The organism is Allobosea sp. LjRoot9, from assembly GCF_964252745.1.
Taxonomy (GTDB): Bacteria; Pseudomonadota; Alphaproteobacteria; order Rhizobiales; family Beijerinckiaceae; genus Allobosea.
This window is the reverse complement of record NZ_CAXUPC020000001.1, coordinates 337611-391487: the sequence shown is the minus strand read 5'-3', so window position 1 is coordinate 391487 and position 53877 is coordinate 337611. Positions and strand designations below refer to the sequence as shown.

The 53877-nt window shown below is 66.2% G+C and carries 58 protein-coding genes, 3 tRNA genes and 1 riboswitch (2 of these 62 running past the window's edge); of the genes, 27 read left to right on the top strand and 34 right to left on the bottom strand.

Translation table 11 applies throughout. The annotated features are described in order from the left end of the window. From ACSQ3P_RS01905 to ACSQ3P_RS01885, 5 genes are all read right to left on the bottom strand, one after another. Positions 1–683 carry the 5' portion of a TRAP transporter substrate-binding protein gene (locus tag ACSQ3P_RS01905; protein ID WP_436164002.1) on the bottom strand. The gene continues 304 nt to the left of window position 1, outside the view, so only the first 683 of its 987 coding nucleotides appear in the window; it begins with the start codon at positions 681–683; the stop codon falls past the left edge of the window. Continuing rightward, entirely contained in the window at positions 683–2551 is a 1869-nt protein-coding gene (locus ACSQ3P_RS01900) for a TRAP transporter large permease (protein WP_436164001.1), read from the bottom strand. The genes ACSQ3P_RS01905 and ACSQ3P_RS01900 overlap by 1 nt, the downstream gene beginning before the upstream one ends. 412 nt (positions 2552–2963) lie before the next feature. Then, positions 2964–3037, bottom strand: a tRNA-Gly gene (locus tag ACSQ3P_RS01895). A gap of 133 nt (positions 3038–3170) precedes the next feature. Then, positions 3171–3255: transfer RNA gene (locus ACSQ3P_RS01890), tRNA-Tyr, on the bottom strand. A gap of 106 nt (positions 3256–3361) precedes the next feature. Beyond that, positions 3362–3949, bottom strand: a complete 588-nt coding sequence (locus tag ACSQ3P_RS01885) for an AAA family ATPase (RefSeq protein WP_436164000.1) — start codon at positions 3947–3949, stop codon at positions 3362–3364. A 115-nt stretch (positions 3950–4064) separates the two neighbouring features. Here ACSQ3P_RS01885 and rlmB point away from each other — a divergent pair, with 115 nt between their 5' ends. The 6 genes from rlmB (at position 4065) to ACSQ3P_RS01855 (ending at position 9680) form a co-directional block, all read left to right on the top strand. Beyond that, positions 4065–4877, top strand: coding sequence for a 23S rRNA (guanosine(2251)-2'-O)-methyltransferase RlmB (rlmB, locus tag ACSQ3P_RS01880; protein WP_436163999.1), 813 nt, complete (start codon positions 4065–4067; stop codon positions 4875–4877). Positions 4878–5184: 307 nt separating this feature from the next. Beyond that, on the top strand, positions 5185–6843 hold the full coding sequence (locus ACSQ3P_RS01875; RefSeq protein WP_436163998.1) for an MFS transporter: 1659 nt from the start codon (positions 5185–5187) through the stop codon (positions 6841–6843). 122 nt (positions 6844–6965) lie between these two features. Then, a tRNA-Thr gene (locus ACSQ3P_RS01870) sits at positions 6966–7040 on the top strand. A gap of 127 nt (positions 7041–7167) precedes the next feature. Then, positions 7168–7596, top strand: a complete 429-nt coding sequence (locus tag ACSQ3P_RS01865; protein WP_436163997.1) for a hypothetical protein — start codon at positions 7168–7170, stop codon at positions 7594–7596. 187 nt (positions 7597–7783) lie between these two features. Next, a complete protein-coding gene (locus ACSQ3P_RS01860; RefSeq protein ID WP_436163996.1) occupies positions 7784–8770 on the top strand; it encodes an MBL fold metallo-hydrolase in 987 nt (328 codons plus the stop codon). Between the two features lie 136 nt (positions 8771–8906). Beyond that, complete coding sequence (locus ACSQ3P_RS01855; RefSeq protein WP_436163995.1) at positions 8907–9680, top strand: NAD kinase; 774 nt, start codon at positions 8907–8909, stop codon at positions 9678–9680. Between the two features lie 93 nt (positions 9681–9773). On the opposite strand, the gene ACSQ3P_RS01850 is transcribed toward ACSQ3P_RS01855, so the two are convergent. Next, on the bottom strand, positions 9774–11324 hold the full coding sequence (locus ACSQ3P_RS01850; RefSeq protein ID WP_436163994.1) for an MFS transporter: 1551 nt from the start codon (positions 11322–11324) through the stop codon (positions 9774–9776). A gap of 171 nt (positions 11325–11495) precedes the next feature. Here ACSQ3P_RS01850 and ACSQ3P_RS01845 point away from each other — a divergent pair, with 171 nt between their 5' ends. Then, entirely contained in the window at positions 11496–12422 is a 927-nt protein-coding gene (locus ACSQ3P_RS01845) for a LysR family transcriptional regulator (RefSeq protein ID WP_436163993.1), read from the top strand. Positions 12423–12528: 106 nt separating this feature from the next. Here the strand turns inward: ACSQ3P_RS01845 and ACSQ3P_RS01840 are convergent, their stop codons facing one another. Next, positions 12529–13743, bottom strand: a complete 1215-nt coding sequence (locus ACSQ3P_RS01840) for a DUF2336 domain-containing protein (protein WP_436163992.1) — start codon at positions 13741–13743, stop codon at positions 12529–12531. Beyond that, the gene (locus tag ACSQ3P_RS01835) at positions 13740–14861 is read right to left on the bottom strand and encodes a transglycosylase SLT domain-containing protein (protein ID WP_436163991.1); all 1122 of its coding nucleotides are present in this window, start codon (positions 14859–14861) and stop codon (positions 13740–13742) included. The genes ACSQ3P_RS01840 and ACSQ3P_RS01835 overlap by 4 nt, the downstream gene beginning before the upstream one ends. A gap of 152 nt (positions 14862–15013) precedes the next feature. Here ACSQ3P_RS01835 and ACSQ3P_RS01830 point away from each other — a divergent pair, with 152 nt between their 5' ends. Both ACSQ3P_RS01830 and ACSQ3P_RS01825 read left to right on the top strand, forming a co-directional pair. Further along, on the top strand, positions 15014–15511 hold the full coding sequence (locus tag ACSQ3P_RS01830) for a MaoC family dehydratase (protein WP_069692196.1): 498 nt from the start codon (positions 15014–15016) through the stop codon (positions 15509–15511). 4 nt (positions 15512–15515) lie between these two features. Continuing rightward, complete coding sequence (locus ACSQ3P_RS01825) at positions 15516–16394, top strand: HpcH/HpaI aldolase/citrate lyase family protein (protein ID WP_436163990.1); 879 nt, start codon at positions 15516–15518, stop codon at positions 16392–16394. Between the two features lie 50 nt (positions 16395–16444). On the opposite strand, the gene ACSQ3P_RS01820 is transcribed toward ACSQ3P_RS01825, so the two are convergent. The 3 genes from ACSQ3P_RS01820 to ACSQ3P_RS01810 form a co-directional block, all read right to left on the bottom strand. After that, on the bottom strand, positions 16445–16627 hold the full coding sequence (locus ACSQ3P_RS01820; RefSeq protein ID WP_069692200.1) for a hypothetical protein: 183 nt from the start codon (positions 16625–16627) through the stop codon (positions 16445–16447). A gap of 120 nt (positions 16628–16747) precedes the next feature. Continuing rightward, positions 16748–17353 carry a flavin reductase family protein gene (locus tag ACSQ3P_RS01815; RefSeq protein WP_436163989.1) on the bottom strand — a complete coding sequence of 202 codons (606 nt, stop codon included), beginning with the start codon at positions 17351–17353 and terminating at the stop codon, positions 16748–16750. Between the two features lie 6 nt (positions 17354–17359). Then, entirely contained in the window at positions 17360–17929 is a 570-nt protein-coding gene (locus ACSQ3P_RS01810) for a nitroreductase family protein (RefSeq protein WP_436163988.1), read from the bottom strand. A gap of 129 nt (positions 17930–18058) precedes the next feature. On the opposite strand from ACSQ3P_RS01810, the gene ACSQ3P_RS01805 reads away from it, so the two are divergent. After that, entirely contained in the window at positions 18059–18967 is a 909-nt protein-coding gene (locus ACSQ3P_RS01805) for a hypothetical protein (RefSeq protein ID WP_436163987.1), read from the top strand. A gap of 227 nt (positions 18968–19194) precedes the next feature. On the opposite strand, the gene ACSQ3P_RS01800 is transcribed toward ACSQ3P_RS01805, so the two are convergent. From ACSQ3P_RS01800 to yidD, 6 genes are all read right to left on the bottom strand, one after another. Then, positions 19195–19956 (bottom strand): SGNH/GDSL hydrolase family protein, encoded by a 762-nt coding sequence (locus ACSQ3P_RS01800; protein WP_436163986.1) that lies wholly within the window; start codon positions 19954–19956, stop codon positions 19195–19197. A 5-nt stretch (positions 19957–19961) separates the two neighbouring features. After that, positions 19962–21170, bottom strand: a complete 1209-nt coding sequence (locus ACSQ3P_RS01795) for an OpgC family protein (protein WP_436163985.1) — start codon at positions 21168–21170, stop codon at positions 19962–19964. A gap of 227 nt (positions 21171–21397) precedes the next feature. Continuing rightward, positions 21398–22018, bottom strand: a complete 621-nt coding sequence (locus tag ACSQ3P_RS01790; protein WP_436163984.1) for a GDYXXLXY domain-containing protein — start codon at positions 22016–22018, stop codon at positions 21398–21400. Beyond that, complete coding sequence (locus tag ACSQ3P_RS01785; RefSeq protein ID WP_436163983.1) at positions 22018–23301, bottom strand: DUF2157 domain-containing protein; 1284 nt, start codon at positions 23299–23301, stop codon at positions 22018–22020. Before ACSQ3P_RS01785 ends, ACSQ3P_RS01790 begins: the two co-directional genes overlap by 1 nt. Positions 23302–23402: 101 nt before the next feature. Continuing rightward, entirely contained in the window at positions 23403–25403 is a 2001-nt protein-coding gene (gene thrS / locus ACSQ3P_RS01780; RefSeq protein ID WP_436163982.1) for a threonine--tRNA ligase, read from the bottom strand. Positions 25404–25454: 51 nt separating this feature from the next. Further along, positions 25455–25829: a membrane protein insertion efficiency factor YidD gene (yidD, locus tag ACSQ3P_RS01775; protein ID WP_436163981.1), complete on the bottom strand. Its 375-nt coding sequence runs from the start codon at positions 25827–25829 to the stop codon at positions 25455–25457. 119 nt (positions 25830–25948) lie between these two features. On the opposite strand from yidD, the gene ACSQ3P_RS01770 reads away from it, so the two are divergent. Continuing rightward, positions 25949–26680 carry a phosphatase PAP2 family protein gene (locus ACSQ3P_RS01770; RefSeq protein WP_436163980.1) on the top strand — a complete coding sequence of 244 codons (732 nt, stop codon included), beginning with the start codon at positions 25949–25951 and terminating at the stop codon, positions 26678–26680. Between the two features lie 60 nt (positions 26681–26740). Here the strand turns inward: ACSQ3P_RS01770 and ACSQ3P_RS01765 are convergent, their stop codons facing one another. Continuing rightward, the gene (locus tag ACSQ3P_RS01765; RefSeq protein ID WP_436163979.1) at positions 26741–27187 is read right to left on the bottom strand and encodes an iron-sulfur cluster assembly scaffold protein; all 447 of its coding nucleotides are present in this window, start codon (positions 27185–27187) and stop codon (positions 26741–26743) included. Between the two features lie 181 nt (positions 27188–27368). Between ACSQ3P_RS01765 and folE the strand changes: the two genes are divergently transcribed. The 3 genes from folE (at position 27369) to ACSQ3P_RS01750 (ending at position 29872) form a co-directional block, all read left to right on the top strand. Beyond that, positions 27369–28010, top strand: a complete 642-nt coding sequence (folE, locus tag ACSQ3P_RS01760; protein WP_436163978.1) for a GTP cyclohydrolase I FolE — start codon at positions 27369–27371, stop codon at positions 28008–28010. 88 nt (positions 28011–28098) lie between these two features. Beyond that, positions 28099–28557, top strand: a complete 459-nt coding sequence (gene hisI / locus ACSQ3P_RS01755) for a phosphoribosyl-AMP cyclohydrolase (RefSeq protein ID WP_436163977.1) — start codon at positions 28099–28101, stop codon at positions 28555–28557. Positions 28558–28846: 289 nt separating this feature from the next. Next, the gene (locus ACSQ3P_RS01750; protein ID WP_436163976.1) at positions 28847–29872 is read left to right on the top strand and encodes a patatin-like phospholipase family protein; all 1026 of its coding nucleotides are present in this window, start codon (positions 28847–28849) and stop codon (positions 29870–29872) included. Between the two features lie 144 nt (positions 29873–30016). On the opposite strand, the gene ACSQ3P_RS01745 is transcribed toward ACSQ3P_RS01750, so the two are convergent. Both ACSQ3P_RS01745 and ACSQ3P_RS01740 read right to left on the bottom strand, forming a co-directional pair. Further along, complete coding sequence (locus tag ACSQ3P_RS01745) at positions 30017–30448, bottom strand: CBS domain-containing protein (RefSeq protein WP_436163975.1); 432 nt, start codon at positions 30446–30448, stop codon at positions 30017–30019. A 231-nt stretch (positions 30449–30679) separates the two neighbouring features. Beyond that, complete coding sequence (locus ACSQ3P_RS01740; RefSeq protein WP_436163974.1) at positions 30680–31501, bottom strand: rhomboid family intramembrane serine protease; 822 nt, start codon at positions 31499–31501, stop codon at positions 30680–30682. Between the two features lie 396 nt (positions 31502–31897). Here ACSQ3P_RS01740 and ACSQ3P_RS01735 point away from each other — a divergent pair, with 396 nt between their 5' ends. The 4 genes from ACSQ3P_RS01735 to ACSQ3P_RS01720 all read left to right on the top strand — a co-directional run bounded on the left by ACSQ3P_RS01735 (position 31898) and on the right by ACSQ3P_RS01720 (position 34920). Then, positions 31898–32470, top strand: a complete 573-nt coding sequence (locus ACSQ3P_RS01735; protein ID WP_436163973.1) for a PAS domain-containing protein — start codon at positions 31898–31900, stop codon at positions 32468–32470. A gap of 61 nt (positions 32471–32531) precedes the next feature. Next, the gene (locus ACSQ3P_RS01730; RefSeq protein ID WP_436163972.1) at positions 32532–33146 is read left to right on the top strand and encodes a PilZ domain-containing protein; all 615 of its coding nucleotides are present in this window, start codon (positions 32532–32534) and stop codon (positions 33144–33146) included. Between the two features lie 199 nt (positions 33147–33345). Continuing rightward, on the top strand, positions 33346–34002 hold the full coding sequence (locus ACSQ3P_RS01725) for an HAD hydrolase-like protein (protein WP_436163971.1): 657 nt from the start codon (positions 33346–33348) through the stop codon (positions 34000–34002). Positions 34003–34287: 285 nt separating this feature from the next. Beyond that, positions 34288–34920: a transglutaminase-like cysteine peptidase gene (locus tag ACSQ3P_RS01720; protein ID WP_436163970.1), complete on the top strand. Its 633-nt coding sequence runs from the start codon at positions 34288–34290 to the stop codon at positions 34918–34920. Between the two features lie 272 nt (positions 34921–35192). On the opposite strand, the gene ACSQ3P_RS01715 is transcribed toward ACSQ3P_RS01720, so the two are convergent. Then, entirely contained in the window at positions 35193–35723 is a 531-nt protein-coding gene (locus tag ACSQ3P_RS01715) for a gamma carbonic anhydrase family protein (RefSeq protein WP_436163969.1), read from the bottom strand. 93 nt (positions 35724–35816) lie between these two features. Continuing rightward, a complete protein-coding gene (locus ACSQ3P_RS01710) occupies positions 35817–36146 on the bottom strand; it encodes a DUF6949 family protein (protein ID WP_069692219.1) in 330 nt (109 codons plus the stop codon). A gap of 267 nt (positions 36147–36413) precedes the next feature. On the opposite strand from ACSQ3P_RS01710, the gene ACSQ3P_RS01705 reads away from it, so the two are divergent. Further along, complete coding sequence (locus tag ACSQ3P_RS01705) at positions 36414–37130, top strand: hypothetical protein (RefSeq protein ID WP_436163968.1); 717 nt, start codon at positions 36414–36416, stop codon at positions 37128–37130. A gap of 162 nt (positions 37131–37292) precedes the next feature. On the opposite strand, the gene ACSQ3P_RS01700 is transcribed toward ACSQ3P_RS01705, so the two are convergent. Continuing rightward, the gene (locus tag ACSQ3P_RS01700; protein WP_069692221.1) at positions 37293–37505 is read right to left on the bottom strand and encodes a DUF3126 family protein; all 213 of its coding nucleotides are present in this window, start codon (positions 37503–37505) and stop codon (positions 37293–37295) included. 213 nt (positions 37506–37718) lie between these two features. Between ACSQ3P_RS01700 and ACSQ3P_RS01695 the strand changes: the two genes are divergently transcribed. Next, a complete protein-coding gene (locus ACSQ3P_RS01695; RefSeq protein WP_436163967.1) occupies positions 37719–39092 on the top strand; it encodes a serine hydrolase domain-containing protein in 1374 nt (457 codons plus the stop codon). 28 nt (positions 39093–39120) lie between these two features. On the opposite strand, the gene ACSQ3P_RS01690 is transcribed toward ACSQ3P_RS01695, so the two are convergent. From ACSQ3P_RS01690 to glyA, 4 genes are all read right to left on the bottom strand, one after another. Next, positions 39121–39897, bottom strand: coding sequence for a thiazole synthase (locus tag ACSQ3P_RS01690; protein WP_436163966.1), 777 nt, complete (start codon positions 39895–39897; stop codon positions 39121–39123). Position 39898: 1 nt separating this feature from the next. Further along, the gene (gene thiS, locus ACSQ3P_RS01685) at positions 39899–40111 is read right to left on the bottom strand and encodes a sulfur carrier protein ThiS (RefSeq protein WP_436163965.1); all 213 of its coding nucleotides are present in this window, start codon (positions 40109–40111) and stop codon (positions 39899–39901) included. Beyond that, positions 40108–41292, bottom strand: a complete 1185-nt coding sequence (gene thiO, locus ACSQ3P_RS01680; RefSeq protein ID WP_436163964.1) for a glycine oxidase ThiO — start codon at positions 41290–41292, stop codon at positions 40108–40110. Before thiO ends, thiS begins: the two co-directional genes overlap by 4 nt. A 60-nt stretch (positions 41293–41352) precedes the next feature. After that, positions 41353–41484: riboswitch (TPP riboswitch) on the bottom strand. Positions 41485–41545: 61 nt separating this feature from the next. After that, positions 41546–42868: a serine hydroxymethyltransferase gene (gene glyA, locus ACSQ3P_RS01675; RefSeq protein ID WP_436163963.1), complete on the bottom strand. Its 1323-nt coding sequence runs from the start codon at positions 42866–42868 to the stop codon at positions 41546–41548. Positions 42869–43118: 250 nt separating this feature from the next. On the opposite strand from glyA, the gene ACSQ3P_RS01670 reads away from it, so the two are divergent. Next, entirely contained in the window at positions 43119–44054 is a 936-nt protein-coding gene (locus ACSQ3P_RS01670; RefSeq protein WP_436163962.1) for a LysR family transcriptional regulator, read from the top strand. Here the strand turns inward: ACSQ3P_RS01670 and cysE are convergent. Together cysE and ACSQ3P_RS01660 are read right to left on the bottom strand one after the other, a co-directional pair. After that, complete coding sequence (cysE, locus tag ACSQ3P_RS01665) at positions 44018–44866, bottom strand: serine O-acetyltransferase (RefSeq protein WP_436163961.1); 849 nt, start codon at positions 44864–44866, stop codon at positions 44018–44020. The two genes, ACSQ3P_RS01670 and cysE, sit on opposite strands and share 37 nt — an antisense overlap. A 179-nt stretch (positions 44867–45045) precedes the next feature. Then, positions 45046–45813, bottom strand: coding sequence for an alpha/beta fold hydrolase (locus tag ACSQ3P_RS01660; protein WP_436163960.1), 768 nt, complete (start codon positions 45811–45813; stop codon positions 45046–45048). Between the two features lie 97 nt (positions 45814–45910). Here ACSQ3P_RS01660 and ACSQ3P_RS01655 point away from each other — a divergent pair, with 97 nt between their 5' ends. The 4 genes from ACSQ3P_RS01655 (at position 45911) to ACSQ3P_RS01640 (ending at position 48716) form a co-directional block, all read left to right on the top strand. Beyond that, complete coding sequence (locus ACSQ3P_RS01655) at positions 45911–46891, top strand: DUF1624 domain-containing protein (protein ID WP_436163959.1); 981 nt, start codon at positions 45911–45913, stop codon at positions 46889–46891. A 149-nt stretch (positions 46892–47040) separates the two neighbouring features. After that, positions 47041–47292 carry a zinc-finger domain-containing protein gene (locus ACSQ3P_RS01650; RefSeq protein WP_069692227.1) on the top strand — a complete coding sequence of 84 codons (252 nt, stop codon included), beginning with the start codon at positions 47041–47043 and terminating at the stop codon, positions 47290–47292. A 2-nt stretch (positions 47293–47294) separates the two neighbouring features. Beyond that, positions 47295–47489 carry a hypothetical protein gene (locus tag ACSQ3P_RS01645; RefSeq protein WP_436163958.1) on the top strand — a complete coding sequence of 65 codons (195 nt, stop codon included), beginning with the start codon at positions 47295–47297 and terminating at the stop codon, positions 47487–47489. 42 nt (positions 47490–47531) lie between these two features. Beyond that, positions 47532–48716, top strand: a complete 1185-nt coding sequence (locus tag ACSQ3P_RS01640; RefSeq protein WP_436163957.1) for an FAD-dependent monooxygenase — start codon at positions 47532–47534, stop codon at positions 48714–48716. Positions 48717–48759: 43 nt separating this feature from the next. Here the strand turns inward: ACSQ3P_RS01640 and ACSQ3P_RS01635 are convergent, their stop codons facing one another. Both ACSQ3P_RS01635 and ACSQ3P_RS01630 read right to left on the bottom strand, forming a co-directional pair. Continuing rightward, the gene (locus ACSQ3P_RS01635) at positions 48760–49056 is read right to left on the bottom strand and encodes a type II toxin-antitoxin system RelE/ParE family toxin (protein ID WP_436163956.1); all 297 of its coding nucleotides are present in this window, start codon (positions 49054–49056) and stop codon (positions 48760–48762) included. Further along, on the bottom strand, positions 49046–49324 hold the full coding sequence (locus tag ACSQ3P_RS01630) for a type II toxin-antitoxin system ParD family antitoxin (protein WP_069692230.1): 279 nt from the start codon (positions 49322–49324) through the stop codon (positions 49046–49048). Before ACSQ3P_RS01630 ends, ACSQ3P_RS01635 begins: the two co-directional genes overlap by 11 nt. 230 nt (positions 49325–49554) lie before the next feature. Here ACSQ3P_RS01630 and ACSQ3P_RS01625 point away from each other — a divergent pair, with 230 nt between their 5' ends. Next, positions 49555–49872 (top strand): hypothetical protein, encoded by a 318-nt coding sequence (locus ACSQ3P_RS01625; protein WP_436163955.1) that lies wholly within the window; start codon positions 49555–49557, stop codon positions 49870–49872. 15 nt (positions 49873–49887) lie between these two features. Here the strand turns inward: ACSQ3P_RS01625 and chrA are convergent, their stop codons facing one another. The 3 genes from chrA to ACSQ3P_RS01610 all read right to left on the bottom strand — a co-directional run bounded on the left by chrA (position 49888) and on the right by ACSQ3P_RS01610 (position 53494). Then, positions 49888–51282 (bottom strand): chromate efflux transporter, encoded by a 1395-nt coding sequence (gene chrA / locus ACSQ3P_RS01620; protein ID WP_436163954.1) that lies wholly within the window; start codon positions 51280–51282, stop codon positions 49888–49890. A gap of 9 nt (positions 51283–51291) precedes the next feature. Further along, positions 51292–52110, bottom strand: coding sequence for a chromate resistance protein ChrB domain-containing protein (locus ACSQ3P_RS01615; protein WP_436163953.1), 819 nt, complete (start codon positions 52108–52110; stop codon positions 51292–51294). A 121-nt stretch (positions 52111–52231) separates the two neighbouring features. Then, positions 52232–53494 carry a hemolysin family protein gene (locus ACSQ3P_RS01610; protein WP_436165138.1) on the bottom strand — a complete coding sequence of 421 codons (1263 nt, stop codon included), beginning with the start codon at positions 53492–53494 and terminating at the stop codon, positions 52232–52234. A 177-nt stretch (positions 53495–53671) separates the two neighbouring features. On the opposite strand from ACSQ3P_RS01610, the gene ACSQ3P_RS01605 reads away from it, so the two are divergent. Next, a protein-coding gene (locus tag ACSQ3P_RS01605) for a DUF938 domain-containing protein (protein ID WP_436163952.1) crosses the window boundary here: on the top strand, positions 53672–53877 show its start. 442 nt of this gene lie beyond the right edge of the window; 206 of the gene's 648 nt are visible here — the first part of the coding sequence; it begins with the start codon at positions 53672–53674; its stop codon lies off the right edge, out of view.

Here is a 53877-nt window from a genome sequence, read left to right as displayed (position 1 = left end):
AGATAGGGCACGACCTCGTGCAGCTTGAAGCCGACATAGGCCGACTTGGTCAGGTCCATCGCATCAACCACGCCGGTCTTCAGCGCGTTATAGGTCTCAGGGATCGGGATCGGCGTCGGATAGGCGCCGAGCCCTGACCAGAGTTCCGTGTGCAACGGACTCTGGATCACGCGGATGCGCTTGCCCTTGATGCCTGCGGGCGTGGTGATCGGCTCCTTGGCCAGGAGATGGCGCGCGCCGTAATTGATGAAGCCGAGCACGACGAAGCCTTGGCGCTCGAACTTGCCCTTGAGCTCGTCGCCAAGCGGTCCCGCCAGCACGCGTTTGAGATGGCCCCGGTCGCGGAACAGGAAGGGCAGATCGAGGATCTGGCTATCGGGAACCCAGCCCGACAAGGCCGAGATCGTCGAGAGCGAGGCTTGGACCGAACCCAGCCGGACACCCTCGGCGACCTCCTTCTCGCCGCCCAGCGCGGCATTGCCGACGATACGCAGATCGAAACGGCCGGGCGCGGTCCGGTTCAGAATCTCGGCGATCTTGCGCCAGACCCTGGTCTCGGGCTTGTCCTCGCCGAAGAGCGAGGCGACCGTCACGGGCCGGCCGGCGGCATGGGCCGTACGGCTGGAGAGCAGCGCGGGCACGGCCAACAGGCCGGCCGTGATCTCGCGGCGGGTCGGCGACATCAGAACAACTCCTTGAAGGATGGTGGAAGCGAGGGCCAGGCGGCCGCCCCCAGGCACAATACCGCAAGCGCGACCAGAAGCGTCGCCAGCAATGGCAGAACGGCCCGGAAGACGGCGCCTGCCGGAACCCGGGTGATGCCGCTGACGACATAGACCAGAATGCCCAATGGCGGGGTCAGGCCATGGATCATCAAGTTGACCACCAGGATGACGCCGAACTGGATCGGATCGAGCCCGGCCGAGATCGCAACGGGCAGGAGCAGCGGCGCCAGCAGCAGGATCGCCGCGCCGATATCGAGGAAGAGCCCGGCCACCAGCAGGACGAGATTGGCGAGCAGCATCACCGCATAGGGTCCACCGCCAAGTGCGGTCACCAGCCCCGCCATCTGGTCGGAGACCCGGTCGACCGCGAGCAGGAAGGCGAAGGGCGCCGACGCCCCGATCAGCATGCCCACGGCCGCCGCTTCCGTCGCCGATTTGCGCAAGGCGCCAAAGACCGTGCCGATGTTCAGGCTGCGTAGCGCCAGGCAGGCAACGAGCGCATAGGCCACCGCTAGCGCCGAAGCCTCGGTGACGGTGACGACGCCGAAGCGGATGCCGACCACGACGACGACACCGAGCCCGATCGCCGGCAGCGCGCCGATGAAGCTCTTCGCCCTCTCCTGCCCGCTGGCCTTGGGCGCAGCATCGACCACCTCGCGCACGCTGAGATGAATGCCGATGGCCAACGCCAGCGCCAGGACCCCGCCGGCAACGAAGCCGCCGACCAGCAGCGAGCCGACCGACAGATTGGTCGCGGTCGCCAGGATCAGGAAGGCGATCGAGGGCGGGATGATGTTGTCGAGCATCGAGACGCCGGCCACGATCGCCGCCGCATGGGCCGGCGGGTAACCGCGCGCGATCAGGGCCGGCGCCATCACCTTGGCGCCGAAGGCGGCGTTAGCCACCGAGGAGCCGGAAGCGCCCGAAAACAGCACGCTGGACATCAGCGTCGTCTGCGCCAGCCCCGCCCGCCAATGCCCGACCAGCGAGGCGGCGAAGCGCACCAGCCGCTCGGCCAATCCTCCCGCCGTCAGCAATTCGCCGGCGAGCAGGAAGAACGGGATCGCCAGCAGCAGGAATTTCGAGACGCCCGAGACCGTATTCTGGACGATGGCCGGCTCGGGCAAGAGCCCGCCGAAGGCGCCGCTGAGCGAAACGCCGGCAAGCAGCGCATAGGGCAGCGGCGCGCCCAGGATCAGCCCGAGCCCGGCCAGCGAGGCCGCGACCAGGCTCGGCGTTTCCACGAAAAATCCCGTGACGCTCTGCGCCGCCAGATAAAGGCCGATGCCGAGAAGCAGCGAAGCCAGGGCCGCCGGCCAGGAACTGTCCAGCGCGGCCCGCCACAGCACGACGATAACGGTCAGCCCGCCACCGAGTGCGAAGGCGGCGAAGCGCAGGCTTTCCGGCAGGCCGAGCACAGTTGAACTGCCGCCGACGAGCGCCACGACGCTGGCTCCGCCGAAGGCGAGCACGAGCGAGCCATGAACCGCGACCGCATCGGCAAAGACCGAAGCCAGGCGCTGCGCTCCGGCGGGCAGCAAGCGCACGATCACGTCGAGCCGCATCGCCAGCGCGCTCGTCGCGGCCAAAGGCGCGCCAACGGCGACCAGCGCCACGTTCAGCCAGATCGCCAATTCGTCGGACCAGACGAATCCACCGCCAAACACATAGCGGCGCAGGACCGCCGCCATCACCACGGCGAAGAGCACCGCAAGGATGATGGCTCCCAGCCATTCCAGCCCCGTGACGAGGCCGAACAGCCCACGCTCGGCCCGGCGACGCAGCGACGGCTTCGGTACCAACGATGATGTCGCAAGGCTCGTCATGGCGCTAACGCAGTGACGAGAATGCGCGCGAACGCAAGAGGCGGCTGCGCATTGCCCAGAAAACCACGTGGAACTGCGGCGCGAAATCCCGGCCCGCGCAGCTCCGCATCGAGCGGGTGGCAGAGATGTTCATCAGCATTGTCGCACCGCGCGCCTCCGAGATCTTGCGAAGGCCGCCCCATATCGAAAACTGGAGGCACATTAGGGCGAATGCCGGACGGGGCCAGAGGCGCGGTTCAAGAACGATAAATCTCTGAAAAATCGACGATTTCGAGAAAATCAATCCGGGAACCGAGCGGGAATGACGGCCTGATCTCCTCCCGCCCTCCCACGCCTCGGACACGCAAGGAATTGTCGCGCGAGCGAATCCTGGGCGCCGCTATCCAAGCCTGAAGCAATGTCTTGGGAGGATTGGAGCGGGTGGAGGGAATCGAACCCTCGTATTCAGCTTGGAAGGCTGCTGCTCTACCATTGAGCTACACCCGCATCGCCGGACCGGAATCGACGATGAATGAAGCGATGTCAAGATGCCGGGGCACTGTGTCGGAAACCGGCCGGCTCCCGACGGCCAAAAGCACGCCGTGACCGCTTCGTCTTGCCGCTGCCGGGCAGGAAAGGATGGTGGGGGAAGCAGGACTCGAACCTGCGAAGGCATAGCCAGCGGATTTACAGTCCGCCCCCTTTGCCGCTCGGGACATTCCCCCGCCCGCGCCTGTTGCGGTTGAACCGCAGGCGACCGCCTGTGTCACTTGCGTGACGGGCGACAGGCGCGGCCGGACTTATGGTGACCGGGCTTCGGTGTGTCAACCCTCAGTCTCCAACCGAATGTCGCATTGCACCGATCCGTGCCGCGACCATGTCCGCACGCGCCTCGACGCTCCCCAAGGGAAGCGCCGTCAGGGCATAGCCATGCTCGCGATAAACCGCGAGCATGGCGTCATGGGTGCGCCGCGCCTCGTCAAAATCCTGCCGGCGCTCGGCGTCGTTCTCGAAGATGTCGCGCCAGGGCGGCGCGATGAAGACTTCGGTGGCATAGCGGAACCGCTCGAGCGCCCGGATAAGATGCGCCGGCACCGGCAATCCGCATAATCGCAGATAGCCCGCGATATCGGGGATGCCACGGTCGAAGACGACGCTGCCGCCGCGATTCTGCGCCACCTGATAAGCCTGCATGTCGAAGGCGAGCATCAACTCGGCGAAGAGCTCGCGATTCGCCCAGGGCAGGCCGGCGCCATCGATCGCGACCTGATCGCGGATGATCGCGCGCCCCGCCTCGGGCGAGATCGCGATGCCCCGTGCCGCCAGCGCCGCAAGCAGCGTCGTCTTGCCGGATCCCGGGCCGCCGGTGACGATGATCAGGCGCTCGCTTGCATCCATCATCGACTTCGCATCCATCATCGATAGTGTCTCCTTCGTGCATTGAGTTTCGTCCGGATCGCGCCGCCGTGGCTCCTCGGCACTGGTCAAGCAGCGCGTGTCATGGCACGGCACAGATCCGCCCCCCTGGAGACCGATGATGCCTGCGCCGTTCCGCCCCAAGCCGGGAAGACCCGCTGGCCACCATGCCGGCGGCCGCCGGCCGCACCACTCCGACGGGCCGCCGCCGCATCGCCCCGGCGATATCGACGAGGCTGTGCTCTACGGCGTCCATCCCGTCATCGAGGCCTTGCGCAATCCCAAGCGTCGCCATCGCCGCCTGCTCGCCACCGAGAACGCGCTGAAGCGCTTGACCGAGGAGATCGGCGAGTTGCCGCTGCAGGCCGAACTCGTCCGCCCCTCCGAGATCGACCGGCTGCTGACGCCTGATTCGGTGCATCAGGGGCTTTATCTCGTCTGCGATCCCCTGCCCTCGCCCGATCTCGACAGCCTGCCCGACGATGCCGTCGTCCTGGCGCTCGACCAGATCACCGACCCGCACAATGTCGGTGCGATCCTGCGCTCGGCTGCCGCTTTCGCGGCGGCAGCAGTGATCGTCACCATCCGCCATTCCCCCGCCGCGACCGGCGTGCTGGCGAAATCGGCCTCGGGCGCGCTCGAACATGTGCCGCTGATCGCCGTGCGCAATCTCGGCGATGCGCTCGACGAACTCGGCAAACGCGGCTTCCTGCGCATCGGTTTTGATTCGGACGGCGAGATCGCCTTCGACGATGTCGAACTCCGTCGCCCGCTCGTCATGGTGATGGGCGCAGAGGGCAAGGGCCTGCGCCAGCGCAGCCGCGATCTCTGCGATCACGTGGCGCGGCTCGAGGTGCCGGGCACGATCACCAGCCTCAACGTCTCGAACGCGACCGCGATTGCGCTCTACGCCGCCAGCCGGCGGCGCTGAGGCGGTCCTAACTCGACCGGCGCGCTACCGGCCAGGAACCATCGGCCGCAGCGCACCTGTCGCGGCATGGACATGATCGTGCCGGTGGCCGACCGCCCCCAGCCAAAGGTCGTAAGCCTAAAGATGCAAGACCATCTGCCTGATTGCACTGCGTAATTCGTGCGCGCATTGCTTCGGTCAGACCGGAAATGGGGGGCCTTTGGCCTCGGTCCGGCGACATGGGGCTACGCTTCGCAAGAAAACGAGCCGCGTGCAATCGGGCAGTCCGGATTTTCCGACTGTCGGGCAATGAGCAGGGGAGAACGCCATGAGCATGGCAGCACAGACATCGGGGGCCGCGACGCCGCGCCCGATGTCCAAGGAAGAACGCAAGGTCATCATCGCCTCGTCGGCCGGCACGGTCTTCGAATGGTATGATTTCTATCTGGCTGGCTCGCTCGCCGCCAACATCGCGCAAACTTTCGTTCCGGGCACCAACGACACGGCGAAGTTCATCTTCGTCCTCTTCGGTTTCGCAGCCGGCTTCGCCGTGCGCCCCTTCGGCGCGCTTTTCTTCGGCCGTCTCGGCGATCTGATCGGCCGCAAATACACCTTCCTCGTCACCATGACCGTCATGGGTCTGGCGACCTTCGTCGTCGGCCTGCTGCCGAGCTTCGAATCGATCGGCTATCTCGCGCCAACCGCCTTCATCATCTGCCGCCTGCTCCAGGGCCTGGCGCTCGGCGGCGAATATGGTGGTGCCGCGACCTATGTCGCCGAGCACGCCCCGCAAGGCCGGCGCGGCTTCTACACCTCCTGGATCCAGACGACGGCGACCGTCGGCCTGATGCTGTCGCTGATCGTCATCCTGGTCCTGCGGCTCAGCATGACGCCTGAGGCCTTCGCGGCCTGGGGCTGGCGCGTTCCGTTCCTGGTTTCGATCCTGCTGCTGGGCGTCTCGATCTGGATTCGCCTCCAGCTCGCCGAATCGCCAGCCTTCGTGAAGATGAAGGAAGAGGGCACCGGCTCGAAGGCTCCGCTCAGTGAGGCTTTCGGCACCTGGTCCAACGCCAAGATCGGCCTGATCGCGCTCTTTGGCGGCACCGCCGGCCAGGCCGTCGTCTGGTATACGGGGCAGTTCTACGCCTTGTTCTTCATGACCCAGACGCTGAAGATCGACGGCACCACCGCCAACCTCCTGATCGCGCTCTCGCTGCTGCTGGGCACGCCGTTCTTCATCTTCTTCGGCTGGCTCTCGGACAAGATCGGCCGCAAGCCGATCCTGCTGGCGGGCTGCCTGATCGCCGCGATCAGCTATTTCCCGCTGTTCACGATGCTGGCCAAGACCGCAAACCCCAAGCTGATCAGCGCGACCGAGACGGTGAAGCTCGTGATCACCGCCGATCCGGCCAAATGCGGCTCGCTGTTCGACCCGGTCGGTGTGCGCACCTTCACCGAGCCCTGCGACACACTGCGCCGGACGCTCGCGACCAACTCGATCCACTACGATCTCGTCAACGGTCCCGCCGGCTCGCCTTTGGCGGCGACGATCAACGGCACGGCGGCGCCGTCGGCAGCCGCTGATCTGGTCACGGCGGCGCAGGCGGCGGGTTATCCCAAGGCCGGCGATCCGACCATCCTGAAGACGCCGTCCATCGGCGAGATGTTCAGCAGCGCCCGCGCATTGCAGGCCGCTGGTATCCTGTTCATCCTCGTCATCTTCGTGACGATGGTCTACGGGCCGATCGCAGCCCTGCTGGTCGAGCTGTTCCCGACCCGCATTCGCTACACCGGCATGTCGCTGCCTTACCATATCGGCAATGGCTGGTTCGGCGGCTTCCTGCCTCCTACTGCCTTCGCCATCGTGGCGGCCAGCGGCAACATCTTCTCGGGCCTGTGGTACCCGATCATCGTCGCGATGATGACCTTTGTCATTGGCCTCCTGCTGCTGCCGGAGACCAAGGATCGCGACATCTACAAGTCGTAAAGCCGCCGGCAACGGCCCTGACGCGAAGCCCCGCCCATGTGGCGGGGCTTTTCTTTTGGCGCAGACCGCCCGATCTTGCTCTCGTCGCGATCGACTGGTAACCGCATGCCCTGTGATCGGATGCCGGTTTAGCTCAGCGGTAGAGCAGCGGTTTTGTAAACCGAAGGTCGGGGGTTCAATCCCCTCAACCGGCACCAGTCACGATCGGGCCTCGATACAGGCGGCCTGCGTTTTGCTGGTGACGATGCCGAGTGACGATGCCGGGAGCCGAAGCAAGGCTGCTGCCGGCGTCACGCATCGTAAGGAACCGTCTGGACGAGGATGATGGACACTCGACCGGAACATCTGCTGGCGCTGGCCGAACGCTGCGAGGAGGCGAGCAAGCCCGACCGCATGCTCGACGCCGAGATCTACGAGGCGCTGGGCTACACCGTCCGGCGCAAGCCCACCAATCTGGTCAGCCGGCGCGCGCCTGCGGGCGGCATCTACCAGCAGGGCTCGCTGTGGAAGACGCTGGGCACTGTCTCCGGCGACATCGAGGTCGCCGTCGGGCTGTTGCGCCAGAAGGCCCCGGAATGGGGCTGGAGCCTGCAATGCATGACCGGCGAGAACACCGCAGCCTTCCAGGCGCTGGTAGCCGAATGCACCGGCAACGGCGTGATCGGGTCGCTGGCGCTATGCGCGGCGATGCTGCGCGCCTTCGCGCGGCAGGACGACTCCGCACCCCGGCAGCGTCCCGCCCCGAAGCCTTGAGCGCAAGAGACGGCTGGGAAAAACCGGTTCCCACTTTTTCGCATCCTGCTCCAGCCGCGCCCTTGGGCAAAGCGACGCCGTTCACGGAAACTTGACCCCGCGCAGCCACGGCGCGGTTGAACCTGCCACGCCGGCCTTTAGGGTCCAGCGAGGCTGAACCGAGCCAAGCCAAGGGGGAAAAATGTCCATGATGAAATTCGAGCCATCGCGCCGCGCCGTTCTCGCCAGCGCAGGCGCGCTTGCCGCCGCCACGACTTTCGACCTGCCCGCCGGCCCCAGCCCGGCCCAAGCGCAAGGAGCCCCCGTGAACCAGGCCCCCGGATTCTATCGTTACAAGATCGGCGACGTCACGCTGACCGCCATCAATGACGGCTTCGGCAAGCGGCCGCTCGAGGGCTTCGTCAAGAACGCCGAACTCGCCGACGTCAAGAAGGCGATGGAGCAGGCCTTCCTGCCCGCCGACGCACTGAACATCACCTTCACCACGCTCGCCATCGAGAGCGCCGGCAAGCTGACCCTGATCGACACCGGCAACGGCGATTCCGGCGCACCGACATCGGGCACCTGGATGGCCAATTTCAAGGCTGCCGGCTTCGATCCCAAGAACGTCTCGACCGTGGTCTTCAGCCATTTCCATGGCGACCACATCAACGGCTTCCGCCTGAAGGACGGCAGCACCGTCTTCCCGAATGCCGAGGTGATGGTGCCGGCCGCCGAATGGGCCTTCTGGATGGACGACGCCAAGATGAGCGCCGCGCCGGAAGGCATGAAGGGCGCCTTCGCCGGCGTCCGCCGCGTCTTTTCGCCCATCGCCAAGGATGTGAAGCAGTTCGAGGGCGGCAAGGAGATCCTGCCGGGCCTGACCGCGATCGCCGCGCCTGGCCACACGCCTGGACACACCACCTTCGCGCTCAGCTCCGGCGCGGGCAAGCTGATGATCATGTCCGACACCACCAACCACCCGGCGCTGTTCGTGCGCAACCCGGATTGGTCGGCTGTGTTCGACATGGACGGGCCGCAAGCCGCAGCGACGCGCCGCAAGCTGCTCGACATGGTCTCGGCCGACAAGATGCAGGTCGCGTTCTACCACGCCCCCTTCCCCGCTACGGGCTACATCGCCAAGGCCGGCAACGGCTTCGAGATGGTGCCGGTGCAGTGGAGCGCGGCGATCTGACGGACGCCTGCCGCGTCAATCATCCGAAAGGCCGGGATCAAGTCCCGGCCTTTTTTATTGGCGCGGTCTCGCAGGCCTCGCTCCGGCCATGCTAAGCACGGCACGGCTCCCATGCGGAGTGCCGTCAGGACATGCGATGACCGCGCGTTTCACCGCCATCTCCTTCATCGCCAGCGAGACGCCGGAGGCCCAGGCCGCGCTCGCCAAGCTGGCCGACCGCTATGGCAATGCCGATCCTGCGACGGCCGATGTCGTCGTCGCGCTCGGCGGCGACGGGCTGATGCTGCAGGTGCTGCACCGCTTCCTCGGCACCGGCAAGCCGATCTACGGCATGAATCGCGGCTCCGTCGGCTTCCTGATGAACGAGTTTCGCGAGCGCGGCTTGACGAAGAAGCTCGAAGCCGCGCGTCGCAGCGTCGTGCATCCACTCGCCATGCACGCCCTCGACCAGGGCGGCAACGCAGTCGAGGCCAAGGCGATCAACGAAGTCTCGCTGCTGCGCCGCTCCTACCAGGCGGCGAAGCTGCGCATCTCGGTCGACGGGCAGGTCCGCCTCGACGAGCTCGTCGCCGACGGCGTGCTGCTGGCGACGCCGGCAGGCTCGACCGCCTACAACCTCTCGGCCAACGGCCCGATCCTGCCGCTCGATGCGCCGCTGCTGGCGCTGACGCCGATCTCGGCCTTCCGCCCGCGCCGCTGGCGCGGCGCACTCCTGCCCGAGCACGCCAAGGTCATGATCGAGGTGCTGGAGGCCGAGAAGCGCCCGGTCAGTGCCGTTGCCGACCATACCCAGATCGAGAACGTCGTTTCGGTCTCGATCGCGATCGACCGCAGCATCGACCTCGTCATGCTGCACGACCCCGGCCACAGCCTGGACGAGCGCATCCTGCGGGAGCAGTTCGGGTATTGAAGGGGCGCGCAGGCAAGCGGTTCAAATGCGACGAAGCCGCCGCCCCCATCCGTTGACCCGCCGCACGCGCGATACCGCTAATGAGGGGTGGGCTCAGGCTTGCGAGGTACAGAGGCGCTCTTCGGTCTTTTCCGCCAGTTCGGAGACCCGCTCCGCCCCGCGTCCGAGAAAGACGAAGACAACGATAGCGGTGACCATGGTGATGGCGCAGAGCATCAGGAGCAGCGTAGCGAAGGCGGCGCCATAGCCCTGAAGCAACATCGCATGACCAATCTGCGGCAAGGCGGCCGTTGCGCCCGCCAGATCGCCGGTGACGAGACGTTGCGCGGCCGGGCCGGCATTCGCAGCCGCATCGCTCGCCGCCAGATGTCCCGCAGTCAGGGCTGAGAGCACGGCGCTGACCACGGCGAGCGCCACACCCTCGCCAGCGACGCGGGTGGTGCTGAAGATCCCGGTCGCCATGCCTGCGCGCTCCTTGGGCACGACGCTGACGGCAAGCCCGTCCATCAGCCCCCAGGGCAGGCTGATGCCGATGCCGATCAGCACCATCGGCAGGACGACGCCGATGATCTCGCCACCGACCGACATCCGGCTCAGCCAGAACAGGCCGAGAGCCGCGATCAGAAGCCCGACGCTGCAGATCGTCGCCGGTGAGAACCAGCGCGTCAGCAGGCCAGCGGCAATCGGAAGCACGAGCAGCGGCGCCGACAGGGCGATCATCAGGCGGCCAGCGGCGATCTCGCTCAGGCCCTCGATGCCGATGAAGCGCACCGGCAGCAGGATCAACAACACCACGAAGGCATAGGCAGGCGCTGCCGCCAGCAACTGCACGCCGACGAAGCGCGGATAGCGGAACAGGGTCAGGTCCAGCATCGGTCGGGCGACGCTCCGCTCGATCACGCCGAAGGCGATGAACAGCGCAACCGCGCCGGCCAGCAGGCCCATCACGGTCGGCTCAGCCCAGCCGCGCTCGGGCGCCAGCAGCACGCCATAGGTGAGGAGCGCGAGCGCCAGGGTGAAACTGATTGCGCCCGGCCAATCGAGACCACTCGCCTCCGGATCGCGCGATTCCTGGAGAGTGCGCATGCCGAGCGCGAAGGCCAGCACCGCCAGCGCGACCACGAGCCCAAAGATGCTGCGCCAGCCGAAGGCATCGATCATCAGGCCCGACGCGATCGGCCCGAAGGCGAGGCCGACGCCAAAACTGGTGCCCACGATGCTGAAGGCGCGGATGCGCGCCGGCCCGTCGAACTCCTGGGCAAGTGCCGCCATGCCGCTCGAAAAGGCGGCTGCCGCCGCCACGCCCTGAGCTGCGCGCCCCAGATCAAACCAGAGGATGTCGGGCGCGACGGCCAGCGCCATCGAGAGCGCGGCGAATGCGCCCACGCCGAGGAGGAAGAGGCGCTTGCGGCCATAGGCATCGGCGAGCGCGCCTGCCGCCATCAGGCTCGATCCGAAGGTCAGCATGAAGGCGTTGGTGACCCAGTTAAGCGCGATCGGGCTGCCACCGAGCGCCCGACCGATGGCGGGGAGCGCCACAGCCGGCCCGGTGAAGGTCAGCGGCATCGCCGCAGCGGCAAGGCAGACGGAGAAAAGCACGAGTGCTTGTTGGGCCTTGCTCGGCCGCGTGGTGGTTTGCGTCATGGATATGATTGTCCTGTTCGGCATCCGGCGGGATGGCCGGCTTGCAGCGGCCGAGGCTCGCTTTCCGGTCAAGACAGGATAATCTCGAGGTAATAGCAGCCAATGGGCCATCTGATCCGATCTTAGCGGAACAAAACGCTCGAATGACCGCACACTTCGAGAGGGCCAAGCATGGATTCACTGACGGGTCTGATCGCCTTCGTGCGCACCGCCGATCTCGGCAGCTTCGTCGCGGCGGGCCGCGTGCTCGGGCTGTCGGCTTCGGCTGTCGGCAAGGCCGTGACCAAGCTCGAGCAGCAGCTCGCAATCCGGCTGTTCCAGCGCTCGACGCGCAGCCTGCGGCTGACCGAGGAGGGACGCGCCTTCCACGAGCGCTGCCGGCGCATTCTCGACGATCTCGACGACGCCCGCGCGATGCTCGCCCGCACGATCGAGGTGCCGCGCGGTCGGCTGCGCATCAGCACGCCGATCGTCAGCTATCATCTGCTGCTGCCAGTGCTGCCCGAATTCATGACGCGCTATCCCGAGATCGAGGTCGATCTCGATTTCAACGACCGCATCGTCGACCTGATCGACGAGGGCGTCGATGTCGCGATCCGCAGCGGCGTCCTGCCGGATTCGCGCCTGATGGCGCGCAACTTGCGCCCCTTCCAGATGCTGCTCTGCGCCGCGCCGGCCTATCTGGAACGCCACGGCACGCCGGAATGCCCGCGCGATCTCGACCGGCATCTCGGCGTCCGCTTCCGCTATCCCAACAGCGGCAAGGTCCAGCCCTGGCCGCTGACCCTGCCTGCCGGCGAGCCCGAACTGCGCACGCGCACGGTCATGACCTGCAACAATATGGAGGCGCTGCGCGGCGCCACCATCGCCGGCCTCGGCATCGGCTGCATGCCGGATTTTCTGGCGCGCGAGCCGCTGGCGAACGGCACGTTGCGGACCCTGCTCGACGACCGGATCGACGGTCCCGGCCAGTTCAGCCTGATCTGGCCATCGAACCGCAACCTTTCACCAAAGGTCAGGGTCTTCGTCGATTTCGTCGGCGACAGGCTTTTCGCCGCGCAGTGCGAGAACCCGGCAGAGGCTTATTGCGCTTTCTAGAGTGTTTTCGAGCGTAGTGGACACGCCAGCTGGTGCAGGGCCAGAGGCCGCCCTCACGCACAGAGGGCTTCACAAGCTCGCTCGAGAGCCCGCACGAACCAAGCTCTCACGCCGCGTGGCGCAGATCGCCGATTTCGAGCTCGACCAGCAGCGCGGGATCCGCCTCGACAAACAGCGCCAGCGCTGCATCGTCGGCAAGCGAGTCGGCCATGGTGCGGGCTTCCTCGCGCGCCGCTTCGGAATCCATCCGCCGCAGCAAGCCCATCAGCGCGTCGTTGTCAGGGCCGTCCAGTGTCTCGCAGGCAATCAGCACCTCGCGCAGGATCGCCCGGTCGACGCCACGCCCATTGCCGCCCGTATCGAAGCCGCGCAGGTTCAGTGCGGTGATCGCGGCGGTGAAGGCGGGCTGCAGCGCAAGCGGCAAGCCGGCCTTGCGATAGAGCGCCTTGAGGCCCGTGCCGCGCCGGTCGCGCAGCAATGCCGCCACACGCGGCTGCGGCAACTCCGAAAGCATGATGAAAGCGGCCTCGGCCAGCGCCGGCTCGCCGCTCAGGAGCGAGCGCAACATCAGGCCTGGCGTCAACCTGCCATCGGCACGCAGCACCTCGACGATCGCCGGCGCATCGCTGTCCTCGCCGCCCGCCGCGAGCGCAACCGCGACGCGCTCTGTCGCCTCGCGGGTCAGCCGGGCGCTGCGCTCAGGCGTCAGCCAGCCGCAATCGGTCACGAAGCTCATCAACGTGTCCGACACCATCGTCGCGATCATCTGCCTGAGGCCTCCCGGCAGGTCGTCGCGGGCGAGCAGCGCCTCGCGCAACGGCCCGCAGGCGCCAGCGCGCTCGACCATGCGTTCCAGCGAGAAATCGGGGATGTCGGCAGTCGGATTTCCGGCAAGCGTCACCAGCGCCTCGTCTCCGCCGACCTCGGCGAGAGCCGCAGCGACGGAAGCCGTGAGATGGGGCCTGAGCGCGATGGCGCGCTGGGCCAGGTCGTCGCCGACCGCCGCCGCGTCGACCAGATCGGCCTCCGTCAGCACCGGCGAATGAGCGAGCACCAGGGCCGCGACATCGCTCTGTTCGGCGATCAGGCTCAGCACCAGCGTGCGCGGCGCCAGCGCCGAGGCCGCCATCTCCTCGGCGATGGCGCGCCGCACCAGTGGCGAAGGATCGTCGACCAGCGAAATCAGCGCCGTCTCCGCCTCGCGCCGGTCCTCATCGGCCATGCCCGAGCGCAGATAGGCGCCAGCCAGTGCCGCCGCGCCGGAAGCCCGCGCCTCGGCATTGGCCGTGCGGGCCCAGAGCAGGAAGCGACGAACGATCACGAGCGCGCTCGCGGAAGCATGAAGGAGGACAGATCGAGCGGCGCGCGCCTTTGCTTGGAAACAGGCTTGGAAACGGACTTGGCCTGGGCGCTCACCGGCTGCGTCAGCTCGACCGGCCGCGACGGCGGCAGGGGCGCATTGACCGCTCGCACCGGCGCGGACGACGCATTGGGCGTAGCCTGTGCCGCGGCCGCCGGAGCAGACGAAGTATCGCTCTGCGTCTGGGTCTGGCGCGGGAAATAGCGATCGGCCGGATCGACCGACGCCAAGCGTGTCGTGGCGTCCATCCTGGGCGTGGTCCAGAGATTGGCGACGGCTTTCGAGACCGGCTCGCGCGAGCCTTCCGTGGAGAACAGCCCGATCAGTCCCTTGGCGCGCCCTGGCGCGAGCGCAGCCGCGATCGGCGCGGGCTGGTCGGCGCCCTGCCCCGCAGCCCCGGCCGCAGTGCCGGAGGCTGCAGCGGCAACGGCGGTCGAGGCGGCAAGCTGCGTGCTGGCATGGCTCGCCGAGAGCACGCCATAAACCTCCTGCACCGAGCGTGCCCGCCCGGTCTTGTCATAGAACAGGCCGCGATTGGCCGCGGCGGCATCGGGAAAATCCTTGGCGGCGGTGCGCATCGGGTCGCTGGCCGCGGCCTTGATCAGGTCGGACGCGCCACGCGCGCCGAGCACATGGGCGATGTAGAGTTCCCCGGCCTGCGGCTGCCGGCCGAGCACCGAAGCGAGCTGATCGCTGTTCTTCTGCGTCAACGCGCCGGCCATCACGGCGGCGACCTGCGGGTCGTTGCGGAGCTGCAATATCTTTTCGCGCGCTGCGGGGTCCGCCACCGTCAGGCGGCCATCGCTGCCTTCGCTGATCGCGCTGGCATAGCCCGAGAGCCCCTGTTTTGGCCCCTCCTGCTTGACCATGGACAACCAAGTCTGCTCGATGAACTGGAACAGCCCGGTCGCGCTCGAGGTCTTGGCCTTGGCGTCGGGCTCCAGCGACGATTCGCGCTGGGCCGTCTTGAGGAGGTAGTCGAAGCCTGCGCCCGTCTTCTGCGCGCCCTCGCGAATGGCGTTGACGACCGGGTTGGCGGCTGGAGCTTCGCTGGTCTGCGGCGTGCTGAACAGGAACATTGGGTATCTCGGGCGCGAGCCTGCTGCCAAGGTGCCCTCGCGATATCGCCGAGCGCCTGTGGAGACTGGACCGATTATGGTAAGCGAACCGTTAAAGTGAGGAATCGCGGAGCCGGCTCACCGGCGCGATTCGAGCTCGTGGAGAAGCGTCGATGACCGAGGTCAAACGTCACAAGCGCGGCGGGATCTATTTCGAGGACTTCCATGTCGGCTCGGTCATCGAGCACGGCCTGACCCGGACCGTGACGCAGATGGACAACATGCTGTTCTCCAACATGACGTTGAACCCGCAACCGCTTCATATCGATGCACATTTCTGCGCGACCGAGACCGAATGGGGCAAGCCGCTGATGAACTCGCTCTTCACGCTCGGCCTGATGATCGGCATCTCGGTCAACGACACCACGGTCGGCACCACGATCGGCAATCTCGGCATGACCGACGTGACCTTCCCCGCACCGCTCTTCGAGGGCGACACCATCAACTGCACCACCGAGATCATGGCCAAGCGCGAGTCGCGTTCGCGGCCCGATGCTGGCATCGTCGAGTTCCAGCACAAGGCCTACAAGCAGGATGGCACGCTGGTCGCGCAATGCCGCCGCCAGGCCTTCATGCGCCGGCGGCCTGCACCCGCCACGATCGCGGTCTGAACCGATGCGCTCGCTCCTGTTCGTGCCGGGCGACAGCCCGAAGAAGCAGCAGAAGGGCCTGGAGAGCGGCGCCGACGCGCTGATCCTCGACCTCGAGGATTCCGTCGCGCTCGACGCCAAACCGCAGGCCCGCGAGATCGCGCTTGCCTTCCTGAGGGCCGCCCACGCCCTGCCCAGGCGCCCGCGCCTGATCGTGCGGGTCAACGCGCTGTCGACCGGGCTGACCCAGGCCGACCTCGACACCGTGATGCAAGGCGCGCCCGACGCGATCATGCTGCCCAAATCCGAGGGCGGCGTCGATGTCGGCCATCTCGCCGCCCGCATCGCTGTGCGCGAGGCCGAGAACGACCTGCCCGATGGCGCGACCAAGATCATCCCGATCGCTACCGAGACCGGCAAGGGTATCTTCGGCCTGGGCAGCTATGCCGGCGCGAGCCACCGCCTCGAAGGCCTGACCTGGGGGGCGGAGGATCTCTCGGCCGATCTCGGCGCCGAAGCCAATCGCCTGAGCGACGGCTCCTATACCGACCCCTATCGCCTCGCCCGGTCGCTCACCTTGTTCGCAGCCGCCGCCGCGCAGGTCGACGCGATCGACACCGTCTTCACCAATTTCCGCGACGATGCCGGCTTCCGCGCCGAGTGCCTCGCGGCACGACGCGACGGTTTCACCGGCAAGATGGCGATCCACCCGGCGCAGGTCGCCGCCGCCAACGAGGTCTTCTCGCCCGCCCCCGCCCAACTCGCCAAGGCGGAGGCGATCATCGCGCTGTTCGCCGCCAATCCCGGCCTCGGCGTGATCGGGCTCGACGGCGAGATGCTCGATCGCCCCCATCTCGTCAGGGCCCAGCGATTGAAGGCGCGTGCCGACAAACTGATCGAATAAATCGCTGCAGGCGATTCCAATGACTCAGCTTATTCCGAGATCGCTTCCGCTCACTGCGTCTCGATGCGCCGGCAGGCCCGCATCGTTGAGGACAGACAATCCTGCGCCTTGCGTGCCCGGTCGAGTTCGAAGATCAGCCAGACCCCGGCGCCGAGCACGAGCAGGATGACGATGATCCCGAGCAGGTTCACCGTGGTTTTCCAGTCGTCGTCCGGTTCGCTCGGCTGCGGCAAGGCCCCTCCTTGGATCGCGTCGCATTCGGATGGAAAATCGTCCGGATGCGATATGATCAATTCTAAGAGTGAGAGCAGGGTCAATGCGAAAAACCGGTTCCCGGTTTTTCGCATCCCACTCTAGCCGCCAGACGGGCGGATGATCGAGAACAGGTGGTCGACCTCGGCATAATCGGCATAGCCGCAACGCGCGATCGGGTTGGCGGCGGCAGTGTCGAAGCGGCCGCCGCGAACATAGGCGTCGTCCATGAAGATGCCGACGACCTGCCCCAGCACCATCCAGCGCGGGACCAGCTTGCCATCGAGGTCGACGAGCTGCTGCACCGAAAGCAGCTTGCATTCCAGCGCCGCCGGGCTGCCGGCCACGCGCGGCGGCTTGACGAATTTGGAAGCGGCCATCTCCAGGCCGGCATGGGCGTATTCGCTCTGGCCCGCAGGCAACGGCGCCGAGGTCAGGTTCATCTGCTGCGCCAAAGCCTTGGTGACGAGCGAGCAGGTGAATTCGCCGGTCTCCTCGACGAAGGAGACCGCGTCCTTCTTGTCTTCGGAGCTGAACATCACGATGTGCGGCCGCGACGAGACCGCGTTGAAGAAGCTGTAGGGCGAGAGATTGACCTCGCCCTTGGCGTTCAGCGCCGTGATCCAGCCGATCGGCCGCGGAGTGACGATCGCCTTGAACGGATCATGCGGCAGCCCGTGATCCTGCAACGCGGTCGAATAGATCATGATGCGTCATGCTCCAAAATGGCTGACGATGTCGGCGAGTACCGGCCGCTCGCGATCAGCCGGCGCGGCGGTCGGCGTGCCGATATGGATGAAGCCCGCGATGCGCTCGTCAGCCCCGAGCCCAAGCGCGGTCAGCACGGCGCGATCGAACGAGAACCAGTTGGTCAGCCAGGATGCACCGAACCCCATCGCATGGGCGGCGACCAGCATGTTCATGCAGACAGCGCCGGCCGAGAGTTCCTGTTCCCATTCCGGGATCTTCACATGCGGCTTGGCGGTGGAGACGACGGCGACGATCACCGGCGCCTGCAGCAGGCGGTTGCGCTCGAAGGCGACCTTTTCGGCATCGGCCTCCGGATATTTCGCCTTGAAGGCCTGCGCCACGATCTCGGCCGCCTTGTCGCGCCCCGCACCGGAAAAGACGATGAAGCGCCACGGAGCGAGTTTGCCATGGTCAGGCACGCGCGCGCCGATGGTCAGGATATCGCCAAGCTGGCTCTCGTCGGGCCCGGGCGCGGTCAGGAATTGCGGCGGCACCGAGCGGCGCAGCTTGAGCAGGGCGAGCGTATCGGTCATGAAGCATCCGGGCGCGAGTTGAGGCTGCCGGAACGGAGAGCCGGCAGCGCGAGGTCTCCTGAACTAGTGGTTCGCCATGATGAGGACAAGCAAGCCTGCTCAGACACGCATGCAGGGGTGCCGAGGGCCATGAGCATGTTTCAATTCGAGGGGTTCCAGACAGGCGCGCGGCTGGCCGGGCGGATGCTCGCTCTGACGCTGGCCTTGTCCGCGAATCCTGTATTCGCGCAATCGCCGCAGATCGCTCCGTTCGCACCGGGCGATACCGGTGTCGGCGTCGCCACGGCCCCTGCTTCGCTGACGCTCGGTGCGCAATTCTCCGGCGACCGCAAGCCGATCCGCTTCGGCCTGGTCTGGCGCGTCCTGAGCGAGACTGCCGACGGCTCACCGCCGCGCATCGTCGCGCGCTCCACCGATGCCCAGCCGGTTTTCATGCTCGAACCCGGCACCTATCTGCTGCACGCCGCCTATGGCTTCGCCAGCGGCACCAAGCGCATCACGCTCGGCCCTCAAGGCCTGCGCGACCAGATCTCGATCAGTGCCGGCGGATTGTCGCTGGCGGGCTCGATCGGCGACAATCCGATTGCCGCGAACCAGCTCAACTTCTCGGTCTTCGTCCCGCTCCAGGGCAATTCGGAAGGGCGTCTCGTCGTCTCCAACGCCAAAGCCGGCGAACTCATCCGCTTGCCGGAGGGCACCTATCACGTCGTTTCGACCTATGGCGATTCGAACGCGATCCAGCGTGCCGACGTCAAGGTCGAGTCGGGCAAGGTTACGGACGCCACCTTGCACCACCGCGCCGCGCGGGTGACGCTGAAGCTGGTCGCATCGCCCGGCGGCGAGGCTTTCGCCGGCACCGCCTTCAGCGTGCTGACACCCGGCGGCGACGTCATCCGCGAGGCGATCGGCGCCTTTCCGCAAGTCGTCCTGGCGGAAGGCGACTATGTGCTGATCGCCCGGCAGGAAGGCCAGGTCCATTCGCGCGACTTCAAGGTGGAGACGGGCCTCGACCGCGATATCGAAGTGCTGTCGCGCTAGAAGCGTTTTCGAGCGAAGTGGACACCGGTTCGCGTGAAGAAAACGCGATAAAACAAGGAGGTAGAGCATTTCCGCGATTCGGAGAAACGCGGAAATGCTCTAAGATCACGTCGCATTCGGACGGAAACGTCCGAATGCGACGTGATCGATTCCAAGAGTTGAGAGCATTGCTCACGCGAAAAACCGGTACCCACTTTTTCGCGCAATGCTCAGAGGTCGAGCCAACCTCAATTGGTCGAGCGGGGCTTGTCCGGGAAGTCCGACTTCTCTCCGGTCAATCCGCTGACGAGGCCGTCAGCCATGCGGATCGCCAGGCAGCGATAGCTGGAATCGACCATGTGCAGGCCGTCCATGCCGACCAGTTCTTCCGAAGAGAACTGCTTCGACCTCGCCCAGTTGCGCATCATTGCGTAGCGCGGAAAGATCGAGACCGCGTGTTCCTGCGCGGTCTTGGTCAGGACGGCGCGGTAGCCCTCATATTTCGGATAACGATCCTCGCGCGGCAGCCATTGCAGGTCCATCACGACCATGTCGATGCCCGCCTCGTGGACCTTCCTGATGCCCTTGCGCAGGATCTTGGCGAGCTTCTCCTCGCCGACATCGCGGACCACGTCGTTGACCACAGTCTGCCAGATGACGATCGAGGGCTTCTCCTCGATCACATCGGCATCCATGCGCAACAGCATGTCGTAGGCCGACTGGCCGCCGACGCCCTTGTTGATGACCTTGACCTCGGCATTGGGAAGGCGCCGCTTCAGCTCCGTTTCCAGCACCGCGGGATAGCTCTTGTCGGTGGCGCTGGCGCCGGAACCCGCCGTCGCCGACGAGCCGAGCGCGACGATCGTCACCGAGCCGGTCTCCTGCAGGACCTTCCTGGCCGCCGGCAGCACCGGCAGGAACGGCTGCTGCGCCGCGCCGTTGCGGCAGCGCAGATCGGTGATCGCGCCTGCCGGCATCGGCCCGGCGAGGACCGGACCGGCGAACAGCAACGCTATCAGCGCTGCGGCCCCGACGCGCCGAGCGTGAGCGACGGTTTGGCGGGCGCGTTGCGAGACGATGCCGAATGATGCCAAGAGAGGAAAACCCCTAACCCGATCAATATCATAACGCCGATGGCACAAACGAGCAACTGAACGCCCAAAGCGAAGGCGGTTTCCGTCAGGATGACCTGGCCGATGATCGCGAGCACGATGCCGGCGCAGAAGACCTCGAGCGAGTGCCGACCGAGCCCGGCGAGAAGGCGCGCGCCGGATGAGTTCAGCATGGCGGAGCCGGCCGGCACGAAGCGGATCACCAGCCACGCCAGCGCCGCGACATGGAGCACGCGCTCCCAGCCCAGATTGGTCTTGTCCATTCCGAGCTGCACGGTATCGATCCAGTCATTCATCGCAGCGATGCCGAACGGGTTGCCGGAAGCGGTTTTGACGATCACGGCGAAGGCGAGATAGCCCGCCGCCGCGATATCGAGCGGCCTCAGACGCGGAGCCACAACGCCGAGTTGCCGGCTCCGGCCGATCACCACGCCCATGGTGAAGAGGAACTGCCAGGCGAAGGGATTGAAGAACCAGCCGGCAGAGCCCGTATTGGGCAGGTTCAGCTCGAGGAAGACTGCGCCTTGCCAGAGTGCTGCCGAGAGAATGAGCGTCAAGGCCGGGCTGAGGCGGACGCCAAGATAGATCAGCGGGAACAACGCCAGAAGCGCGACATAGAGCGGCAGGATATCGAGATAGTTCGGTTGGTATTGCAGCGTCAGCGCGTGGAGCAGGGCCGTCGGCGTGTCGCTGAAGAAGGGCTGGATGTTGATCGCCTCGATATAAAGTGGATTCTGCGTGCGCGTGACTGCCGCCGCGACGACGCCGCAGACGATCAGGAAAACCGCGATATGAGCGACGTAGAGCGTCCGCAGCCGCAAGGCGATCCTGCGGATGCCGAATGCCAGCCCATGCCGGTCGATCAACGCCCCATAGGCCAGGGCCGCCGAGACGCCCGCCAGCAGCACGAAGGCGTCGGCCGCGTCCGAGAAGCCGAAATTATGCGGCGTGTAGCCCGCGAGAACATTGCCGGGCATGTGGTTGATGAAGATGACCAGCAGCGCCAGGCCGCGGATGATGTCGATGCGCGCATCGCGGCCAGACTGCGGACCCGCCACCGCAGCGTGCCGCCCAAAAGCCAGAAAGCGCCCGAGAATCAACGCTTGCGACACCTGGCGTTCCTCCAAGCAATCCACAGCGGGAGTTGGCTCCCCCGCCGCCAACATGAACGTTGCCTGCCCATGTTGTTCATCTCGTGTTCATATAAAGGCGAAGCGATCACGGGTCATCAGATACGCGATCACATCCGCGTGTCAGCGGTGTGGCCGGAAGCGGAACTGGGGATTGCGAACGCTGGCGGCAGGCGAGGTGCGGCGGCAGACCAAGCGCGGCGGCTGGCTCAGTAAGGCGGCTCGGCGTGAACGAGCTTGCCGTCGATCAGCAGGCGCTTGATCGCGGCTTCACCGGAAGGCGACACCGCTGCCACGACCTCGATGCGCCGGCGCTCCGTGAGCTCGATCGCGCGGCCGGAGCCTTGCGGCACGAAATAGCTTTCGAGCCCATAGGCGACACGCAAACCGCGACGCTCCTGCGAGCAGTCCATGGCGCCACTCTCATTGGTGCCGCAGGCATTGGTGCCGACGACGCGCCCTGCGATCACCGGCTCCGCCGCCGTGCCCGCCGGGCGACTCCTGGAGAGGGCGACGGCGCGCGCAAAACCGTCCGGCCCCGGCGCGAGCCGGACATAGACAGTCTCGCCGCGCCGAAAGCCGCTCTCACCGCCAAGCTTTGCCGGGTCAAGCGTGCTGATCTCATAGCCGAGCACGACATAGTCGCCCCGGAACAGGTCGCGTGGATCGACCGGAACCGTCCGCAGCCGAACCTCGATTCCCGAGCGCAGGATGCCGGCCCGGCTCTCGACCAGCGCCAGCAGCACGCCGCACAGGGCGAGAATGGCCAAAAGCGCGCGCCAGAGCAGCGGCACACGGGCAATGAGGCGGTCGGCGCTTACGATACGCATCAGCGCGCCTCCACGGGGGGGCTCAGCCGCGCGAACAGCTTGCGCGCACCACCCGCCAGGGCGAGCAGCAGGCCGCCCGCCACCAGGAAGAACACGGACTGGTCGAGCAGCGTGCCGATGGTCTGGCCAAGCAGGATCAGGATGGCGAGGCCGAACAGGGCCGAGCCTGCCAGCATGATCCGCCGGACCCCGCCCGAGACGCCGGCGACCACGAAGCCGATCGCAGCGACGAGGATCAGGCCCGCGACGACGGCCTTGCCCGGCAGCCCTACGACGCGCCCGCTCCAGAACACCAGCGGCACGATCAGCGCGGTCAGCAGCGCGGTTGCCAGCGGCAGGGAGAAGCGCCTTTCGCGCGCCAGCGCCGGAAGCGCCGCGATCGCCGGAACGGCAAGGCCATAGGCGAGATAGTTCAACCAAATCGCGCTGCCGGCGCGTGACTCCGAAGCGTCGAGGATGCGGATCAGCTCGACGCTGAGCACGGCCATCAAGGCGAGCAGCCCCCAGGGCAGGCAGCAGGTCAGCAGCGCCGGCCCGCCGCGATCGAGCGCGAGCGCGCCGAGCACGACATAGACGGCCGCAAGCCCAAGCGCATAGGCGAGCAGGCCATAGTCGAAGCGGCCATAGAGCCAATCGCCCGGCAGCAGCGCGAACCACAGCGCCAGCGCCAGCACGGCGGCATGGTGGACGAAGCGATTTGTGCGGCTAAGCGCAAGCCAGAGTGCCGGCAAGTAAAGCAGGAAGAAGGGCAGGTGCAGCGCTCCGCGGCTCTCCTCCCAGCGCCCGGTGCTCCACGCCGCCATCGCGACGAAGGCGATAATGAGCGCGCCGTTGGAGCGCAGCAGCAGCGCGACAAGCAACGCCCCGATCGCGACCAGCGACGCACCGGCGGGCCAATCGGCCGGGAGGTGATACATCTGGCCGATGAGCGCGATGCCGGCACCGAAGATCAGCGTGCCGCAGGTCGAGGCCGCATCGGCGCCCAGCGTGGGACCGCGCGCCTGCAGCCTTGCCCCGATGCCAAGCGCGGCCGCGAGGCCAACCAGGATCATGCCGAGCTTCACCAGCCGCGGCATCTCCTCCCAGTTCGCCGCCACAAAAGCCACGACGCTGGAAGCGATCAGGAGCCCACCGAACATGCCAAGCAGCGCCGGCAGCTTGAAGCCGCCCTCGCGGGCGAGCGATTGGCGGATGGAGGCCGCGCTGTCGGCCGGGAGAAGTCCCTCTCCGACCCAGCGGATCAGGTCGGCATCGAGTCGTTTGCGATAGGAGCCAGTCAACATGGCCGGCAATCTGGCATGCGGCTTTCGCCTTGGCGAGAGCCGACCAACCGTCCTCCCGCCTCTCAGCCCTCATCCTGAGGGCTGAGAGGCGGAAACCCTGATCAGGCGGCGGCCCTCTGAGCCTTGAGCCGTTTCAGGTCTGGCGGCATCGCTTCGTCGCTCAGCGCCTCCAGCATCGCGTCGAGCGTCATCACGCTCTGCGCCTGGCTGCCGAGACGGCGGATCGTCACGGTCCTCTCCTCCGCCTCGCGCTTGCCGACGGCCAGGATCACCGGGACCTTGGCCAGCGAATGCTCGCGCACCTTGTAGCTGATCTTCTCGTTGCGAAGATCAGCGCGCGCCCTGAGGCCCGCATTCATGCAGGCGATCGTAACCTGCTCGGCATAGGCGTCGGCCTCCGAGGTGATCGGGCAGACCAGGATCTGCTCGGGCGCCAGCCAGAGCGGAAAATGCCCGGCATGGTGCTCGATCAGGATACCGGCGAAGCGCTCCAGCGAGCCGCAAATGGCGCGGTGGACCATGCTCGGCGTCTTCTTCTCGCCATCCGAGCCGATATAGAAGGCCCCGAAGCGCTCCGGCAGGTTGAAGTCGACCTGCGTGGTGCCGCATTGCCAGTCGCGGCCGATGGCGTCGCGCAGGACATATTCGAATTTCGGCCCGTAGAAGGCGCCCTCGCCCGGATTGATCTCGGTCTTGATCCGGTTGCCGGACTGCGCCGCGATCTCCACCAGTACGCGGTTCATCACGTCCTCGGCATGGTCCCACATCGCATCCGTCCCCACGCGCTTGTCCGGCCGCGTCGAGAGCTTGATGACGAGATCGTCGGTGAAGCCGAAATCGGCATAGACCGAGAGGATCAGCTCGTTGATCTTCAGGCACTCCGCCGCGAGATGATCTTCCGAGCAGAAGATATGCGCGTCGTCCTGGGTGAAGCCGCGCACGCGCATCAGCCCATGCAAGGCACCCGACGGCTCATAGCGATGCACCGCCCCGAATTCGGCAAGCCGGATCGGCAGATCGCGATAGCTCTTCAACCCATGCTTGAAGATCTGGACATGGCCCGGGCAGTTCATCGGCTTCAGCGCGAAGACCTTCTGGTCGCGCGTCGGGTCGTTGGGGTTCTCGAACGCGCTCGCCGATTTCACCGCGAACATGTTGTCCTGGTACCAGCCCCAGTGGCCAGACGTCTCCCAGAGCGACTTGTCGAGGATCTGCGGCGCGTTGACCTCCTCATAATCGGCTGCGAGCCGCCGGCGCATATAGGTCAGGATTTCCTGGAACAGCCGCCAGCCCTTGGAGTGCCAGAACACGACGCCCGGCCCCTCCTCCTGGAAGTGGAACAGGTTCATCTCGCGGCCGAGCTTGCGGTGGTCGCGCTTCTCCGCCTCCTCGATCTGCTTGAGATGGGCGTCGAGCTCCTCCTGCTTGGCGAAGGCGGTGCCGTAGATGCGCGTCAGCATGGCGTTGCTGCTGTCGCCGCGCCAATAGGCGCCGGCCACCTTCATCAGCTTGAAGGCATTGCCGACCTTGCCGACAGAGGTCATGTGCGGACCGCGGCAGAGGTCGATCCAATCGCCCTGCGCGTACATCTTCAGCGTCTGGTCCGCGGGAATCGCATCGACGAGCTCGACCTTGTAGGCCTCGCCCTTCTCCTTGAAGAAGGCCTTGGCCTTGTCGCGGCTCCACTCTTCCTTGGTGAAGGACGCGTCGCGCGCGATGATCTCGCGCATCTTCTTCTCGATCGGCTCGAAATCCTCCGGCGTGAAGGGCTCGTTGCGGGCGAAATCGTAGAAGAAGCCGCCCTCGATCACCGGGCCGATCGTCACCTGCGTGCCGGGATAGAGCGCCTGCACGGCCTCCGCCAGAACGTGGGCGCAGTCATGGCGGATAAGCTCGAGCGCGCGCGGATCCTCGCGGGTCAGGAACTCGATCTTCGAGTCCTTCTCGATCGGATCGCCGAGATCGACGACCACGCCGTCGAGCGCCATCGCGACTGTGCGCTTCAGCAGGGAGGGAGAAATGCCACCGGCGATCGCCTTTCCGGTGATGCCGGAAGGAAATTCGCGCTTGGCGCCATCGGGAAATGTCAGGGAGATCGTCATCGATCGCTTTCCTGCTCACTCGGGGATACAAGCCCCGTAAGTCAAGGCCGGCTACGGATGCGGGGTGCCGCTTCCGTCGCCCGCAGCCGGTTGCGCGTCGGAATCGAAGGCCGCTGTCACACCTTCGGAAGGGGGCGCGTTCACGCCGCGCCAGCGGCCATAGGACCACGGCCTATACCAGGTCGCGTCCGGCGGCAATTCCTCGCAGACGAGATCGATGCCGCTGGTGCCGTAAGGATTGCAGCGGCAGATCCGGGCGAAGCCGATCCAGCCACCGCGCCACAGCCCATGGCGCTGGATCGCCTCGTCGGTATAGGCCGAACAGCTTGGCCAGTGCCGGCAATGCCGCCCGACCAGCAGCGACAGGCTGAGTTGGTAACTCCGGATCAGCCCATGCGCGGCGCGGCGCGGCAGGCGCGCGACCATCCGGGCAGCGGACGACAGGCGGGCTGAAAGCCTTTGTTCAGCAGGCTCGTGCGAATTTGGCTCCGTCGGCTGTTTCCGGTAGTCCGTCACTTGGTCCGCTTTTCTCAAAACGACGACACATGAATCACGCTCAGCGCTTTCGTTACGCCATCGCCGGCCTCGGCCTCTCCCTTGGGCTTGGCTTCGCCATGCCCGCCGCCGCTCAGCAGCGTGCCTATCTGATCTGGCTCGATCCGGGAAAGATCGACGTCGCCAAGATCATCGGCCTGCCACCGGCCCAGAATTCGCCCGAGAACAAGGCCGAGTTCGACCAGGTGTTGCAAATCTCCTCGACCCGGACGCCCGAGCGCGAGAAGGCCGCGATCGCCGATCAGTACCAGACCCTCAACCGCTTCCTCGACGGCATCGGCCAGAGCTATGTCGACGCGACGCATCGCGAGATGCGGCTCCTGTTCAAGGAGGCGCAGGTCGAGGCCAGCATCGTGCTGCTCAGTGTCCGCCGCCTGACCAGCCGGCAAAGGCCCTTCACCGTCTGGAACAAGGTCAGGATCAAGCCCTGCCCCGGCGGCCGTCCCGACGGCACCTCCTTCCCTTCCGGCCATGCCGCCACCGCCGCGCTCTATGCCGAATTGCTGTCCGAGGCCGTGCCCGAGCTCGCCGCGAAATTCGAGGAGCGGGTCAAGAGCTATGACGAGAGCCGCCTCGTCTGCGGCTTCCATTATCCCTCCGATCTCACGGCCGGCGACAAGGCCGGGCGCGCCATCGCCAAGGCGCTCCTGGCCGAGCGAGCCTTCCGTACCCGCTTCGACGAGACGCGCCCCGAGATCAGGAAGGCGTTCGGTCTGACTTGAAGCGATTTCAAGCAAAGCGGGCACCGGTTCGCTTGAAGAAAACACGTCGGAAATGAAAGCCTATTCAGCCGCCTGCTGCCGCCGCGCTTCGATCTGGCCGATCGCATCCACTACCGCGTCGAAGGTCAGCATGGTCGAGGCGTGGCGCGCCTTGTAGTCGCGCACCGGCACGAGCACGGACAGATCGCCCCATTTCCCGCCCGGCGGCTCGGCATTCTCCTTCAGGATGGCCCGCGCCTGCTCGCGGACGCGGCGCAATTCGTCAGCCGTCGAGCCCACGACATGACGCGCCATGATCGAGGACGAGGCCTGTCCGAGCGCGCAGGCCTTCACCTCATGCCCGAAGGCTGTGACGACATCGCCCTCCATGCTGACATCGACTGTCACCGTCGAGCCGCATAGCTTGGAATGCGCCTTGGCGGTGGCATCGGGAGCCGGCAGCCTTTCCAGCAGCGGAATATTGCCGGCAAGTTCGAGGATCCGCTTGTTATAGACGTCGCTCAGCATATCTCGGTCTCCACCGGGGTCTGGAGTGACCGGGGCGCTCACCCAATATAGGGTGGATCGTCAGCGGGCGGGAGAGCGCGCAAGCGCATCCTGCCACAGGAGTGAAACTTGTCGCAGCCCCGTGCACCGGTCTTTGGCCGGCCCAGCCGCGGGACATGTCATCGTAAACGGGAGGCACCACATGAACCCTGTGGTTAAGTCCTTGTCCGTCGAGCGGGTGCTCAGCCCCTCTGCAGACAAGTTTCTGATCAAGAAGCCGACGCAGGAACAGGCCGAGGAAGCGGTGCGCACGCTGATCCTTTGGGCCGGTGACGATCCCTCGCGCGAAGGCCTCACCGACACGCCGCGCCGCGTCACCAAGGCCTATAGGGAATTCTACAAGGGCTATCACGAGGACGCACACGAGGTTCTCGAACGCGTCTTCGAGGAGGTCGAAGGCTATAAGGACATGGTCCTGGTGCGCGACATCCCGTTTTATTCGCATTGCGAGCATCACATGGTGCCCTTCGTCGGCAAGGCGCATATCGGCTACTACCCGTCCAAGGGTGTGGTCGGCCTGTCCAAGCTCGCCCGCATTGTCGACGTCTATGCGCGCCGCCTGCAGACGCAGGAGACGATGACAGCGCAGATCGCCCAGGTCATCGACAAGGTGCTGAAGCCCCGCGGCGTCGCCGTGCTGATCGAGGCCGAGCATATGTGCATGTCGATGCGCGGCGTGCAGAAGCAGGGCTCCTCGACCATGACGACGCAATATACCGGCATCTTCAAGGATCCCGCCGAGCAGGTCCGCTTCTTCACCATGGTCAAGTCGCCCGGCCTATAACCCGGGCAGAAGGCCGATTGGCAGCGGTTGCCTGCATCCCTACAAGGGCGCGTCAAGTCGACGCGCCCTTTGCCCTTCCGGAGCCCCCATGAGCCTCTTCCCGGTCGCCACGGACAAGCAAGCCCTCGAGGAGGGCGATTCGCTCAGCCCCCGCTTCGACGCGAACGGCCTCGTCACCTGCGTCACGACCGACGCGGCGACGGGCGAATTGCTGATGGTCGCGCATATGAACGCAGAGGCCTTGCAGCGCAGCATCGAGACTGGCGAGGCCTGGTATTGGTCGCGCTCGCGCAAGGAACTCTGGCATAAAGGCGCGACTTCGGGGCAGATTCAGACGATCGTCGAGATGCGGGTCGATTGCGACCAGGACGCGGTCTGGCTCAAGGTCAACGTCGCCGGCGATGGCGGCTGCTGCCATACCGGGCGGCATTCCTGCTTCTACCGGCGCCAGCCACTGGGCCGCGACGCACAGCGGGACACCGGCTTCCGGCCGCTAGAGCCGGATGATGTCAGATGGGCTCACGAAGTGATCCCATCTGACATCTGAATCCGTCTCTCATCCAAAAGTGAGAGCAGGATCAATGCGAAAAACCGGTGCCCACTTTTTCGCATCCTGCTCTTGCATTCGCCTGAAACCGTCTCTCATCTAAGAGTGAGAGCAGGATCAGCCGCAGCGTTGGTGATCCTTTCACCAAGCCTTCATGTTTTCGACAAATGCCGCAGATATCCGCAAGGGTCAGCCGGCCCTATTCATGATTCCCTCATCCTCGCCTGCGACTCTGTTCCTCCCGCGGAGGATCGGGTCCATGTTGTGGGATCCGCGGAGGATCGAGTCCATGTTGTGGGATGACATCGCCAAGCATGCCTTTGGGTTAGGCGGAGGTGGAGCCACGATGAACGACATGACCACCGCGGCGCCGCCACGACGCGGCAGGCCCCGGATCGGGCTTGCGCTCGGTGGCGGCGCGGCACGCGGTTGGGCCCATATCGGCGTGATTCAGGCGCTGACGGAAGCCGGCTATCGCCCTGACGTGATCGCGGGAACCTCGATCGGCGCCGTCGTCGGCGGCTGCTTCGCCGCCGGCAAGCTCACGGAGCTGTCGGACTTCGCGATCAGCCTGACCAAGCGCCGTGTCGTCGGGCTGATGGATTTCCATATCGGCGGAGCCGGCCTCATCGCCGGCGGGCGGCTTAAGCGGCTGCTGGAGCGCGACCTCACCAACACCCGCATCGAGGCGCTACCGGTGCGTTTCCTCGCGATCGCGACCGAACTCGGCTCCGGCCACGAGATCTGGCTGACGCATGGCCCGCTGGTCGAGGCGCTGCGCGCCTCCTATGCCCTGCCCGGCGTCTTCGACCCCGTGAAGCTCGGCGGGCGCTGGCTGATGGATGGCGCGCTGGTCAACCCGGTGCCGGTTACGGCCGCGCGCGCAATGGGCGCCGACGTCGTCATCTGCGTCAATCTCAACAGCGATCTCACCGGGCGCGGCACCACCATCCAGAGCCACGCGGCCGAACCCGATCCCGAGCCCGAACTCGATACGCCGCCGACATCGCGCTGGTTCGGCGGCATCACCGGTGCGGCCAAGCGCGTGCGCGGCATGGTCGGCCGCCCCAGCAGCGACCGGCCGGGGCTCGCCGGCGTCATGATCGACGCCTTCAACATCACACAGGACCGGATCTCGCGCTCGCGTCTCGCCGGCGATCCGCCCGATGTGATGATCGGCCCAAAACTCGGCCGCATCGGGCTGTTCGATTTCCACCGTGCCGACGAGGCCTTCGAACTCGGCCGCCAGGCCACCCAGCGTGTCCTGGACGAGATCGAGGTCATGGTCGCAAGCCGCACGGCCAGCGTCGACTGAGCTGGCCGCGGCCTAGAGCAGGATGCGAAAAAGTGGGAACCGGTTTTTCGCATTGATCCTGCTCTAACTCCTTGATGAGAGACGGATTCAGATTTCAGACGGAGTCACTTTGTGACCCCGTCTGAAATCATCCGGCTCTAGACTTCAGGCCATCGCGATATAGTCGCGCATCGCCCGGCTCTCCGCCTCGATCTCGGCGACACGGTGCTTCACGACATCGCCGATCGAGACGATGCCGGCGATCCTGCCGTCCTCGACGATCGGGACATGCCGGAACCGGCCCGACGTCATCATCTCCATCAGTTCGTCCATGCTGGTCTGCGGCCGGCAGGTCACAACCTTGGCGGTCATCACCCGCGAGACCGGCATCTCCAGCGCCGCCGCACCGTTCGCGCCGAGCGCACGGATGATGTCACGCTCCGACAGGATGCCAACGAGTGCGCCATCCGCGCCCATTACCACCACCGCGCCGATGCGCTTTTCGCTGAGGGTACGCACAGCTTCGGCCAATGTGCGGTGCGGAAGCACCGAGATCACATCATGGCCCTTGTCACCGAGAAGTTGAGCGACGTTCATCGAAATGATCCTCCTTTTTCAGGTGGCGCCGTTGACCGGCACGCGTTCAGCGGGACTGGAGTCCGGCCGCTGACGGATCGACTCGCCAAGGAGGCAGTTCCAGGTCCTTCGCAATGACATAAGTGTGAGGGAAGACCGGAGCGCAGGCAAGGCTCCTCTGGCCGAGCATCGGCCCGAAAAGTGGGAACCGCTTTTCGGAACAAGCCGATGCAGAACCAAAGCCTTACGGCATCAGGTTTTGACCGCGCCCTTGTCCAGCAGCGGAAACAGCAGCAGGCCGACGAGGAAGCCGCCGATATGGGCCTCCCAGGCGATGCTGGTCTCCTCGCCGAAGATCGGCACGAGCCCGGAACCGAACAGGATGTTGGTGATGAACCAGATCCCGATGAACAGGAGCGCCCGCGAATTGCGCCAGATCTGACCGATGCGCTCGGCGGGAATTGCCTTGACGACCGCGTCATCGCCGAGCGCACCAAAGCGCAGGCCAGGCGCGAAGACGAAGCGCGCGGCCGCCGCGGTAGCGCCGGCGACGCCGGCCGAGGCGCCCACCAGCGGCAACACGTCGAGATCGCGCGACCACCAGTGCAGCAGCGCGCCCCCGATGGTCGACAGGCCCATCAGATTGAGGAAGCGCCCCGTACCGAGTCGGCGCGCGACCGGGCTGCCGAAAGCCGCGAGCCATACGACGTTCGAGATCAGATGCACCCAAGAGCCGTGCAGCAGGCCATAGCTGAGCAGCGTCCAGAGCCTGGGGCCGCCATCCGCCAGGAGCAGCCGGGCGAGGCCGAGCCTGTCGGCGAGATCCTGCCCCTGCAGCGACTGCGCCAGCGCGCTCAGGACCTCCTCCAGCCGGTCGGGCGCGAACCAGATGGTCAATCGCGCCGGCACGAAAGCGAACCAGGACATCACCAGGTAGTCGTCATAGTCGGACAGCAAGCCGCGCCCGGCCTGGATCAGCGCCAGCAGCGCCACCAGCCAGATAATGACGGCGGGAAGGTTCAGGATCGGCTCGCGCCCGGAAGGGGCGCCAGGACCGGAGGATGTGTCCGACATGCAGACCAACCCTTGCCGATGGCGCGGGCCGACGCAAGCCTGCGCACGTAAACGCGAACGCCTGGAGACATAAAAAAGGGAGAGCCTCGCGGCTCTCCCTCTTCCAGGCTGCGACCGGCGCGGGCCGTTAAGACCTGCGCCGGGGTCACTCCCCTTCCGCCCCCGCGGAACTGCTAAAATTTATGATACATTCTAACGAGTTATCCACAATCCTAACCATTCATTAACCTTAACCGACCCCTGCGCAGGCCGCCCCGCCCCCGGCATGGCAAGACGGCATGCCGACTGCGTCCTCGATTCCCGTGAGGACCCGATTGTCCTTCCTCCTGACGCTTGTGGCCCATCGCGGCACGCAAGCCGTGCCGGAGGGGGACGACAGGCAGCATTGGACGCGCAATGAAGAATACGAGCACCCGACTGGTCCACGAATATTGGGACGCGTTGCGCGGCGACCGCGCCGCCCCCGAACGTGGCGAGATCGAACCCGGCGCATTGCGACATGCGCTGGCTGATACCTTCGTGCTGGAAAACGAGCCGATCGGCCCGGTTTTCCGGCTGGCGGGGACGCGGCTCTGCGCCCTCATCGGCAACGAACTGCGCGGTCGCGCCTTCACCGCGCTATGGCCCGATGTCGAATCGCAAGGCGAAATGCGCCGCCTCGTCCAGACCGTGATGGACGAGACGGCAGGCGCCGTCGCCGGACTCTCGGGCGAGACGAAGACCGGCGCGCCGGTCTATCTCGAACTTTTGCTGCTGCCCCTGCGCTATCGCGGCCGGACCCATGCACGCGTGCTCGGCGCCCTATCGCCCGCGGTCACGCCGGCCTGGCTCGGCCTCGACACATTGGCCGCGATGCGCATGATCTCGCTGCGCATGCTCTGGCCGCCCGTTCCATCCCAGCGCGCCTCGGAACCGCCAATGCGCGCGGGGCCGCCAAAATTGATGGTCCTTCCCGGCGGCAGAGTTTGAAAGCCTAACCAAGCGTTAACCCAAGCGCGACTAGGGTCAGCCGGAATCAGGCTGGTCATTGATGTTGAGCGCATTGCAAACGCCCCGTACGGTCTCCCGTGCCGCCGAGCGCAGGCGGCACTATCGTATGAAGGTCGTCCTGCTGGGCCGCTACATGCTGCCCAACCGCATGGAATACCCCTGCCAGTCGATCGATATCTCGCCCGGAGGCCTGCATCTCGCCGCGCCCGCCAAGGCGGCGCCGGGTGATCGCGTCATCGTCTATCTGGAGCATCTCGGCCGCATCGAGGGCGTCGCCGTACGCACCACGATGGAGGGCTTCGCGATGACCATCACTGCGACCAGCCGCAAACGCGAGAAATTCACCGCCCAGCTCACCTGGCTCGCCAACCGCGACGAATTGGGCCTGCCCGAAGATCGCCGCCACGAACGCATCGTGCCGCGCAATCCGCGCTCGATCCTGACGATGGAGGACGGCATCGAGCATGTCGTGCGCGTCATCGACATCTCGCTGTCGGGCGCGGCCTTCTCGACCGATCTCGATTTGCCCATGAACATGCCGGTGAAGATCGGCTCGACGCCCGCCAAGATCGTGCGCCGCTTCGATGGCGGTTTTGCCGCCGAATTCCGCTTCCCGCTCTCGGCGGACTTGCTCGACGAGAATCTCGAGCTCTAGACACAGCGCTCCGGCGCATTTCCAGCCTGAACAGCACCTCCAGAGCATTGCGCGAAAAAGTGGGAACCGGTGTTTCGCAAGAGCAATGCACTCAACTCCTCGAATCGATCACGCGGCGGCAAACTGCATAGCCGGCTCTTGCGCGATGCGCAGACTACGACCAAAGCAGTGACCCGTATCACTGGGACGCCGCGACGCCTTGGTCACCGCCTATCGACTCATCATCTTCGACTTCGACGGAACCCTCGCCGACACCTACCCCTGGTTCGTGGGGGTGATGAACGGCGTCGCCGACCGCTACCGCTTTCGGCGCGTCGCGGAGCATGAGGTCGATACGCTGAGAGGCCAGAGCGCGCGGCAGGTCATTGCCCATCTCGGCGTGGCGAGCTGGAAGCTGCCCTTCATCGCCCGCCACATCCGCGGCCTCGCCGCCCGCGACAGCGACCAGATCCCGCTCTTCGACGGTATTCACGCCATGCTGCTCAGGCTGAAGCAGGAGGGCTACATCCTCGCCATCGCGAGCTCCAACTCCGAGCGCAATATCCGGCGCACGCTGGGACCCGAGACTGCGGCCTTGATCGCGCATTATGCCTGCGGGGCGGGATTATTCGGCAAGGCGACGAAGTTCAGGCGGCTGGCGAAGGAGGCCCACATCCCGCATCGGCAATGCATCTGCATCGGCGATGAGATCAGGGATGCCGAGGCCGCCCGTGAGGCCGGCATGGCCTTCGGCGCCGTTGCCTGGGGCTTCACCAACCCCGACGCGCTGCAGGCGCAGCGGCCAACCTCGCTGTTCAGGCATCTAGACGAGATCATCGCCGGTCTCTGCATCGCTCCGGGCGCTGAAGCGCGCTGATCGGCGACATCAGCTCCCGATCGGCAGGCGAGCACCATGGTGGAGCGGGCATCCTCGAAACGCTTCGCTAAAGTTAATCAAACCTGGACGCGCTAGCCGGCATCTCATAGTTAATGCCCACTAAAACCAGCGCTCACATTTCTTACTTTCCCATTTTGCGTCGATTTATACTGACTTTCACACCAGGGTCGGAATGGCGAAATACATAAATTTGCTTGCTTTCATTTCAATCCAAATCCATCCGCACTGAGCATGGTCATCCCCGGGACAAGGAAAGGGGACATCATGCTTTCAATTCACCGCAACTTTATCGGACCCGCGCTGATTGCTTTGATCATCGGCGCCGGTGCGACGCAGGTTAAGGCCCAGTCGCCCGGCGGCGTTCCGGTCGCGAGCCTGCCGATTTCTGCCTCGGGCGAGGCGCGTGCGCCCTATGCCTGGAGCGACTTCTGCAAGCGCATGGCCTCGGAATGCCGGGTCAACACCGGCGAGCCCGAGCGCGTCGAGATGACCGCGAAGCTGTGGAAGACCGTCGTTGCGGTCAACGGCAAGATCAATCGCGAGATCGAGCCGGTGACCGATCAGGAGCATTGGGGCGTCGTCGACCATTGGGACCTTCCCGAGGACGGCAAGGGCGACTGCGAGGACTATGCGCTGCTGAAGCGTAAGCGCCTGGCCGAAGCCGGCATTCCGCGCCGCGCCATGCTGATGACGGTCGTGATCGACGAGGAGAACGCCGGTCATGCCGTGCTGATGATCCGCACCGATCGCGGCGACTTCATCCTCGACAACAAACGCAACGCGATCCTGCCCTGGAACCAGACAGGCTATGTCTATGTGAAGCGCGAATCCCAGTACCAGACGGGCTGGACCTCGCTCGGCGGCGCCCAGACGCCGACCGTCGCCTCGGTGCGCTGACACTCGTTGATCACGCGAGCGCCCTGCTGCGGGCGCCGCAACACCCCCTTGGAGACTCGCTCGCGGCCCCGCGCCGCAGTTGGTCTCTCAACTGACGGCGAGGCTCGGTCACGTCCCCACCCGTCCCCCAAGACTGGGTTTCGCCATAGGGCCGGTTCCTCTTCCCCGGGGAACCGGCCCGATCCTTTTCAGGACTCAGAGCAGGATGCGAAAAAGCGGAAACCCGTTTTTCGCATCCTGCTCTGACTTTTAGATGAGAGACGGATTCAGGCTCAGCCGAAGCGCTGCAATCCGGCTGCAAACTGCTTCCAACGCGCGACATAGCCCCGCGCCGAGGCGGTGATGCCGGCGGCAGCCGCTGCATCGAGCGTGCGCACGGCCCGCGCCGGCGAGCCGACAATCAGTGAATTGTCGGGAAACTCCTTGCCTTCCGTCACCAGCGCATTGGCGCCGACGAGGCAGTTGGCACCGATCCTGGCGCCGTTCAGCACCGTCGCGCCCATGCCCACCAGGCTGTTCTCGCCGATGATGCAGCCATGCAGGATGGCACGATGGCCAATCGTGCAGCCTGCGCCGACGCGCAGCGGAAAGCCCATATCGGTGTGCAGCACGCAGCCTTCCTGGATATTGCTGCCCGCGCCGATCTCGATCCATTCATTGTCGCCGCGCAGGACCGCGCCAAACCAGATGCCGACCTCGGCGCCGATCCTGACCCGGCCGATCAGATGTGCCTCGGGCGCGAGCCACCAGCCGCCTTCGGGCGGGGTTTCCGGGGCGGTTCCGTCAAGCGAGTAGAGCGGCATGGGCCAATATCCTTCCAGGATCTGCCATGCAGGCAAGATCTGCTCTGCAGGCAGCGTCTGCCATGTAGGATTGCAGGCCCGGCCAGCCTTCCGTCAAGCGCCGCCGAGAAGATGCAGCAGGTCGAGCACCACGCGTCCCGAGGCCATGCTCCAGAGCGAGGCGATCATGCTCGCGAGCATGACGAAGATGAAGGGCCGCCCCTCGATGCGCCGGCCGCGCACCGTGTTGCGCAGAATCAGGAAGGGCGCGCTGAAGACGACGACGGGAACGCTCGCAACCGCCGCCAGCCCACCGGCCTGCAGCAAGCGGAAATCGGCGCGCTGCGTCGTGAACAACTCGAACGCGCTGGCAAGCAAACCGGCAAAGGCGAAGCCAATGAACAGCGCCTGCAGCGCATCATAGGCAGCGGGCTCGATCAACAAGGGCGGGCACTCCGAACCGGACCCTTCCACCTTGCCGCATGGTTTACGAACTGTGAAGAAAACTCATAAGCAATGGTTAACCGGCCGCCACTGCTTCTCCCAGGCCCCGGCAGCGCGCCGCCGCCCGCGCGATCATGGTTTACGCTCCCTTAAGCGGCCTCTGCTTCACTGGACGTCATCGATCCATCCATCTCCCGTCAGGGAGAGCACGATGTCGCCCGGAAATCTGTCCCAGCTTTCCGGCGTCAGGCTCAGAGGCCCTCGCACGTGACCGCGTCCCTGTCCCAAGAGCATTCCGCCCAATTGGCCGCCGATCTCGCGGCCATGGTCCGCTCGCGCTTGAGGCGGCCTCCGCCGCCGCTGCCACGCGCCGATTCTGCGCTGGTGAAGGCGGCCTTCGCGATCATGCTGCTTGGTGCGGCCGCGACCGGCCTTGGCCTCTACGCCACTCATAAGGGCCGCGAGACGGAAACGATGCTCCAGCCCGCCCGCATCGGCAACAGCGTGCTGATGGTGCCGCAGGACCTGACCGGCGCCGAGGCCGACGATTCGAGCCGCCTCGTCGGCATGGTGCGCCTCAGGCTGGGGTGGCCTGATCTTGGTCCGGCCCAGAACCGCAACCGCCTGCTGGTGACGCTGAGCCCGCCCGACAAGGTCAACGAGCCGGCGACGCAACTTGCCGTCTATGCCCGTTTCCTGACGCCGACGGTCTGGTCCAACCCCGGCGGTCTGGTCGTGCGCGGCTTCCGCAAAGGCTCGCCCTATGAGGGCGACGAACTCTATGTCTCCGTGCCCGACGGGCGCGGCTTCGCGGCGCGCTGCCCGCTCGACACCCCGGCAGGCGCCGCGCTCGACGAACTCTGCCGGGTGACGTTTCGCCACCGCGGCATCGACGTCAACATCCGCTTCCCGCGCAGGATCATCGCCGATTGGGAGCTGATGATCGGCGGCGTCCGCCGCACCATCGACGGCATGCTGCGCTGAGCATTCTTAGGCATGCCGCAAGCCGGTCTCGAGGTGCGCTCCGGTGAGTCGGCTGGCGCGGCTTTCGAGAACCGGAGCGGAGCGGACTTTTCGTCCGTGAGCACCGGAAGCGCAGAAAGCCGCGTCAGACGGCCTCCGGAGTAGCGCTTCGAGGCCGGCGGCTCAGTCCTCGAGGTCGACGTCGAGGATAGCCATGGTGAAGTTGAACGAGCGGTCGCCGTCCTCGTCATCGACGTGAATGATGCCGATGAACTCGTCGGCCAGATAAACCTCGGCCGAATCGTTCTTCTTCATGCGCGCCCGCACGCTGATCGCATGGTTGGCGAAGGTGCGGCGCAGGTAGCCTTCAAGCTTGGCGAGTTCTGTCTTGTCCACGGTATCGGTCCTTATCGGTTGCCGGGACGGATGCCATGGCGGGGCCGGAAGGGCAAGCCGGAAGGCTGTCGAGCCGCCAATCGACGGCTCCCGTACTCGTCGTCGCGAGCGCCGCCCTCCCATTCCCGCATGGCGGTAGCCGCCTGGTGCGCCTGCACGCCCCGGCACGATCTGCAATAGTGAGCGCTCCCTTCGCTCATGATGGATCGCCCCATGACGCCGTGGCTGCCTGCCGCCCTCGCCTATGTCTCCAGCTGGCTCGAATTCCAGCTCCGCCATCACGACCAGCCGGGATGCTCCGTTGCGATCGCGAGCGGCCGGGAAATCGTTCTGGAAGCCGCCTTCGGCAAGGCCGACATCGCGACCGGCGAGGAGCTGACGCCGCGCCACGGCTTCCGCATCGCCTCGCATTCGAAGAGCTTCACCTCGGCCGGCATCCTGCGCCTGGTCGAGGCCGGCCGCCTTCGCCTCGACGACAGGGCGGGCAGCTTCGTGCCCCGCCTCCATCCCGAGGTCGCGACCGTGACGCTGGCGCAGCTCCTCTCCAACAGCGCCGGCCTGACGCGCGACGGCCCCGACAACGGCCAGTTCTTCGACCGCAAGCCCTATTGCGACAAGGCCGAACTGCTCGCCGACCTGGCATTGCCGCCCATCCTGCCCGCCTCGCAGCGCCTCAAATACTCCAATCACGGCTTCGGCCTGCTCGGCCTGGTGATCGAGGCGGTGACGGGCGAGCCCTATGCCGACTGGATCGCCAGGGAGGTCGTCGCGGCAGCCGGGCTTGCTGAAACCATGCCCGATATCGGCCTCTGGACCGGCCCGACGGCCAAGGGCCACAGCCCGAAATGGCCGCTCGGACATCGCGTCGTCGTGCCCGGCGACAACCTTTGCCAGGCGATGATGTCGGCAGCTGGCTTCGTCGCCACTGCGGCCGATGTCGCGCGCTATTTCGCGCAGCTTTCGCCGAAGGCCGAGCGCAGCATCCTCTCGCCCCTCAATCGCCGCGAGATGAGCCGCCGGCTCTGGGCCGACGAGGAAAGCAGCCTCGGCCGCCATTACGGACTCGGCACCATCTCCGGTGGAGAAGGCGACTGGGCCTGGTTCGGCCATTCCGGCGGCTTCCAGGGCTTCATCACCCGCACCATTGTCCTGCCGGAGCAGGATCTGACGATCTCGGTGCTGACCAACGCCATCGACGGCCTCGCCCATCCCTGGCTCGATGGCGTCGTCCAGATCCTCAAGCGCTTCTCCGAACTCGGCGCGCCCTCGGCGGAAACGCAGACCTGGGCCGGCCGCTGGTGGACAATCTGGAACCCCGGCGACCTCGTGCCTTTCGCCGACAAGGTGCTGGTTGCCAACCCAACCCTGTTCAGCCCGTTCCTCGATGCCGGAGAGATCGCGATCGAAGCGCCCGATCACGGCCGCTTCGTCAAGGCCTCCTCCTTCAACAGCCCCGGCGAAACGGCGCGGCTGGTGCGCGACGATGCCGGCCGCATCGAGTCGGTCTGGCTCGGCGGCTCGCATGTCGTCTCGGAGGCAGCGCTGAAGGCGGAGATGCTCGCGCGCTATCGAAGCGGCAGCGCCTAGCGCTTGCCACCCCGGACCTCCGGCGCGATCACGAACCGACGAGCCCGAGCTGGGGGCTCGACGCTTCGGCGCGGCCACGGCGCGGAATGCGCCCGGCCGCGCGCGCATCCCAACCGGCCTCGACGGCGTGGCGCATGGCACGCGCCATGCGGACCGGATCCTTCGCCTTGGCGATCGCTGTGTTGAGCAGCACGGCGCTCGCGCCGCATTCCATCGCGATGGCGGCATCCGACGCCGTGCCCAACCCGGCATCGACGATCACGGGAACGGCCGAGCGCGCGCAGATCAATTCGAGATTGGCGGGGTTGGCGACGCCCATGCCGGAGCCGATCAGCGAGCCCATCGGCATCACGGCAGCGGCTCCGAGATCGGCCAGGCGCGCGCAAACCACCGGATCGTCATTGCAATAGGGCAGCACGACGAAGCCCATCTCGACGAGCTGGCGCGTCGCCTCCAGCAGCTCCCCGACATCGGGATAGAGCGTCTCGCGATCGCCGATGACCTCGAGCTTGATCCAGTTGGTTCCAAGCGCCTCGCGAGCAAGCTCCGCCGTCAGGACGGCGTCACGCGCCGTCTCGCAGCCGGCCGTATTGGGCAGGAAGCGGTAGCCGGACAAAAGCTGCGCCGTATCAGAGCCATGGCCCGCCAGCGAGATCCGGCGCAGCGACAGGGTCACGATCTCCGCGCCGCTGGCGGCGACCGCATCCACCATGATGCGCTGGTTGGGATAACCGGCCGTCCCGATCAGCAGGCGGGAGCCGAGTTGCGTTCCGGCCAGGGTAAAGGGCTGTTCCGCGACACTCATCTCAGCCTCCTTGAAAAGCGCGAATGATCTCGACGCGGTCACCGGACGCCAGAGGCGTGACCTGCCATTGTGACTGCTTCACCACCATCCCGTTCAACGCGATGGCGAAGCCCTGGGGGCCCGGCAGATCGAGCTCGACCGTGCGCTCCCGCCATAGCGCCAGCAGATCCTCAGCCGCGCTGTCATGATCGCGTCCATTGACGATGAGCTTCATGCCAATGCCTCCTGTGCTGAAAAACGCTCCGGTCCGAAGGACGCGGCAGGCCCTTTGATGCCTCCCTCGGTAACGAGTTGCGTGATCGCTACCGCGGTGACAGGGGCCAGCAGATAGCCGTTGCGATGATGTCCCGTGGCGAGGAGCAGGCCTGGAATCCGGGTCTCGCCGAGGATCGGCGCGTCGTCGGCGCTGGTGGGGCGGAAGCCCGACCAGATCGCGGCGATCGGCAGGTCCTCGATTCCGGGCAGGATGCGCCGCGCGCCTTCGAGCAGCGCGTAGACGCCGCCGGCCGTCACGGCATCGTCGAAGCCGCACTCCTCCATGGTCGCGCCGACAATCAGCGTCCCGTCGCTCTTCGGCGCGAGATGGACCTGGTCGGTCCAGACCATGCGCGAAAGGACCGGCCGGTGCGGCGGGCATGCCAGCGCCAGCGACTGCCCCTTGAGCGGCCGCAACGGCAGGGAAAGCCCCGCTATCTCGGTCCAGGCCCCGCCGGCCGCGACGATGATCGTAGCCTTCACCGGCCCTTGCTTCGTCGTGACGCCCACGGCGCGCCCGGCTTGCAGCCAGGGCGTTGCCGCCAAGCCTTCGAGCAGGATTCCGCCGCGTTTGATGAAGGCCTGCCGCAGGGCGGCGATCACCCTGACCGGGGCGACCTGATGATCGCCGGGGCAATGGATACCGGCCACGACGGAGGGGCGTAGACCGGGCTCAAAGCCTCGGCAGGCAGCCCCGTCCAGCCACTGCGTCGCAAGCCCGGCCTGCCGCTGCATCTCCTGGCGGAAGCGCAGCCGCGCCACCTCGTCGCGCGTCGTGGCGACAATCAGGATGCCATCCCTGCGATAATCGATATCGAGCCCGCCATCGGCCGATAATTCAGCGGCGAAGCCGGGCCAGAGGTGCTGGCTCTCCAGGGCGAGCGCGACATGCTCCTCGCCGCCGGGCTCGAATTCGGCGGCCGCCGCCAGCATTCCGGTGGCAGCGAGGCTCGCCCCTTGGCCGACCGTGCCGCGCTCGAAAAGCGCAACCCGCAGGCCGGCACGCAGCAATCGCCAGCCGGTCATCAGGCCGATCACGCCGCCACCGATAATGGCGACATCCGTCGAGGCCGGCGGCGCCGCAACATCGGGCGGGCGAGCCTGCTGGCGGCGCAAACTGGTGTCGGGTGGGCCTCTCATCGCAAACTCCTCGCCGCGACGGGGGGGCGAGGATATCTGCGGCCTTGCGGGCCGCCGGCTTAAAGCCGGGAAATCCATCCCTCCGCCGGTATGAACCGGATCAGGTTCGAAGGATTTCCGCGCGCTTATCCGGGTTGCCCCGGTCTGCCAGCGGTGTCTCAGCCCCTTGCCGGGGATCTCCCTGGAATGGTGACGACTGTGAAAGCTCGGCCGCCGCTGGTCAAGCCTGCCTGGATGCAGGCAGCGCCAGCCCTCACCGCATGAAGTGCAGCTCGCGGAACCGCCCGCGGAACGCCGTCACATCCTTCGCGATCGCGTCTGCCGACCGCGAGCCGCTCAGGCCCTCAGTGATATAGCCGGCCAGTTCCGGCATGTCGGCAGGCGTCATGCCGAAGCGAACGATCTCGGGCGTGCCGAGCCTGAGCCCGTTCACGTCCCCTGCCACCTCCGGCAGGGGCAGGCCGATGCCGCAGCTCAGGATGTTGATGGCGCGCAGCGTCTTGGCGGCCGCCTGGCCGCCGCCATAGCTGTGAGCCTCGATCGCGAATTGATGCGAGGTCGTCAGGCCGCGATCGCGCGCGAAGACCGGCACCTGCCGCTCGACCAGCGCCTCGCCCAGTGCCTTGGCCGTCTCAACCATCATCTGCGCGTAGGCACGGCCATGCGCCTTCCAGTCAAGCAGGGTGATCGCCAGCGAGGCCGATTTCGCCGCGTCGAAATTCGCGGTCAGGCCGGGATAGGCAATGGCGTCGAGCCGCTTGGCGATCTCGGCGTCATTGGTGACGATCAGACCCGAAGGCGGCCCGCCCAGGCTCTTATAGGTGCTCATCGTCATCAGATGAGCTCCCTCCTCCAGCGGCTGCTGCCAGCCATGCCCGGCAATCATGCCCGACATATGCGCCGCGTCGAACAGCACGATCGCGCCGATTTCGTCGGCGATCGCGCGGATCTCGCGGATCGGATGGGCGAAGAGGTTGAGGCTGCCGCCGATCGAGATCAGCTTGGGCTTCAATCGCAAGGCATCCTCACGCAGGCGCGCAAGGTCGACGGTGTAGTTCACCGGATCGACCGGGGCGGGATGGGTAACGATGCCGTAAAGCCCTGCGGCACCGGCGCCGTGATGCGTGACATGGCCGCCGATCGTGCCCGGCGGCGCGATGATGCAATCGCCGGGCTTGGCCGCGACCATGAAGGCATAGAGATTGGCGATGGCGCCCGAGGGCACGCGGATCTCGGCATATTTCGCGCCGAAGACCTCGGCGGCGAGCTCGGCGGCAATGACCTCGATCTTTTCGATCGCCTCCAGCCCCATCTCATATTTGTCGCCGGGATAGCCGAGCGAGGGCCGCGCGCCCAGCCCCGCCGCAAGCACGGCCTCGGCCTTGGGGTTCATCACATTGGTCGCGGGGTTGAGGTTGATGCAGTCGCGCTCATGGATGTTGCGGTTCTCGACCGTCAGCGCCGCGATCCGCGCCGCGACCGCGTCGAGCGACTGGCCGGCCGTCTCGGCGGCGATGCCGAGCACGTAATCCTCGCACGCTTGCGGAACCCAGTCGCGCCTGCCCAGAGCCGTCATCGATCGATCCTCCTAGAGCCGGATGATTTCAGCTGGGATCACAAAGTGATCCCGCCTGAAATCTGAATCCGTCTCTCATCCAAAGAGTTAGAGCAGGATCAATGCGAAAAACCGGTCCCCACTTTTTCGCATCCTGCTCTAGCGGTGAGCCCGCCTGATACGAAGAATATGAACGGTTTGCGCGGCGCTGCGCAAACGAGTAATCCTCGCTCGCAGGCAGAGAAAATCTCAGCCTAAGGGATGGCCCGTCATGCCCGTAAAACCGCCGCGCCCACGCCTGCCTTCCCTCAACGCCTTGCGGGCTTTCGAGGCCGCGGCGCGCTGCGAGAGCTTCGTCAAGGCGGCGGAAGAACTCGGCGTCACGGCCGGCGCAGTGACGCAGCAGATCCGCCAGTTGGAGGCATGGCTCGGCTTCCCCCTGTTTCGCCGCCTCGCCCAGGGCGTGGAGCTGACGGAGGGCGCGCGCAACGCCCTGCCCAAGCTGACGCGCGGCTTCGACACGCTGGGACAGGCGATGCAGGATTTGCGCGCCGGGCATGAAGGCCGCGCACTGACCATCGCCGCCCTGCCCTGCATCGCCCAGCTCTGGCTCTCGCCGCGCCTGCCCGCGCTGCAGGCGGCGTTTCCCGGACTGCAGATCTCGGTCTCGGCGATGGAGCAGCCGCCGGATCCACGCCGCGAGCCGCATGATCTGGCGCTGTTTTATCTCGGCCCCGAGGCGTGCCCCGTCGATGCGCTGACACTGGGCCCGGACATGATCCTGCCGGTCTGCGCGCCGGCACTCGCGCACACGCTCACAAGCGTCGGTGATCTGGCGCGCGCGACCTTGCTGCATGACGCTGTCTGGCGGGAGGATTGGCGGCGCTGGCTCGCCTTCACCGGGTGCATCGGGACGATCGACCCGACCCGCGGCCCCTCCTTCTCGCTCTACAGCCTGGCGCTCGACGCCGCGCTCTCGGGCTCCGGCGTGCTGATGGGCCGGATGAGCCTGATCGCGCCGCATCTGCGCGACGGCAGGCTCATCGCCCCCTTCACGGACGCGATGCCGACCGGCGACGCGCTGGCGCTCATCCTGAATTCACAAGCAAGCGCGCATGGCAGCCGGCGTGAGATCGCGCGCGGCCTGCTCGAAATGCAGGCGCAATCGACTCAGATCGCGCTGCCGCAATCCCCGGCCAGGATCTGATCCATCGAGCGCGACGGCTCGGCGCAGCCGGCCTCGCCAACGACCTTGGCCGGCACGCCGGCGACCGTCTTGTTGCGCGGTACGGCCTGCAGCACGACCGAGCCCGCCGCGACGCGGGCGCATTGGCCGATCTCGATATTGCCGAGGATCTTGGCGCCGGCGCCGATCAGCACGCCCTTGCGGATCTTGGGATGGCGGTCGCCGCCCTGCTTGCCGGTTCCGCCCAGCGTCACGTCCTGCAGCATCGAGACATCGTCCTCGATCACTGTGGTCTCGCCGACGACGAGGCCCGTGGCATGGTCGAGGAAGATACCCTTGCCGATCACCGCGGCCGGGTTGATATCGGTCTGGAACACTTCCGACGAGCGGCTCTGCAGATAAAGCGCGAAATCGCGCCGCCCCTGCCGGTGCAGCCAATGAGCGAGGCGATGCGCCTGCAAGGCGTGGAAGCCCTTGAAGAACAGCACCGGCTCCAGCACCCGGTAGCAGGCCGGGTCGCGGTCCATCACCGCGAGCGCATCGGCCCGTATACCCTGGCTGATCTCCGGATCGGCAATAAGCGCCTCCTCGAAAGCCTGCGCGATCAGATCGGCGGGGACCGCCACATGCCCGAGACGCATCGCGACGCGGTGACTGACCGCCGCTTCGAAGCTCGGCTGGTTCAGCACGGAGGCCATGATCAGGCTGGCAAGCGACGGCTCGCTGGCGACCGCAGCTTCGGCCTCGCGCCGCAACCTGGCCCAGACGGGGTCGACACGGTCGAGCCCGGTAGCGGGATCGCGTGCTTCTATGACGGAGCGCCCAGACGGCATGATCATTCTCCGATGGAGATGTAAGACGAATTCAAACTCTAACACATTGCGGTGGTGAACCGCCAAACGCGAAAGCGCAGAGGTGTCAGATCGGCCCCGCGCCCGCTTGAATCAAGACCGCAGCCGCCCGGCACAAAACCCTGAAGGGACTCTGCTTTCCCGCCCACCGGCCCGCCCTTTCAGACCCGTGTCAAAAAATCCAGCACCGCCTGTTTGTGGCTCTTGTCGCCGACGGCGAGATTGTGGTCGCGGCCTTCGATGTCGAACGCTTCGGCATTCGGGATCAGCGCCGCAAGCTCCGGCCCGGAGCCAGCGACATCGTCCTTCGTGCCGACGCTGACCAGGGTCGGCACCGCGATCTGCCCGACCTGCGCGGCAGTCAAGGTCTGGCGCGAGCCCCTGATGCAGGCGGCCAGCGCCCTGAGATCGCTCTTGGTCGCCTCGGCGAAGGCGCGGAACATCCGCTGCATCGGGTCGGTCAAGACATCGAGCGAGGGCGCCTCCATGGCATCCGCAATGCCGAGCGGCAGGCCGACGCCCTCGACCAGATGGATACCGAGCCCGCCGAGCAGCAGCGCCCGCAGGCGATCTGGATGCGCCAGCGCCAGATGCGCCGAGATCCGCGCGCCCATCGAATAGCCCATCACCGCGGCCTGCGAGACGCCGAGATGGTCCATCAGGCGGCGCACATCCTCGGCCATGATCTGCGAGGAATAGGCGGCCGGCTCATAGAGTTTCTCGCTCTGACCATGGCCGCGATTATCGAGCGCGACGACGCGATATCCGGCATGGGTCAGGGTCTTCGTCCATTGGGTGTTGACCCAGTTGACCATATGGCTGGAGCCGAAGCCGTGGACGAGCATGACCGTCTCGCTGCGCGTAACCTCGCTCGTCGGCGCGAGATCGATATAGGCGAGATTGACTCCGTCGGATGAGAAACTCTGCATGATCGCGATCGCTTGGGCCGTTGGCGTTGCCTTCTCCCTGCCACGCAGCCGCTGCTTTGGGTAGCGGGCCTGACGCCGCTTGCCTATGAAGACGGATATGAGCACTGCCGATATCAGCCCGACACCGACCGTCGCCCGACCGCGTTTCGCGTTCATCGATCTGGCGCGCGGCCTCGCCCTACTGGCGATGTTCGTCTTCCACTTCACCTACGACCTCGCTTATTTCGAGCTGATCGACGTCGACACTCCGATCGAGCCGGGCTGGCACTGGTTCGCCCGCTCGATCGCCGCGAGCTTCCTGATGCTGGTCGGCGTCAGCCTTGTGCTGGCGACCCGCAACGGGCTGAACCGCCAAGTCTATCTAAACCGCCAAGCCTATCTGAAGCGCCTCGCCATGGTCGCAGGCGCGGCCGCGCTGGTGACGGTCGGCACCTGGTTCGCCATGCCCGACAGCTTCATCTTCTTCGGCATCCTGCATCAGGTCGCGCTGGCGAGCGTCATCGCCCTGCCCTTCCTATGGCTGCCGACACTTGCCGTCGCGCTGGCCGCGCTCTTCGTCTTCGCCGTGCCGTATCTCGCCCATCCCGTCCTCGACCAGTCATGGCTGCTCTGGCTTGGACTGGCCCGGGAGGTTCCAGCCAGCGCCGATTTCGTGCCGCTCTTTCCTTGGTTCGGCTGGGTTCTGACCGGGATCGTGTTGGCGAGGCTGGCGCTGCCGCGTCTCGCCCAATCGCGCCTCGCCGGCTGGCAGCCGCGAGCTTTGCCCGCGCGGGTCGTCGCCTGGGGCGGCCGCAACAGCCTGCTGGTCTATCTCGTGCATCAGCCGCTCTTCATCGGCGTGCTGATGCTGGCGACGCAGTTTGTGATCGCGCGGCCCTTGGACGAAAAGCCCTTCATGCAGTCCTGCGAGCGTAGCTGCATGCAAGGAGCGCACGACGCCGGCGCCTGCCGGGCGCGCTGCGGCTGCACGGTCGACGCCATCAAGCGCGAGGATCTCTGGCGAAAAGTGCTCGAGAATGCGCTCAGCCCGGAGGAGCGCAGCCGCGTCTCGGCTCTCGCCGAGGCTTGCTTTCGCTGATCCCGCAACACCGGCAAGAATCGCCCTCAAGCATCACCCTGAGGCAATCGCGCACTGGCGCGGGCAGGCGACGCGCGCTAGTTTGCGCGCCAGCATCACTGCAAGATATTCCATTCGCAGCACGACATCCCATTCGCAGAGCGACGATCATGGCCGAGACGGGCATTCCGCATTTTCACAATGATTCCGGCGTGGCTGTGATCCATGTCGGCGCGCATGAGTTCATGTGTATCGGCGCCAAGCCGCCCTTCGACCATCCCCATGTCTTCCTCGACATGGGCTCCGACCATGAGATCGTCTGCCCCTATTGCTCGACGCTGTTCAAATATGATCCGTCGCTGAAGGGCGGCGCCTGCACGCCGCCTGAATGCGCGCATCACGAGACCTCGCAGGCCGCATGACGATGAGCCTGATTCGCACGGTCACCGGCGCGGTTCTATTGGCGGCGACGGTTCTCGCCGGTTGCCAATCAGTGTCTCAGGAGACCGCGCCGCGCCTCGGTGGCAAGGCCGAGCCCTATGCCCGCAGCTGGGCCGAGCCGGGTTCGCCCCGCCCGGACCTGCCGCCCGATCGCGACGGCAGCAACGACAAGGACTGACGTTTCGGTCCGCCTACCCACACATTTTCAGCCGGATATCCCGTGCCAACTCCCCATATCCTGATCGCCGGCGCCGGGATCGGCGGTCTGACGGCCGCCATCGCGCTCGCCCGGCGCGGCATCGCGGTGACGCTGGCTGAGAAGCGCACCGGCTTCGGCGAGACCGGCGCCGGCCTGCAATTATCGCCCAATGCCGGGCGCGTGCTCGCAGCGCTCGATCTCGGCTTCGCGCTGAAGCGCGTCGGTGTCACGGTCGACAGGCTCGTCATCCGGCGCTGGCGGAACGGGGCCGAGATCGCCGGCATGCCGATGGCGGTCGCATCCGCGGAAACGCCCTTTCGTGTGCTGAAGCGCTCCGATCTGCACATGCTGCTGCTCGACGCCGCCCGCCAGCTCCCCAATATCCGCCTCGTCGTCGGCCGAGGCCTGCAGGAGATCGCCCAGACCCAGGACGGCATCAATGCGACCCTGGTCAGCGATGCCGGGCAGATCGAGACCGTGCAGGCGCTCGGCGCGGTCGGCGCGGACGGGCTCTGGTCCCGGCTCAGAGAACTCAGCGGCGACGCCGCGCCACCCGCCTTCACCGGCTTCGAGGCCTGGCGCACCGTTGTCCCGGCCGGCAGCGACAAGCCCGCAGCCGAAATCACGCTCCATCTCGGTACAGGCCGTCATGCCGTGCATTATCCGGTCGCGAACGGGCGCGAGATCAATCTCGTCGTCGTCCGGGAAGCCAAGGAGGCCCGCGAAGGCTGGAGCCGCGAAGGCGATGCCGGCCTGCTGGCGAGCCATCTCGCTGGCGCCGCTCCCGATCTCCACCGCCTCGCCGGCGCGGCCGGCCAATGGCAGGTCTGGTCGCTGTTCGACAGAACCCCGGCCGCGATGGCGCAGGGCCGGATCGCGCTGCTCGGCGACGCCGCCCATCCCGTGCTGCCCTTCTTCGCCCAGGGCGCGGCGCTGGCGATCGAGGACGCGGCCGTGCTGGCGCATGAACTGGCGACGCATCTGGAGCGCGACGGCGCCTCCGGCGTGCCGGCTGCGATGGCGGCCTATGCCAAGGCGCGCACTGAGCGCGTCGCCCGCGTCCAGGCGACCAGCCGCAGCAATGGCCGCGCCTACCATCTCGGCCGGCCCTGGAGTTTTGGCCGCGACCTGATGATGCGGCGACTCGGCCCCGACGGCATGCGCCGGCGCTACGACTGGCTTTATGACTGGCGCGCCCCGGCCTGAGCTCGACTGAGACGGCCGAACTGCCCTCTCTGGGCAGCGACGCTCACTCGACGTCTTCGGGCTGGATATCCTGGTAGCTGCTCAGCACCCGAACCAGCTCGATCCCATCGGCGAGCGGCCGGTAAAACAGCACATAGTTGCCGATAGGGAAGCTGCGAATATTCATCGCCAGTTCTGGCCGGTCGCGCCCCGCAAAGGGGTGTTCACGGAGCATGACGATCGACTGCTCGATCCGCGCCAGCAGCCGGTCGGCGGCAGCTTCGTTGTCGTCTGCGATGAAACGCCAGATCCCGATCAGGTCCCGGCGCGCGGCTGGAAGGCGTCGCGCCCTATTTGCCATTCGCGCGGCCGGCTTTTTCGCGCTGACGCTCCCTGCGGGCAGTCGCGAGAATGTCATCCATGTCGTGGTCTTCGCTTGGCCCGCTATCCAGGCCCTCGCGGACAAGCTGGCGCAACGCCTCCAGCTTGGCAGACCGCATCTGCTCGCGCTCTTCCATCAACCGCAGGCTGTCGCGCATCACCTCGCTGGCTGTGGAGTAGCGGCCGCTTTCGACCATCTCCTTGATAAAGCTCTCATAATGGGAGCCAAGCGTATAGCTTGAAGCCATGTCCAGCCTCCTCGTTCATAGCGCTTTATATCACTTTATGATATCTGTCGCAGAATTACGAGTGAGCGGGAGAAGGTCGGCGACTTGACCGGAATCTCCCGATGGAACGGAATGATTACAGCTTTCGGCATGAATTCATCAGAATCATCCGCTTCAAACGGGCGCACCGCTCTCGTCTTCGCCGCATTTCATCCCTATCTATCGTCCTCGATCCATTGGACGAGGGCTAGATGATCCGCGTCAATCTCCACGAACAGCTCGGCGGCCGCGCCCAGCGCGGGCCGCGTTGGATGACATGGCTTGCCATGGCGGCGAGCCTGATTGTCGGCGTAACCCTGTTCCTGCTCGCAGCCAGCCTCGCGCTGATCCTGATCCCGGTCGTCATGATCGTCGGTGCGGTCGCCGCATGGCGCTTGCGCAACCGGCTGAAGGCGGCCGGCTTCGCCCGGCCCGATCCCTTCGCCGCGCAGAGACGGCCGGCTGAGCGCGTCGACGTCATCGACGCCGAGTACCGCATCATCGAGCCCGGTGAGCCGCCGCGCCGCTGAAACGCGGCGCGGGGGTCAGGCCGGAAGCCGCGTCAGCACCATGCCTGCCGCGGCGCAGGCCGCGAGCGTCGGGATCATCCCGGTCTTGAAGCGCAGCATTGCGACCATCGCGGCAGCCGACAGCAGCGCCGCGCGCCAGTCCAGCGAAGCCAGCACGGGCCAGTCGGGGCTGGCGAACAGCAGCTCGATCCGGCGTACCTCCCTGAACAGGACATGCAGGCCGAACCAGAGCGCGAGGTTCATGATTACGCCGACGACAGCAGCCGTGATCGTGCTCAGCGCCGCCGACAGCGCCTTGTTGCCGCGTAGCGCCTCGACATAGGGCGCGCCCAGGAAGATCCACAGGAAGCAAGGCGCGAAGGTGACCCAGAGCGTCAAGAGCGCCCCCAGCCCGCCCGCGAGCAGCGGCGGCAGGCTGCCCGGTGCACGGAATCCGGCGAGGAAGCCGACGAATTGCAGCACCAGGATCAAGGGACCGGGCGTCGTCTCGGCGAGGCCGAGCCCATCGACCATCTCGCCGGCGACGAGCCAGTGATAGGTCTCGACCGCCGCCTGTGCGACATAGGCCAGCACCGCATAGGCGCCGCCGAAGGTGACGACAGCCATGGTGCTGAAGAACGTCCCCAGATGCGTCCAGACGCTCGCCCCCCCCGTCATCAGCCAGAGCAGGAGCACCGGCCCGAGCCAGAGCGGCAGCCAGATGGCCAGGACCCGCAGCGCCTTTCCTGCTGACGGGCGCACATGCGCCATCTCGCCGCGCGCGAACATCTGGTCGACCAGCCCGACGACATCGGGCCCCGCCGCGCCATGCCCCGCGCCAGCTCCGAACAGATCGGGCCTAACGCGATGGCCGAGCCAGCCGATCAGCCCGGCCGCCAGGATGATCAGCGGAAACGGCGTCTTGAACAGGAAGATCGCGATAAAGGCTGCGATCGCCACCGCTACCATGGCGCGGTTCTTCAGCGCCCGCCGGCTGATCCGCAGGCCCGCCTCGATCACCACGGCAAGCACCGCGGCCTTCACCCCGAAGAAGATCCCGTCGACGAGCGGAACCTGCCGATAGAGCACATAGAGCGTGCTGAGCCCGAGCATGACCAGCGCGCCGGGGATGATGAACAGCAGGCCGGCGATGAGCCCGCCAAGCGTGCGATGCATCAGCCAGCCGATATAGACGGCAAGCTGCTGCGCCTCCGGTCCCGGCAGGAGCATGCAGTAATTGAGCGCATGCAGGAAACGCTGTTCGCCGATCCAGCGCCGCTCCTCGACCAGCTCCTTATGCATCAGGGCGATCTGCCCGGCCGGCCCGCCAAATGACAGCAGGCCGATCTTCGCCCAGACACGGGTGGCTTCCGAGAGCGCCGGCATGGCAGGCGTTGCTTCGACCGAAGCGGTTGTCGTCGCGATCGTCATCGCCGCACCTCAGATCTTGGCCGAGCTTGCGGGCCAGTTATGGCTTTCCTCGCTCGCATCGCGGCACCAGCGATAGAACGCGTCGTAAAGCAGCATGCCGGCCTCCAATTGCGCGAGATCATCCTTGAACATGCGCGACAGGCCCAGCGAGGCCGCGAGCAGCCCCGCCGCTTGCGGCGCGAGATCGAGCTCCGCCGTATCGGCCGCCCGCACGATCGTCGCCAGTCTGTCGAGCGGCGGGCTCGACAGGCCGAACTCCTCGATCATGACGTCGAAGCTGCAACGCGCGCCACGATGGCTCCAGAACACGCCGTCGATATCGAAGGGCGTCCCGCCGAAACGATCAGCCACGTCAGCAACCTCCGACGGCGAGACGAACAGGAAGACCGCATCGCGGTCGACGAAGCGCCGGATCAGCCAGGGACAGGCGATGCGGTCGACCTTGGGCCGGGTCCGCGTCACCCAGACGGTATTGCCGGCGGCATTGCGCGGCGGGATCTTGGCCGGCGCCACCAGCATCCCGCCGGCATCGCGCCAGGCCTCGAACCCGCCCGCGAGGTTTTCGGCCTCGACGCCCTCATGCCTCAGCCAGGCGGCGACGCCCTCGCTGAGCTTGAGACCACGCTGGCAGGAGACCACGACGCGCCGGCCGGCATAGCTCCGGGCCCAGGCGGCCACATCCGTGTGGCTGCGCCGTTCGGAGGCCGGCAGCAAGCGCGGGTCGGCGTCGAAATCCTGTGGAATGCGAACGTCGATGAGCACCGGAGCGTCGGGCAAGCCGACGAGCCGGGACAATTGGGCAGTGCTGATCTCGATGTTGGAAGACATGGCGTCCATCCTGAAGAAAGGAATCTGGACGCGAACCTTGGGCCGAAGCCTCACGGGGTCGTCGCGGTGAACCCCTTGGGGACTTTAGACCACGACGCCGCGAGCGTCGTCAACGCCCGTCTCACTCGATCCGGCTGACCAGCACCTTGTCGATCCGGCGCCCATCGAGATCGACCACCTCATAGCGCCAGTGGCCGCGATCAAACGATTCGCCGACATTGGGGAGATGGTTGAGCTCAGCTAGGATGAAGCCCGCCACCGTCTGGAAATCGGCGTCGCGCGGGATATGGATGCCGAGCTCATGCGAGAACTCGTCGACCTGCATCCAGCCGGCGACGAGAAAGGAACCGTCGGCGCGCGTCACGATCGGCGGCTCGCTCTCCTCCTCCTCCTGGAAGGCGCCGATGATCGCCTCCAGCACATCGCCGGGCGTGATGATGCCCTCGAAATGCCCGTACTCGTCGAAGACCAGCGCCATATGCACCTTCGAGGCGCGGATATCGCGCAGGATCCGCAGCGCATTGGCCGTGTCCATCACCACCGGAGCCTCGTCGACGAGCTGGCGCAGATCATGCGCCGCGCCGTCCGAGAGCAGATCGATCACATCCTTGACGATGACGACGCCGATGATCGAGTCCGGTTCGCCGTCCTGGACCGGCAGCCGCGAGCGGCGCGTCGCGCGCAACTGGGCCCGGATCTCGTCGACGTTGTCGGCAAGATCGACCACCTCGACCTCACGCCGCGGCGTCATCAGCGCGCGCGCTGAACGATCGGCGAGGCGCATCACGCCCGAGATCATCTCGCGCTCGTCGCGCTCCAGCACGCCGGCCGTCTCCGCCTCGGCAATGATGGTGCGGACCTCTTCCTCGGTGACCTTCTCCTCCGGCTCGCCCTTTTGGCCGAGCAGGCTCAGCACGGCGCGCCCCGATAGATCGAGCAGGAAGACCAAGGGCGCGCCGATCTTGGAGAGGAACAGCATGGCGGGCGCGGCGCGCGCGGCGACACGCTCGGGATCGCGCAAGGCGATCTGCTTGGGCACCAGTTCACCCAGGATCAGCGAGAGATAGGTGATCGCCACCACCACCGCACCGACGCCAAGCCCATCCGAGGCCGTGCGCGACAGGCCCTGCTCCGCCAGCCAGTCGGCCAGCCGCGCGCCCAGGGTCGCGCCCGAGAAGGCGCCCGAGAGCACGCCCACCAGCGTGATGCCGATCTGGACGGTCGAGAGGAAGCGGCCCGGATTCTCGGTCAGGCGGATCGCGATAGCCGCGCCCTTATTGCCTTGATCACTGAGAACCTTGAGCCTGGCTGGACGGGATGAGACGACGGCCAATTCGGACATGGACAGAAGACCGTTGATCACGGTCAATGCCACGACGATCAATACCTCGGTTAACAAAACCAGCCCGCGCCATGCAAAGCCGCACTCGTCAGCGGCCTGCTTCAAAAGCCCTTATAGCGTATCGCGATTGCGTGGCGATGGGTCGCAGCAAAGATTCACAAGGCCCAGTGATTTGCAAGACCCTGTGATCGCAAGACCCGGTCGAAAGGCAGGACAGGCATGACGAGTAGGACAAGCGGACCGTGGCAGCCGGCCGCGAGCGAAACAACGCCCAGTGACCAGCGCCTCTTCGCGCCTGCCACGCAGCGCAATCGCGACGCGATCCTTGCCGTGCTGCGCGACGTGCTGCCTGCGGCCGGGCTCGTATTGGAGATCGCCAGTGGCTCGGGCGAGCATGCGCTGCATTTCGCCAGCGCCCTGCCCGG

Excerpts from the sequence above, each read along its gene's own strand:
- ACSQ3P_RS01900 (WP_436164001.1), bottom strand. The coding sequence starts at position 2,551 with ATGACGAGCCTTGCGACATCATCGTTGGTACCGAAGCCGTCGCTGCGT.
- ACSQ3P_RS01885 (WP_436164000.1), bottom strand. The coding sequence starts at position 3,949 with ATGATGGATGCGAAGTCGATGATGGATGCAAGCGAGCGCCTGATCATC.
- rlmB (WP_436163999.1), top strand. The coding sequence starts at position 4,065 with ATGATGCCTGCGCCGTTCCGCCCCAAGCCGGGAAGACCCGCTGGCCAC.
- ACSQ3P_RS01875 (WP_436163998.1), top strand. The coding sequence starts at position 5,185 with ATGAGCATGGCAGCACAGACATCGGGGGCCGCGACGCCGCGCCCGATG.
- ACSQ3P_RS01865 (WP_436163997.1), top strand. The coding sequence starts at position 7,168 with ATGGACACTCGACCGGAACATCTGCTGGCGCTGGCCGAACGCTGCGAG.
- ACSQ3P_RS01860 (WP_436163996.1), top strand. The coding sequence starts at position 7,784 with ATGATGAAATTCGAGCCATCGCGCCGCGCCGTTCTCGCCAGCGCAGGC.
- ACSQ3P_RS01855 (WP_436163995.1), top strand. The coding sequence starts at position 8,907 with ATGACCGCGCGTTTCACCGCCATCTCCTTCATCGCCAGCGAGACGCCG.
- ACSQ3P_RS01850 (WP_436163994.1), bottom strand. The coding sequence starts at position 11,324 with ATGACGCAAACCACCACGCGGCCGAGCAAGGCCCAACAAGCACTCGTG.
- ACSQ3P_RS01845 (WP_436163993.1), top strand. The coding sequence starts at position 11,496 with ATGGATTCACTGACGGGTCTGATCGCCTTCGTGCGCACCGCCGATCTC.
- ACSQ3P_RS01835 (WP_436163991.1), bottom strand. The coding sequence starts at position 14,861 with ATGTTCCTGTTCAGCACGCCGCAGACCAGCGAAGCTCCAGCCGCCAAC.
- ACSQ3P_RS01830 (WP_069692196.1), top strand. The coding sequence starts at position 15,014 with ATGACCGAGGTCAAACGTCACAAGCGCGGCGGGATCTATTTCGAGGAC.
- ACSQ3P_RS01825 (WP_436163990.1), top strand. The coding sequence starts at position 15,516 with ATGCGCTCGCTCCTGTTCGTGCCGGGCGACAGCCCGAAGAAGCAGCAG.
- ACSQ3P_RS01815 (WP_436163989.1), bottom strand. The coding sequence starts at position 17,353 with ATGATCTATTCGACCGCGTTGCAGGATCACGGGCTGCCGCATGATCCG.
- ACSQ3P_RS01810 (WP_436163988.1), bottom strand. The coding sequence starts at position 17,929 with ATGACCGATACGCTCGCCCTGCTCAAGCTGCGCCGCTCGGTGCCGCCG.
- ACSQ3P_RS01805 (WP_436163987.1), top strand. The coding sequence starts at position 18,059 with ATGAGCATGTTTCAATTCGAGGGGTTCCAGACAGGCGCGCGGCTGGCC.
- ACSQ3P_RS01790 (WP_436163984.1), bottom strand. The coding sequence starts at position 22,018 with ATGCGTATCGTAAGCGCCGACCGCCTCATTGCCCGTGTGCCGCTGCTC.
- ACSQ3P_RS01785 (WP_436163983.1), bottom strand. The coding sequence starts at position 23,301 with ATGTTGACTGGCTCCTATCGCAAACGACTCGATGCCGACCTGATCCGC.
- thrS (WP_436163982.1), bottom strand. The coding sequence starts at position 25,403 with ATGACGATCTCCCTGACATTTCCCGATGGCGCCAAGCGCGAATTTCCT.
- yidD (WP_436163981.1), bottom strand. The coding sequence starts at position 25,829 with ATGGTCGCGCGCCTGCCGCGCCGCGCCGCGCATGGGCTGATCCGGAGT.
- ACSQ3P_RS01770 (WP_436163980.1), top strand. The coding sequence starts at position 25,949 with ATGAATCACGCTCAGCGCTTTCGTTACGCCATCGCCGGCCTCGGCCTC.
- ACSQ3P_RS01765 (WP_436163979.1), bottom strand. The coding sequence starts at position 27,187 with ATGCTGAGCGACGTCTATAACAAGCGGATCCTCGAACTTGCCGGCAAT.
- folE (WP_436163978.1), top strand. The coding sequence starts at position 27,369 with ATGAACCCTGTGGTTAAGTCCTTGTCCGTCGAGCGGGTGCTCAGCCCC.
- hisI (WP_436163977.1), top strand. The coding sequence starts at position 28,099 with ATGAGCCTCTTCCCGGTCGCCACGGACAAGCAAGCCCTCGAGGAGGGC.
- ACSQ3P_RS01750 (WP_436163976.1), top strand. The coding sequence starts at position 28,847 with ATGTTGTGGGATGACATCGCCAAGCATGCCTTTGGGTTAGGCGGAGGT.
- ACSQ3P_RS01745 (WP_436163975.1), bottom strand. The coding sequence starts at position 30,448 with ATGAACGTCGCTCAACTTCTCGGTGACAAGGGCCATGATGTGATCTCG.
- ACSQ3P_RS01740 (WP_436163974.1), bottom strand. The coding sequence starts at position 31,501 with ATGTCGGACACATCCTCCGGTCCTGGCGCCCCTTCCGGGCGCGAGCCG.
- ACSQ3P_RS01735 (WP_436163973.1), top strand. The coding sequence starts at position 31,898 with ATGAAGAATACGAGCACCCGACTGGTCCACGAATATTGGGACGCGTTG.
- ACSQ3P_RS01730 (WP_436163972.1), top strand. The coding sequence starts at position 32,532 with ATGTTGAGCGCATTGCAAACGCCCCGTACGGTCTCCCGTGCCGCCGAG.
- ACSQ3P_RS01720 (WP_436163970.1), top strand. The coding sequence starts at position 34,288 with ATGCTTTCAATTCACCGCAACTTTATCGGACCCGCGCTGATTGCTTTG.
- ACSQ3P_RS01715 (WP_436163969.1), bottom strand. The coding sequence starts at position 35,723 with ATGCCGCTCTACTCGCTTGACGGAACCGCCCCGGAAACCCCGCCCGAA.
- ACSQ3P_RS01695 (WP_436163967.1), top strand. The coding sequence starts at position 37,719 with ATGACGCCGTGGCTGCCTGCCGCCCTCGCCTATGTCTCCAGCTGGCTC.
- ACSQ3P_RS01690 (WP_436163966.1), bottom strand. The coding sequence starts at position 39,897 with ATGAGTGTCGCGGAACAGCCCTTTACCCTGGCCGGAACGCAACTCGGC.
- thiS (WP_436163965.1), bottom strand. The coding sequence starts at position 40,111 with ATGAAGCTCATCGTCAATGGACGCGATCATGACAGCGCGGCTGAGGAT.
- thiO (WP_436163964.1), bottom strand. The coding sequence starts at position 41,292 with ATGAGAGGCCCACCCGACACCAGTTTGCGCCGCCAGCAGGCTCGCCCG.
- glyA (WP_436163963.1), bottom strand. The coding sequence starts at position 42,868 with ATGACGGCTCTGGGCAGGCGCGACTGGGTTCCGCAAGCGTGCGAGGAT.
- ACSQ3P_RS01670 (WP_436163962.1), top strand. The coding sequence starts at position 43,119 with ATGCCCGTAAAACCGCCGCGCCCACGCCTGCCTTCCCTCAACGCCTTG.
- cysE (WP_436163961.1), bottom strand. The coding sequence starts at position 44,866 with ATGCCGTCTGGGCGCTCCGTCATAGAAGCACGCGATCCCGCTACCGGG.
- ACSQ3P_RS01660 (WP_436163960.1), bottom strand. The coding sequence starts at position 45,813 with ATGCAGAGTTTCTCATCCGACGGAGTCAATCTCGCCTATATCGATCTC.
- ACSQ3P_RS01655 (WP_436163959.1), top strand. The coding sequence starts at position 45,911 with ATGAGCACTGCCGATATCAGCCCGACACCGACCGTCGCCCGACCGCGT.
- ACSQ3P_RS01650 (WP_069692227.1), top strand. The coding sequence starts at position 47,041 with ATGGCCGAGACGGGCATTCCGCATTTTCACAATGATTCCGGCGTGGCT.
- ACSQ3P_RS01645 (WP_436163958.1), top strand. The coding sequence starts at position 47,295 with ATGAGCCTGATTCGCACGGTCACCGGCGCGGTTCTATTGGCGGCGACG.
- ACSQ3P_RS01635 (WP_436163956.1), bottom strand. The coding sequence starts at position 49,056 with ATGGCAAATAGGGCGCGACGCCTTCCAGCCGCGCGCCGGGACCTGATC.
- ACSQ3P_RS01630 (WP_069692230.1), bottom strand. The coding sequence starts at position 49,324 with ATGGCTTCAAGCTATACGCTTGGCTCCCATTATGAGAGCTTTATCAAG.
- ACSQ3P_RS01625 (WP_436163955.1), top strand. The coding sequence starts at position 49,555 with ATGATCCGCGTCAATCTCCACGAACAGCTCGGCGGCCGCGCCCAGCGC.
- chrA (WP_436163954.1), bottom strand. The coding sequence starts at position 51,282 with ATGACGATCGCGACGACAACCGCTTCGGTCGAAGCAACGCCTGCCATG.
- ACSQ3P_RS01615 (WP_436163953.1), bottom strand. The coding sequence starts at position 52,110 with ATGTCTTCCAACATCGAGATCAGCACTGCCCAATTGTCCCGGCTCGTC.